The following is a 51,610-nucleotide window of genomic DNA, read 5'->3' as shown; positions in this document are numbered from 1 at the left end:
TCTAACAGTTGTAAAGCTTCCATAGCATCTTCTGCCTTTTGAGTTTTCAGACCTTCATTTTCCAAATAAACAGAGATAAGATTTCTAATCTCTTTATCATCATCGACAATAAGAATTTTTGACTTCATATGATTCCTCCATATTTTTTCTCGTATTAAACAGCTAAAGACATAAGCAGGTGAGACATTTCTATCTTCTCTTTTTCTTAAGCTTGCAAACGGAAGACAAGAAATAACATAATGTATATACGTAATATCGTTCTCCCTAATATATTGTTCAATATTTACTACTGATCCATATACAATAAATAAGTTCCCTTTTTCTTTAACTTTTGCTTTTAGTAAAAAAATAAAATTCCTTATTATTTTCCACTAATAAAATAATTGTCTTGAGATTTCTTCTTTTAATTAATTTTTCTGTGAATACACCTGTACTCAGTCCATATTTGACAATGTAATTTACTTTCTTCAAATTAATTCCTTCAATTATTTTGTCTCCAAGAAACCTTAAAATTGGAATGGCTGCACCACTGATTTTTAGTGCATTATATACAGAAATAAGAAAGCGAATTGTTCTCATACCTAATCATCCCACAGGTTTGAACTCATAATCATACTCTAGAGTCCAAACCTTAAGAAAAAGGGGCAAAAGTTCTTAAGAATTCTTAAGCTTTCTACAGCATTTTGTCATAAGAATATATGACGACTCTCGAAATGTTAGCGGTATCCCCAATAACACTTACTATTCGTCAATCCGAAGGACAAAAAGAACTTGTAGGAATCCCTACAAGTTCTTTTTTAAATAATGTAAAAAAGTTAAAACAAACTATCTCATAATTTGAATCGGAGCAAACACTATAACCACGGGTTGATTATAGTATACAAAAAATATTAATATATGACCTTTATATATTTGAAAATTATGTGAATTTAGAAAAGAATAACAAACAATGATCTTGACTCCATAAAAACTCTAATTATACATTTTGAATAAAACACTTTAAATCAACATACATTTCATAATAAATTAGTTAAAATATATGCATAGGTAAATAGAGAAGAATGGTGCATTCTTACAGAAAGACCAATACGTATATTCAATTCATATTTATTATAATAATATGAATTGATAAGTATAGATAGATATAATATGTCAATATGCTTGTATTGCATATATTTCCACGGCGGATTTTGCAAAAAAATGAAAATTGTATATTTTTTACAAAGTGTGAGGTATAATTTTTGTTGAAGAGCAATCTGTAATTCCCATTAAAATATGTGGTAAATTTACATGGGATAAGCATTACATATTTGAAAAGAGATTGTGCACTTAATAAAAGTGTTTTTATCTCTTTTTTTTGGTTCTGGTGCAAAAGTCATTTGATAGAGACATAGAACCTACACAGTTTTTTCGATTCTAGATTAGGATGCTTACAAATCATATTTGGAATCTAATGATATAAGGGTTATCATACCAAATGATCCTCAAAGAGATGTTGTAAACAAGATTATTTATGAGGAGGATCAACTTGAACAAAAAAATTATAAATTTTTCTGTATATTGTACTTTGAATGTCTTTATGTATCTAATGGCATATTTCTTTGTCATAAAACCTGCCATTATTACAGCAACAACTGTGGACTATAATAGGATGAAATTTTTAACTATACTATTTGTACTTACAGTAATTTCAATCCTATATGGCTTTATAATGAAAAAAATTATTCGTCATAATTCCAAGCTCTCGCATTCAATTACAAATGAAAGCATACTGTTTACGTTTAGCCATATTTTTACCGCTTTTATTTTCTTGGCTATAATGTTCATTTAACTCATATATAATGTGTGTTATAAGTGAATTGGGTACGTTACAAGACTAATTGCTTACCCCTAATTGGTGTTATGTAAACTTATATAAATAGCTTATTTAGGGAGCTCGCCACATCGCTATCAAGCTAATATTTTTCGTTTTGGGGAACTACCAATTTCTTAAGTTGATGGCATGTATAATGACCCCAATTAGAACATATTGCTTAATTTTAGAATTCTTATTTGTGTCTAAATAATGAAAAATAATACAGAAATTACATTCTGAAAATTGACTTACTTCTAATTATTCTAACTATTGACTGTTTGCTATAGTCAATTCTATTATAAAATGCAAAAAATGTAGTCAGTGAGTCTGAGAAATGGGGCTTTTCATAGTAAATTGCGTAAAAATGTTACAATGGCTAGTATTGTAATTGAAGTTATATAAAATAGAAATAAGGGGGAAATTCATGAGAAAATTAATGTTTTCATTGGTAGCAACAACTATGAGTATGGGATTAATTTTTGGATCCACACCCGCAAAAGCAGATGTAAGTAGCAGGAACAGTGCATATCAGGATATTGACGAGAGAGTTAAGAAAATGGCGCAGAGTGCTGCGTGGGGGGGACAAGAGTACAGAAGTCATAATATAAAAGATATTGAATTAAAGGGTAATCTTATCGATGGTTCTATGGTTGAAAATTCACAAGTATTAACTGTTTCGTCAGATATTTTAGAAAATAATTTAGGGCATACAGTAAATATGCCTAGCACTGGGTATGAACATGAGTTTGAAGAAACGACTAGTACAACTAATACAAGCGGATGGACATTTGGATATAATTATAACGCAAGTTTTTCGGTATTGATGGTTTCAGCTTCACAAAGTTTTAGTGTTGAATATAACATGTCTACTTCAGATACTCATGAAACAAAGGAGAAAAGAAAATTTACTGTTCCTTCAATAGAAGTTCCAGTTCCTGCTGGAAAAAAATATAAAGTTGAATATGTGTTTGAAAAAGTTAAGGTTTCAGGAAAAAATAAAATTGATGCAAATCTCTACGGTGATGTTACTTATTATTATAATAATCAGCCGATGTCACCACAGCTTTTATATTCAGTACAAGGACTTGCAGCTGATAAGCAAGGATTTGAGAAAGTCATAAGAGATTCAGCTGTAGGGAACGATAGATTTGGAATTAAGACTACAGGTATTGGCCAGTTTAGCACTGAGTTTGGAACACGTCTAACTAGAACTCTTACAGACATTACTGATTCTAGAAATCCAGTAAAACTAGAGGCGAAAAATGTCCCAGTTGAGTTTAAAACACTTTCGACTGACACTAGAGTAATTAAATAAAAGATAATGTCTAATTAATAATCTAATATAAGGCGTTAAAAAAGTTAAGTGCCCCCTTATATTAAACACGTTATTTTATAAGAAAAAATTAAAATTAGATTCGGAATGTATCAAGTACATTATCTTTCTCTTCTTTATTAATACCGATGTATCTTAGAGTAATTTGTGGTGTACTATGATTCAATAATTCTTGAAGCATAGCGATATCCTTTGTTTGTTTATAGAACCAATAGCCGAAGGTTTTGCGCATGGTGTGAGTACCAATGGATTCTACACCGGCAAAATCTCCGGCTTTTTGCAATTTTCGATAAACCTGGATCTTACTAATGGGTGGATCTCCTTTTCTTGAAGGGAATAACCAGGTACTTTTTAAAGTTTCAGCGTATGGAAATATTTCTTCAAAAATAGATGTAATATTTATAATACGTTCTTTTTTTGTTTTTCCTTCTTTCACTTTGAATTCTTTCCGTTTTTTTTCGCTTCAGTTTTAAAATTTCACTCGTTTCCATTTTAAGTAAATCCCTTTTATCTTTCTTTTATATTTCAATATGTGTTGAAATTCTAGCCTATACATAATTGTTCCAATCAAGTATACTTTTAAAATCAAAAAAAGAATCCTTTAAACACTAAGGATTCTTGACCAGAACTTCACAAATATAAACTCGTAACATCTATCTCCGTACAGAGTTTTTAAATAGCATCTTCTTTATTCATTATAGGTGATAGAAGTTGCTGAGGAATAGAATCAAAGTATTCGTCAGATCCACGCCATAATAACTTTATTGATCCCTCATTATAATGTCTAGTACAATATTCTAATTTAATATCATAACCTTTATTCGCTTCTAAGAGAATAGAACTACTTTTATACTCATTACTATATCTATATTCATCTTCATCTTTACTTTCCCAAGCATCAATAAGTATATTGTTATTTATCCATAATCTTATTTTGCCAATTGCCTCAACAGCAAACGAATATTCCCCATCAGTTTCAGGTTTTAATGTACCCGTCCATCGAATAGAACTGGCTGGAATTCGTTCATTATTACGTGACCACTCAAATGATAACTCTGGATCAACTCTTTCGAATTTCTTGTATTCAAATTTATTATCGACATAATATTCACCAAGAAGCCCAGGCACAAGGTCTTTAGGTAAGTACGTTCTAGACCAGTCATTCCGCATAAGTTCTTCCTCGATATGATTTACTATTTCCTCTAATGCGCTGTCTAAAGTTGTAGATTCACCGTGGTTATGAATTGTATATCCAGCAACACGTGTGTAGTTCAAATCTGTATAACTATCGCGAGCGCTATCTCGAAGAGATTGTGTAACTTGTGTAGTACTACCTCCATCACGATCACGATTCATGTATGCGGATGCAAAGTATACGTTATCTTTAAGGCATGCAACTGTAATAGTTGCAATTTCCATTTTATTTGAACGACCATCATGTTCAAATTCTAATGCATACTTAAAATTTTTTGTTTCATATAATTGTGAAGGAAACTTTCTTTTAATATGATCCATAATTATCATCTCCCAGAATTAATAATTACTTATAATTAATATTTTATAATATTTACCTAAAATCTATATTGAGAAATATGGATTGAGATATGCTTCAAAACTTATTTTATTAGAGCGTTATTAAACCCTAGAAAACTAATATTCCGAAATCCATCCCAATATCGTAAATCCGGTTCTGGTGCAAAGATAAAATAAAAGAGAATATAGCGCATATATTTCTAGCGGAATTGTATTTTATGCTGTTAACCCAAACAAGTGATGGATGAATTCTTTTTGATTTTGGACAGACTGATCCTGTAAATCAATCTGTTCTTTTTTAATCATATGCATGGCTTCCACACCACTCAATATAGAAGTTGCAGTTTTAAATGACTTAAACCCCAACATAGGACGCACACGTTTCTTAATAAAACGATGATCTTGTTCCACTATATTATTGAGATATCTAACTTGCCTTATCTTTATGCCTTCGGGCATATGTTTCTCTTTTTTCAACGCTTGAATCGCTACAGGATAGGCAGGGTTTTTATCTACTGTTATCACACGAGGTTTAGAAATATACGAAAAAGCCAAGGCTTTCTTGAAAAAGCGCTTGGCTGCTTGTTTATCTCTTGATTTACTTAGATAAAAATCAATGGTATTCCCTTCTGAATCAACGGCACGATATAAATACATCCATTGCCCTTTCACTTTAATATAGGTTTCATCGACTCTCCATGAATCATTTGTTGATTTAAGATGATGCCGTATTTTCTCTTCTAATTGAGGTCCATATTGATGAACCCATCGCATAATCGTTGTGTGAGCTATGGATAAGCCTCTTTCCTCCATCATTTCCACCAGGTTACGGAAGCTCAAATTGTACCGTAGGTACCACCTTACTGTTAATAAAATTAGTTCCGGCTGATAATGCTTCCATTTGAACAAATTTTCCTTTTCCATACCGATCACACACCTTTTTTAGAGTCATACTATCAGTATGTCCAAGTTTAGGAGATTACTTGCAAGAGCTTTAGAGTTTTTGCACCAGAACCCATATTTCTATATCATAATAAATCACAAAAAAATGTGAGTTTGGGTAAATAGAGAAGAATGGTGCATTCTTACTTATTAATTAGCATTTAAATCGGAATATAATTTACTATTTTTCGATGAATTTATAGTTGTAATGAAATATAATTTTCCAATTAATCTCAAACTAGAAAAGTGTACCTTTTGTAGTATATAAAAAGAAGAATCCAAAATGGACTTTTCTTTTATAAATTTAAATGGGTAAGATTTAGATATGTCAGAGCATTCCTCAAATCATTCTGTAAGTAAATCCCAGAGTGGCACCTCATTCCCTAAATCGTTTCCGTACCCCAATTACAGCAAATATTTTACTGTCCGTAAAGCGTACTCGATTATTACGCTATCGTCCCTCCGTTTTTTTGAATTTAGGTCAAAGTTTTAACTAAATAAATTGTGCCAATAGTTGGTTAAATTTCTCGCGTTCTTCCCAGAAAAGGCCATGACCACTATATTGAAACGGAACAAGCTGTGAATTTCTTATTTTTTCATTTAGTTCTTGAGCTTGTGCAAAGGGAATAACTTTGTCATGAATGCCGTGAACGATTAAAGTAGGAACATTAATTTTCGGAAGATCCGCATGTAGCTTCTCATCTCTTAATGTAGTTATAATAGCAGCTGTCGACCAACTTGCTGCTTGTAGTCCCATTTGCAAAAACCAGTCCGAAAATGGTTTAGTTATATACTGAAAGAAAAAGCCATCTGTTACGTCCTGCATCATTTTAGGTCGATCATTTAAGGTTTCTTTAAGATAGTTATTAGCAGTTTCTGCGGTAAATCCAGTTGGAGCGGCCGCATCAATAAGAACAAGCTTTGATACCCTAAAACCATTGTGACGAGACATATATCGAATTGCGATAGACCCACCGGTAGAGTGACCAACAAGAGTAAAATTGTTTATTTGAAGTGTACCAACTACTGTGCGGATATCATCTGCAAGTCTGTTAAAAGTATAGCCGCTCATTGGTTTATCCGAATTGCCAAATCCCCTCCAGTCTATACCAATACAGCGATAGCCCATAGTAGGAAGAATATTAAACTGATATTCAAACTGTTTATGGCTTAACGGCCAGCCATGTAAAAATACGAGGGTCTTATTTCCCCCAGGGTTAATATCTTCTACATATAAATTCACACCTGACTCTACGGTAACAAAGTATCCCATGAAGATTCCTCCCTAGTTAATATAGTTACAACAATAGATATTCATTTTGGTTAACATAAATGAGTACCAATTCAAGTTATAGGCCAGGGAATCGAAACGGGACGGGCTTTATTGAACTAAACGTGTGTTCGAAAAGGTTTACCTTTTGAAAGGAATAAAACAAAAAGGAACCGGCTATGGTTCCTTTTTGTTTTGCATAATTTTTTATGAAATAACTCATTTTCTTAAAAAATATTTTTCAACGTCTTTGAAAATTGAAATTAGATCTTGAAATTGGCTTGATGACTGTAATTGTTCTTTGATTACTTTGTAGAAAGTATTTTTCATCAGTTCAAATATTGAATAAATTGCCCACTAATTATTTCTCTATTTGCCCATCTGGAATAGGTCTCTTTTATTATTATTGATAACGTTCTTAAAATTAGCTTCTCTTTAACAATCTTTTTTCTCTGATGATTTATGTTTTACTCTATAAGAGAGAGCGGTAACTTGTTGGGAATATTTAAAAGCTTTTTCAGATTTTTCGGAAACCCATTTTGAAACAGGTCTTAGTAAACTATTTATGCTGACAATAAGAATGGTTCCTGTTATAGCTATAAGTAAATAGCCGCTACCTGCTAATGTTCCTACAGCCGCAGAACACCATAAGGTTGCTGCGGTATCCAGTCCTCGAACTGTCAATCCATCTTTCATAATAACTCCAGCACCTAAAAAACCAATCCCGCTTACAATTTGAGAAGCTATTCTTGTAGGTGTATTATCAGTTGGAGTGAGTACACTTAATAGTACAAAAAGTGCAGCACCAACGGAAACAAGTACATTTGTACGTAATCCAGCAATGCAATTGTGCCATTGACGTTCTAAACCAATTATTGCTCCAACAAGTATTGCTACAAGTAACCTGAGTAGAATGTCTAGTTCCATATTTCTGTCTCCTTAATTTCCATCCTTAATGATCATCATGCTCTAAATTGACTTGTTGTAATGGAATCACCTTTGTTTTTTTTATAATTTTATAGCCGAACCAAAATACAAGAAACAGCAGTAAACCAATATAAGTAGCAAGTACTTCATACCAATCGACATGTGACCCTATAATGACTGAATAATTCTGTCCTAAAATAATAATAGTACATATTACAAAAGCTAAAATAGGACCGATAGGATACCACTTTGCTTGATACGGGAGCTTATTTAAATTCTTTCCTTGATGTAAAAAAGCCTGTCGAAAACGATAATGGCTTATAGCAATCCCTAACCATGCAATAAATCCACAAAGTCCCGAAGCATTCAAAAGCCATATAAACGCTTGCCCTTCTCCAAATAAAGAAGCTGCAAACGCTACGATTGCCACAGCCGTTGTCATAAGTAATGCATTAATAGGAACACCTTGTTTATTTACTTTTTTTAAACACTTTGGAGCTTTCCCTTCTCTTGCCATTACCCATAACATTCGGGTTGCAACATACATTCCAGAATTACCAGCTGATAGAACTGATACCAAGATAACTGCATTCATAATAGAAGCTGCAAATGCGAATCCAATTTTCTCAAATACTAGTGTGAAGGGACTCATTGTAATATTACTAATATCATTGTTAACTAGATTCGGATCTGTGTAGGGAACTATGACTCCAATTACGCAAATGGTAAGTATGTAAAATAAGAGAATTCTCCAAAAGATTTGCCGCACAGCTTTTGGAATATGCTTTTCAGGAGCTTTACTTTCTCCAGCTACAATTCCGACCATTTCTGTACCTTGAAAGGAAAACCCCGCAATCATAAACACACTAAAAATAGAAAGAAAACCTCCATGAAAGGGTGCATCTCCAATTGTTAGATTGTGAAATCCAATGGGATTTCCTTTGAAAATTCCAAATATCGTGGCTATTCCTAACATAATAAACACGACTATAGTAATAACTTTTACAAGTGAAAACCAAAACTCCATTTCTCCATAATGTTTCACTGAAAGAATATTAATTCCAAACATAAACAGGATGAATAACGCACTCCAAAGAATAGATGGACTGTATGGAAACCAATATTTCATAAGAATAGCTCCTGATGAAATTTCAACTGCAAGAGTAATAGTCCAGCTAAACCAGTAATTCCAACCAATCGCAAAACCAAATGCAGGATCTACAAATTTAGAAGCATACGTACTAAAAGAACCAGATGTAGGCATATACGCTGCCATCTCTCCCAAGCTGGTCATCAACAGGTAAACAATACACCCCATCAACAAATAAGCTATAATTGCTCCACCAGGTCCTGCTGTATGAATCGTATTTCCGCTTGCTATAAATAACCCAGTCCCAATGCTTCCACCTATAGAAATCATTGTTAAATGTCTCATCCCTAATTCTCTTCTTAATTCAGAAGGCTGGGAATTAGAAGGGAAAGAAAAAAGTGGATTTTTCGTTTTTATGGGTGTCTCTTTCAAGTGCCTCATCCTTTTTTGAATTATTTTCCAGAAAAAGAGTATAAAAAAAGACACCAAAGTTCACCCAGTGTTTTTAAAAGTCACCATAGTATCCCCTCTCGAAACGCTTACGAGGTTAGCTGTCGGATTCGGGCCTTGAGAGTAGCCCTACCTTCATTTAAGAAGGATTCACCCCAAGTGCAATCGCACAAAATTTGGTTCCCCCGCTCCATATGGATTCAGCGAATAGTGATATGAATTTATGTACAATATATTACTCCTATGCCCTCTTGTTTGTAAACAAGAAAATAAACGTTTTTTCAGGGGTGGATTTTTCGCGCTGTACACTTTATTTATAATTTGAATTCTTAAATTAAGTTACATACTTTAAAAAAAGTGAGAATTACAAGTATAGTAATGCATGAAGAAGAGTTTGAATTAAATAAAAATACTGTGCCACATTTTTATCATTTTAGCCAAGAAGACTCCTTCCTCAAGGAACGTGAAGGGCCACAGCCTAGTGAGTAGGTGGGAGATGAATTGGCTTCGGACAAGGGATGGCAAGAGCCCTCTTAATTGTTCGACAGGTAGTAAAGTGTTACTTGACAAATTGTCATGATCATTTTACTATATGCCGAATGTACGTTCGGTGTATAATAGATATATATTGAAATGGAGGTGAAACTTATGATTATCAATAAAGCATATAAATTTCGTATATATCCAAATAAAGCACAAGCAACTCTAATCAATAAAACGATTGGTTGTTCTCGTTTTGTATTCAATCATTTCCTATCTCTATGGGATAATGCATACAAGGAAACAGGAAAAGGTTTGACATATGGTACATGCTCTGCCAAACTCCCTGCCATGAAGAAAGAGTTTGTTTGGCTAAAAGAAGTGGATAGTATTGCGATTCAGTCGTCTGTTCGCAACCTTGCGGATGCTTATACACGCTTTTTCAAAAAACAAAACAGCTCCCCGTGTTTCAAATCTAAGAAGAACAACGTACAATCTTATACCACAAAACAAACAAATGAAAACATTGCTGTTGTAGGCAACAAAATGAAATTGCCAAAACTAGGTCTTGTTCGATTTGCCAAAAGTCGTGAAGTAAAGGGACGTATTTTAAATGCTACGGTTAGAAGGAACCCTTCTGGTAGATACTTTGTGTCATTGTTAGTGGAAACAGAAGTGCAAGAACTCCCGAAAACACTTTCTTACATTGGAATGGATGTAGGGCTAAAAGACTTCGCGATTTTGTCAGATGGAACAACCTATAAAAACCCGAAGTTTTTTCGATCGTTAGAAGAGAAGTTGGCAAAAGTACAGCGTGTTCTTTCTAGAAGAATGAAAGGATCTTCTCGCTGGAATAAACAAAGAATTAAGGTAGCTAGAATTCATGAATATATAATGAATTCTAGAAAAGATTATTTGGACAAAATCTCAACTGAAATCATCAAAAACCACGATGTTATCGGTATAGAAGATTTGCAAGTATCGAATATGTTAAAAAATCATAAGTTAGCAAAAGCAATTAGTGAGGTATCATGGTCACAGTTTCGAACCATGTTGGAATATAAAGCAAAATGGTACGGCAAACAAGTCATTGTCGTATCGAAAACATTTGCTTCAAGCCAATTATGTTCTTGTTGTGGATATCAAAACAAAGACGTTAAAAATCTAAACCTACGTAAATGGGAATGCCCTTCTTGTAGTACACATCATGATAGGGATATTAACGCAAGTATCAATCTAAAGAATGAAGCGATAAGACTTCTAACCGCAAGGACTGCGGAGATAGCCTAATAAATTAGAGTTCGATAGAACTCTTTACTTAGGAATCCCCCACTTCTAAACGAAGTGAAAGTGGGGGTAGTTCAATTGGATGATATATTGCTCATACGACCATCATGCGCTAGATTCATCAGTATAGTCTTGAATTAAATGAGAGAGTATGGCGTCAGTTTAAACCAACCAATGATTCTTGGTGAGTTGATGAGACGTATGTGAAAGTTAGAGGTCAATGGATGTAAATAGATACTTTCGTTTTAGTATCAGTAATAGTATATAAAATATCAAAACTGAAAGAATGTTAAAGGTGAAAAATGAAAAAAATAATAGCAATCGTATCGATTTTTTTGGTGGGAATTATTGCGTGAAGTATTGCTGATAAAGAAGATTCATTTGGTATTAAAAGCTGGATGACATCAGAATATTATGTTCAAATTAATGGAGATGGGCAAGAAAAAACGACTGAAGTTGATGATGGTACAAAAGCAAAAGAAAAGTTGGATAAAAAAAACTAATTACATAGAGGTCACCATACAGTGGTCTGCCCCCCATTTGTCAATTCAAATGGGGCAGACCTATTTTTTTCGTTAGCTTGATAGCGATGGGGCATGTACACACCCCACATTTTTATGTTCTTTCTTACTTTTCAAAATAAGCCGCACCAAAGTTTTCATTAAATCTCTTACACCATATAGAAACCGAACCATATGTACTTATATCTATCCCTTCAGGAATTTCATAGTTTTGGTCTCCTTTGTTTCCCTTTAACTTTCCTAATTCAATATACCGATGGTTGTTAACGTCTTCATTATCTTTCAAACGATTCGTAGGAACTAATACAACTCGAACATCTGGCCCGTTAGAAGTTGAAAAATTGAAAAGTCGTAAAATACGTTTTCCATTCGCTAATTGATGGATTGTTGCTGTTCCAGTTGTTTCATGGACACCATTTTGAAACTGACCTTCACTTATTACTCGTTCTTGTTGTTGTTTTGTTTCGTTTGATTGTATTTCTGTTTGTGGCAATGCTTCATTCACTTGCTTATCAATAAATAATTTCTCGGGGCGGAACAAAGACCATAAAATTCCTCCGACAATTATAAAACCTCCTATAATCAATACATGTTTTCTTTTTATAAAATAAAAAACCTCCTGTAACATACTGTATAGTAGTATGTTAACAAGGAAGTCTTTCATTTCTATAATATAAGTATTACAAAAGTCTTTCAGCGGTCTTATTTTTTTCTGATGTGATGGGAAGAGTAAACCAAAATTCACTTCCCTGTTTGCCATCTAAGCGATTTCTCACACCAATTTCTCCTTTATGCATTTCAATCAATGATTTTGCAATGGCTAATCCGAGTCCGGATCCACCAGATTGTGAACTTCTTGATTTATCCGTTCTAAAAAAACGATCAAATATGCGTAATTGGTCATTTGGAGTAATTCCTTCTCCTTCATCGCGCAAAATGAATTGGACTTGTTGCTTTTTTTTATTTTCCTTTACAATCAATTCGATTGTTCCAGAAACAGGGGAATACCGAATCGCATTATCTAACAAATTACTGATGACCCGTGCTATTTTACACGGCATAATTAAAAGTCGAGGTAATGTATCAGGAACCTGCAATTGTAAATCGATCTGTTTGTTTGCTAATAAGAAAGAATGTGACTCTAGTACATCTAAAAGAATTTTGTCCATATGTGTAAAACTTGGATGAAAATCTACTTGTCCAATTTCTAACTTTGAAAGGTCAAATAAGTCATTAATTAATCCACTTAATCGATTTATTTCTTTTAAGGTCGTCTCTAAGTACTGCTTTCTCGTTTCAGGATCTTCAATTAAGTTATCTTGTAATGCTTCTATCATCAATTGTATGCTAGCCATAGGCGTTCGTAAGTCGTGTGAAATATTCGTAATCAGCTCCTTACGTGCCTTTTCCCCTTCTTCTAACTTAGTAAACCCTTCTTCTAAATTTTTAGCCATCCGTTGAAAGGCTGTTGTTAATTCTTTAAACTCCCGTGGTTCTTTTCCAATTATGTACATCGTTTCAAATTGTCTATCGCTAAATTGTTTCGTTAGTTCAATTAAATTTTGAATGGACCTCATGATAGGGCGTGTCATTAACCAGTAAATAAACGTTGAAATAATCAGTCCGACAACCGCAATTACTGTTAATAGCCGTGTTTGTTCTGGTTCAAGTAACATTTGCGTTTCACTATACCATATAGCAATTACCAAGATACTGGTACTTAATAAATTCATCACTAACAATTGAATACGTAAACTCATGTTTCATTTCCTCCATTTGGCTCAAAGCGATATCCTATTCCCCAAACCGTATGAATCCAACGATTCTTTGTCGTATGCTTTTCCAGCTTGTCACGTAAACGACTCACTAACACGGTTACTGTGTTTGTACCCCCTTCATGTTCAAAATCCCAAATAAGTTCAAGAAGTTGCGAACGGGAAAACACTTGTTTTGGATGCTGTGCCATGACATAAAGTACCTCGAATTCTTTCACAGTTAATTCCACGTTATTTTCACAAACGAGTACAAACCTTGTCTTTGGATAAATTTTTAAATCTGGAAATTCTATCACTTCTGATAGATATTCTTTTGCTTGTATCGTTACCTGGCTGCCTCTTCTTAATATAATTTGAACCCTTAATACTAATTCACGAGGTGAAAATGGTTTTGTTACATAATCATCTGCACCCATTGTTAAGCCTAAAATTCGATTTCTTTCCTCTCCCTTAGCAGTTAACATAATAATAGGAACATTTGATTGTTGACGAATTTCCTCGCATAATTCCCATCCATCTTTTCTGGGCATCATCAAATCTAAAATAATCAAATCTGGTTGATATTGATGAAATACATCCCAGCCTTCCATTCCATTGATAGCTGTATATACTTCATATCCTTCTCTCTCTAGGTACCGTTTGCATACTTCTCGAATGTTTTCTTCATCTTCTACGATTAAAATTCTTTTTTTCATATATAATCCTCTCTTCTTTTTTACCAATCACAAAAGAAATGTTTCTCTTATTTACTTTAATCTAATAAATCTATGGAATCTGGATATACAGTTGCTATAACTGACAGTACTGCTAAGTTAGAATCCATTGCCCTGGTCTTATATTCACTAAAAATTATTAAAAGTGATTCTATAATACAGATGGTCATTTTAACATTTTGCTACTTGTATGACTAGATAAGTTCTGTTTATGTACCATCCTAAAAGAATAATTACGGGGGGGGGTGTTTAGTTTGTGGCGCATGGAATAGAGGTAACAATTGTATAGAAAGATTTGTTATATTTAAAAGCCTATATATGTACCTCCTATCCATATGGACAGGAGGTACATATATAGCATCATTCTTTACTTAATACTTTCTAACTTCCGCTGATGATTCATACCTGGTGAAGTTGTATTCTCAAGTTTTAAGATAAACTCAGCAGAAATAATTAGGTTGAGGGATTTCATTTGGAAAATCATATTTATAAAAAATAGACTCTCTTTGGATCATTAATAACCTTTGTGTCCATGACTGTCAAATTTATAAGTCTTTCCATTAAGTTCAACTGTAGCGTTTTGATAAATTGAGCCATCTTCTTTGGCATAATAAGTAAAGTATCCGAAATAAGGGAAATGGTACCCACCACCAACATTGAACCATCCTTTCTTAGCTGCTCCAGAATCATCGAAATAATACCATTTACCATTGATTTCTTGCCAACCCGTTTGCATTTTACCCTTATTGTCATAATAGTAAAGCTTACCTTCTATTTGGTGCAACCCTGTCAGCAGAGCTTGTCCGTCATTATTAAAATAGTAAGTTTTTCCGTCAATGGTTTGATGGCCATCGAAAGTAGAGTGTTTGCCTTTTTCGAAATGATAATTTTTCCCATCGATTACCTTCCAACCTGAATAGGCAGCTCCATCCTCTAAGCTATAATATTGGATTGATAGGGGGGAACCAAGTTTTACACTGACTCCTGGATTTATTACAGAACCTGTTAGCTCGAAGGCCACTTGTTTGCCGTTAAGAGTTACAGTAGTTGGAGTACTTAGTGCTTTTCCATTCAGATCGGTAGCTCTTTCAAGTACGCCTTTGTCGGAAAAGTGAAGAATGACATGTTGATCATCTAGACGCAGTTGATTTTTATTAACACTGAAATCTTTAAAGTAGTAAAGCTTACCGTCTATTTCTTGCAGACCTTCTTTAACAAACGCTCCAGAAGCATCAGAATATTGCTCACCTTTCCAGGCTGATCGTTGCAGAACACCAGAATCATTGAAGTGATAGTTCTTACCCTCAATCTGTGCATTAGATGAATTTGGCAACGCCATCTCGTTAGACGCCGGATTAAAATGATACGTATTGCCCTTAATTTCCTGCCAACCCTTCAAGAGAACTCCTGAAGCATCTGTATAATAGTAGGTGTTACTTCGGTTTACCCAACTATTCGTTATCAATTTTCCAGAGGAATCGTATGCTGTCCATATAGAGGTATCACTTTTATCATGTTCGAACTTTACTCCTTCATATTTCTGTTTCTCATGTTCTTTACCAGGGTACCAGTCGATTAACCAGTTGTTAACTTCATCATTGTTTATTGCAGTGAAACTAATTTCAGATTTGTAACTCCAATCTGTACCGAATTTATGACCATAAGCATTACCAGCCAGACGTACTCCATTCTTGTTTACCAAATGAAACTGCCATTTATTATTATATGAAGCGGGGGCTGAGACAAGTTCAAACAATTCATCAGCACCAAACGAATCTGAATATTGGATCCCTCTATTGTCTTCTCTCCCTGAAAGATATTTTGACCCTGCTTTCACCAATACTTTATTGGTCCCTTTTTTATAGGGGATAATTTTATAAGGTTCACCGTGATTTAGTATACTATCTGGTAGTGTAATAGGTGTCTCTAGGGTATTGGTAATCTCAGCAAATACATTAGTTGATCGGTCATTAAAATCTGCTTGAGCTTTAGGATTATTCGTAACATAATTAGAAAGAACTTCTCTGTTCACTGGATGTGAAGTCAAAGTTGCCACCTTCTTTTGTTCTTCTGTTAAATAAGAAAAACGGTCCACCCCTAACCCTTTAAAACCATCTAGAGAATCTGCTCCAAATTTCTTCTTATAAAATTCGTCAACAAGTACTTTATTTTCACCGGATGTTTTTTCTACGTATACGGTGGTAACTTGATTAAGTGCAACTCCAGTTTTCCCTTCGTTCAATTGTGCTTGTGTAATGTAAAGAAGATCGTGCTCTGATACAGATTCTGCGAAGGGTTTCAAATCTACAATTGTACCGGGTTCTGTAATCTTAAGCTGTTGCCCCGATTTTAAGTCTTTCATCTCACTTTTTCCATCTGGGTAGAGTACTTTAATCGTTCTAGTGAAATTGGAATCTCCTTTTGTATGATGCACAGAAATATTAAATTCCCCAGATTTAAAGTTAGGAGCTCTGTAAGATACATTCTCTGCATAGGGGCCAGTGTAATTAGATAAGTCAGGATCCCCTACAGATATCCCAAGCTTTTCATAAACATCAGCCACTATACCTAATGAAGTAATAGTCACATCCAACACCGTGGCTAAACCTGCGCTAGCTTTGTTCTCTGCAACAGGGGCTAAAGAAAAAAGAATACCTAATGCCGCTGTGGCAGGAATTAATTTCCTTCCAATTCTAATCGTTTTAAAGTCTTTTTTCATTTTTGTTTTCCTCCATATTTCCTATATGTTTTTGAACATCTACTAGTAATAAAAATTATTGAGAGCATATCCTCTAGTAAGATTGACCTCATCATATCCAACAATTCTTTCATTTCTCTTTCACAAATGTTACAAAAGTCTTTCACGAATCTATTTTTTATTTTATGTATATAATATGTTACGAACAAAAATGATACCTCGTTTTTGTAAAAAATATACAAATTTAATTACAATGCTCTTTAAAGGTGGTCATTAAAAATAAACGTTTATAAAGGTGTATCTTTTGAAATAATTTTACAGATATCCCCTTCTTAGTTTATTTAAATTTTGTATTCGAGTTTCATATTTGAAAAGATTTTCTCAATATGGATATTATGGTTATTTGCATTGTAAACATTCTAAATAAAAAGTTATTAATCTATAATTATTGAGTATCATCAGGATTAGAAAAATGAATAAAAAAATAAGTAGAGGAAGGTTGTGTAATATGGAATTAAAGGTGAACGATATCGAAATTGCGAGCAATGATAAAGGATATTCTCATGATTCTAGTATTGGGTATTTGAATCCAAACTGGATGAATAAAATGCCAGGCACTCTTAAAATAAGTGAGCTGTCTATACCTGGAACCCATAATTCCATGTCACGATATGGTGGTGGTGGCCTGTATCCAGATGACTATATTAAAACGCAAACAATGGATGTAAACACACAATTAAATTCTGGTATTCGATATTTGGATATTCGTTTACGTAAAGAATCGAATGCTCTCTTAAAGGCTTATCATGGATCTGTTAATCAAAATGCAATTTTTAGTAGTGATATTTTAGATAAAATCACTGCATTTTTAAGAACAAATCCAGGAGAGACAATATTTATGCGCGTGAAAAATGAATGTAATGGTCCTGGTACTGGAAAATGTACAGACGCTAGCACAACAAAAACGTGGGCGCAAATTTTTGAAGATAACTATTATAACAACGCTAGCTATAGTAATTATTTTTGGAAAGGCGCATCCAATAATCCGACGCTAAATGAAGTGAAAGGCAAAATTGTAGTAATGTCAGATTTTCCGACAGACGGAAAAAGATTTGGTATTCCTTATAATACTCTAAATAAGCAAGACCAATTTGATGTAGATGATAGCGCAGATGCCATGTATGCGAAATGGACTGCCGTAGGAAATCATTTGAAAGCTGCTAATGCAAGTGACAAGCAGTCTATCTATTTAAATTATTTAAGTGGTAACGGCGCATGGAGATTTATTTCAATGGGAGCTGCACCTTATTTTGTAGCAAGTGGGTATCGAGGTAGTGGTACAAATGAAAGTATGAAAATGATTACGGAACATAGAACAGATAAATGGCCCGATTATCCACGTGGATACTATGGTCAGGTGTTTTATGGTGGAACAAATCTATTAACGACTCAATATATCCAACAGTGGCCTATTCGTCATACCGGAATTATTGCAGCTGATTTCCCTGGAAAGGGCTTAATTGATCGTGTTATTCGCTTGAATGAAAGGCACAATAGTGGAGATGTTCGCTACATAACGCCAAAAGGATCTTCAGGCTTACGTGTTGGATTCGGTGGGGATGCATATTTACGTAATAGTTATGTGGTGTATCGAAACGGTACCTATATTGGTCACGTCGATAGTGGAAGTCCTTATTATAGTTATTGGGATAAAACGGATGTGGGACACGATCTTAGATTTGAAGGTTTAGCTCTATTTACGGGTGATAAGATTGACGTTTATGTAAAGAATGGTGGTAGTTCAACACTAATTAAAAGTCAAACGCTAACTGTAGATGAACAGGAAGGCGAAGAAGTAAGAATACCTGATGGCAAATATAGCATTGTCTCTGCTTTAAACAATAGCAGTGAAGTGGCTATGCAGACATCACTTTCAAATAATAGGTACAATGTAGTTCTATGGGGGCATACGAACAGGGAACTAAATGGACAATGGGATTTGGTATATGATTCCAATAAAAAAGCATATCAACTTAAAAGTGCATGGAAAGTAGATGAAGCATTAACTTGGACGCAAGATTCAATCAACGTGTACACTTCACCGTCTATGGGGACATATGATGGAGCCTATTGGATATTAAAACGAGCTGGGAATGGATACTTGTATTTAGAAAACAAGGCCAGTAAGACGGTATTAGACGTAACTGGTGGAGGAACTGCAAATGGCACGAACATTAATGTGTGGGGACAGGTTCAAGGGGCGCAAAACCAAAAATTTAAGTTGATTCAACGAACAGAAAAATTAGAAGCACATATTGATTCTTTGTACAGACCACAACCCGGTCAAAAGAATAGATCCAGTGGTAATTTCTCATTAGGGCATCTTGCTGACGGCACAAGAGTTCAAGTATCGATAGAAGGTCCTGGTGCATCAGTACTTAACTTCAGAGTGATGCGTGATAAATCTGGTGATACAGACCCTACAATTTGGTCAAATGTTAAACATGGTTCTATCGTAACGATTCCTTCAGGTGCAAATAAAAATAACCTGTATATTGCTAATCCAGGTGGGTATTCAGGGAATGGGACTTTTAAAGCAAAATTCCAAACTTTACAAAATTAACTAATAGGGGTCACCATACATGCACATCAAGCTAAGGTTTTTAAGTACCCCCTAAATGAAAATTTTCTTTCTCTATAGTTAGTTACTTTGAGAAGTCAGCGCATTTTTTCGTTTTAGGGGTATTTTTCTTTTCTTAAGTTGATGGGCATGTGGCGGTACCCCACATCCATCAACTTAAGGATTTAGACTATTTTTGAAGCTAAAAGCACGTTACTGTTTTGTATCCCACTTTTCTAAACGGAAGTAGAACAATACCCCATCCTCCGTATTGGTTACACCGTATTCTGCAGCATGTAATTCGAATATGTTCTTTACAATCGAAAGACCTAGGCCAGTACCACCGCATACTCGTTTTCTTGATTTATCCACTCTATAAAATTGATCCCATATTTTCTCTATATTTTCTTCTGCAATATGCGATCCTTTATTTTCAAACCCTATATATACGCCATGTTCTTCTTCTATTACCTCTATCACAATCATTCGTCTCGAATCTGTATAACGAATTGCATTCGTAAACAGATTCGTTATCACTTGTTCCAATAAATTAGCTTTTCCCTTCACACGCACATCATCAATATTCATTTTGATTTGCAGTGACTTTTCATCAATTTGAGTGTGTAGATCTTTTTCAGCCTGTTGAATCAAATCCCCTATACTAACTTGCTCCATCTGTATTTGATACGTTCCTGATTCATATTTAGCCAAATTGAGCATCTCATCAATCAGTATATTCATTTTCTCTATTTCTTTTTCTAACGCTTCCCAATAATATTGGTTCATTTCAGGCGCAAACCCGTCTTGCAACATAGATGCCGATACTTGCATGACACTGAGTGGTGTCTTCAATTCGTGTGAAACACCTGCAATAAAATCTTTTCTTGTTTGTTCTAATTGCTTTTCTTTTTCTAAATCTTCTTTCAACTGATTGATATACCCTTCCATTCTTTCTGAAAGCTGATTAATATTGGAGGATAGCTCCCCAATTTCATTTTTAGACTTTATAGAAAGCTGGTCTTCAAACTCAAATTCCATGATTTTTTTGGTTGCTTCATTAATTTTCAATAATGGTTTTGTAATGATTCTTGAGTAATAGAAAGACACAATAAGCGATAGAACCAGCACAAATGCAATAATATATACATAGTAATCACTCATTATATCTGTTGCTTTTGTAATTGGCTGTAGAGAAGACAATGAATAAATAAATTCTTTCACTTGTCCATCTTTTAATATTGGTTTAATGGTTTCTAAATACTTGATTCCATTTATACTAATCTCGTTTTGTACCCATTCTTCTCCGTTTAATTTCACTTTATCGGTAATCCACTCCGATTGAAATTGTAAAATACGATTTGCAAACACTTCGTTACTATATAATGTGTTATCAATTTTTGAATTGAAGTAAACTGGGAAACTTATTTCTTTTACAATTCCTTCTAAAAAATAATATTTTTTGCTTTCTTCTTTTGAAAAAATCTTCATCCCATTTTTAACACCTGACATCATGATTTTGTCTATTTGATAATAGGTAGGCGAGACAAACCCTCCATCATAACCTTTTATTTTTAATGTTGTAGGAATAACTATGTCTTTATTTGACCCTTTACTTGCAGTATCCATAATAGCTATTTTGGTCGTCTTATTAATTAAACTTGTAATTAAAATACTGAAATTAGGATCCATATCTTTCTTTGCATTAATTAAATTATTAAATACAATTTTAGATGTTCGACTTGGATCATTTTTATTTATCGCTTTTATATAATAATCTCCTGACGGTAATTTCTTAATATTTGCTGCTTCATCAAGCCTTGCAATCATAATGCCTTTCTGATTTTCATATGAGAGTTCTTTACTCTGCAGTTTATTTTCATCCTGTTTATAAGCTTCATAAAATGTATTATACTGTTGTAATTGCTTCTGAACATGTTCTTTTTCTTTATCTATATACAAGTAATTCATCACATACATTTGTCCAAAAAATATAACAGCAATAATCATACAGCATAATAAAAACGTTAGAAAAAACAATTGAAAAACTATTTTCTTTCTCATCTTCTGTCTACCTCGAATTTATAGCCCGTTCGAACAACAGTTGTAATATGTTTTGCCCTGTCGCCTAGCTTCACACGTACATTACGCATATGTGCAGTTAATGTTTTATCATCTCCAACATAATCATATCCCCAAATGTTCGTAATTAACGTGTCCCTTGTCAATACTTGCTCCTTATGCTGCATTAACGATAGTAAAATTTCAAACTCTGTATGTGTAAAATCTACTTTTTTTCCATCTATAGAAACAGAACGTGCCGATTTATCTAAATAAATACCACATAAATCAATGCAGTCCTGGAATTGTACAATTTGAGTTGTCTCTTTGAATAAACGCTTTGCTCTCGCTAGTAAAATAGCTGGTTTAAATGGTTTTGTTACATAATCATCGGCTCCTAGTTCAAACCCAAGTAATGTATCATCCTCATCACTTCGAGCTGTTAATAGGATAATAGGAACAGTAGAGTTCTTACGAATACGTCTACACACTGACCATCCGTCCATGACTGGGAGCATAATATCTAATATGATTAAATTGATATCATCATGTGCAGTAAATAATTCTAATCCTATTCGGCTATCCTCCGCTGTTATTACTTCATATCCATCATGAGAGAAATATTGTGCTACCGCCTCTCTTATGATTTTTTCATCTTCAATAATCAACACTTTTTTCATATAATTCTCATCCGATCTATGCTTATCTATATGGAAATGGTCATGGCTTGCCTTCCCATTTGAACCCATGATTGTTCAAAATCATCTCGATTAATCGCTATATGTTTCTCTGTCTTTAGCGGATCATTAATATATACATATTGGTCATCATAATTTGTCACTACGACACTATGCTGATGATATGTCACTTTCATTTCCCCTTCGTATGTTCTCCATGTATAAAATTGATCATCGGGTAACAGTTTAAAACGAGCATTTGTTAATACCCATACAGGTAACCCTTGATCTATCGCCTCATAGATTTGCTGAGGTTCTTTGTGGCTTAAATCCTTCACTTTTTCTTCTGGAACATATAACTTTGCCAATTTTAAAATCGGTTCCACATATACACCTAATCCAGGTTTATCAAAAGTAGCCATATTCCCGATAAACCCTTTATGCATATTTCCCTTCAAACCATTTCTCTGAAATGGTACATGTTTTATTTTTGAAGCAAGCTCCATCTTGTCGACTTGCGCACCTGAAAACTGTAGTACCATCGCAAGGCTCGTTACTTCACAACCACGCATCAATTCTGGCTTTTGTAAAATCAGTGGAACATCCAATGGCCTTGCAATTTCTTTCTCTTGTCCTATAGGCACATTTTCATTTTCAACTACCACTTCATTGGCGGATTCTACAGATACATTACGCTTTTCTTCTACTTCTAATCTTTGTTTCACTTCATTTGCTAAGGCACGTTGTTTATTAGTAATTGTAGGGCTATCATTATTTGACATCTCAATACTTGTACCTAACACCACTAGAGTGAATAAACAGAATGTTGTCGTTCTAATTTTATTCATGAGTATCTCTCCTTATTATTTTCTAAGGAGAGTTTAATTTGTTCATATCTATATAAAATCATATTTATAGAAAGACAAAGTAAAATTTATATCAAGATTATATAAAAACGACTCTTACACGTATTAATCGTATGTGTAAAAAATCGTGCTATCGATATGCAATATTTACTATTCTGCATTGAACCATTTCATCACACATCATGAATTCAAAAACAGGGAAAAAATGCAAGGGAAACTCCTACAATTTTTAAGAAAAAATTCACCTACTTACAATAATGTAGTTTGCTTAATATGTTTAAAATTCACACGGTATACTTTTCATATCTGGATTGAATACAAAAGTACCGATTCAAAAGTCATACATAAACGAAACGTTTACTCGTCTAATTTAGACCAAATCCATACATCAGCATTATTTTCGTGTTGATTATTTGCTTGTTCAACTTTTTCTATATGATTCGTAGTATTCCAGCTAATTAAAGTTCCATCCCATCCTCCATATTGATTTCACTGATTCTTTTATAAATTTAATTTCTTAATACATACATCGCCTCACACGAGATTGATATTTACTAGTACACGATAACCGGTTCATAAGTGCTTAAATTATCATACACATTTTTTGCAATACTAGGAGAAAGGTTAACACATCCTCCCGATCCTCCAGTTAAATAGGCATTATTTGCCCAGTTTGTTCGCCAGCCAGCATCGTGGAATCCTTGACCGCTATTTGTGAATGGAACCCAGTAATCTACTTTAACTGCATAATCACCTTTACCTACTGCGCTACCTTTAAGTGTATACGGTGATCGTTTATAAAGAACGTACCACACACCTGGTGAAGTATCTTCACCCGTGCTATGTTTCCCAGTTACTACATTTGTTGTAACTGCTAATTTTCCATCCTTGTAAATCCAAATTTGTTGCTCTGCAATTGAAATTTCCACATACGTGTCTCCGATGCCATTATTCGATGTTGTTTCATAGCCGATCCCTTCCTTCTTCCAACCATTTCCGTGAATATTAGAAGTAGAAAGTGATTTTTCGCCTTTCTCAAAGCCTTGTTGAATTTGTTTTGTTTCTTTTTCAACATCCAGTGCCCAGCCATAGCCTTGTCCTTTTACTGATATGACCGCCCCAGAATGAGTTTTAAATGTAAAATCTTTATTTAATGTTGATTTAGCATTGTTAATTTCAGTAACCTTGTTCTTAATATTGCTCACATCGATTGTAACTTTCATATCCTTTGACATAGAGGCATTTTGAATTAAACCTTTCGCTTTTAAAGGATAAACTTCATTCTGCACTTTATAATCAACGGACTGCTGAAGAAGATTTTGTAGTGCTTTCTCCTCTTTTTTGATAATCGGATCGTCTTCTTTAATAGGCTGTAAGTATGCAGACTTCAAATGAATTTCGCTTTTATGCTTCTGCTTGTCGTAATCTTTCAGTAAACTCATAATGTCATACTGTTTTCCTTCAACGCTTTTGGAGATAACAACTTTGCTTTGTTCAAGCTTCGCCATGGCATCTTGAGGCGCTTTTAATTTTTTATTCATAGAGATGAGCTTTTCTTCTACAAGTTTTTTCATCGTTTTACTACGATATTGTTCTGCCTTTTCTGGTAACAATGAATAATTCTTTTCCTTTGAGGAAGGGAAAAGTGTCCACTGGCTTTTTAATAGTTTCTTAATTTGAGGCAAATCTTTTTCTGCAAGTTCCATTTTTGTCTCTTTTTCATCTAAAATTTGTTGTTGGTCTACATAGACTTTGTTTGCTAGTCCAGATGTTTTTAATTTCTGTATTGCCTGATCAGCGCTCAGACCACTGACTTTTTTGTCGTTAATCGTAACATTCGAATTGAAGTGAGTTGCCTGATAACAAATCATTCCCCCGATGAGAAGTGTGATTATACCACCAACCACTGCAATAAACTTCCAATTTGTAAAACATTTGCTTGATCTTACTCTTTTTTTATCAGCTTCTTCAACTGACTCATTTATTCTATTGTTGTTCATCAATCTTCCCCCGTTTACACCAAAGTCAATAGATTTTAAACTAAAATCATTGACTAATGTACCTTATTGTTCTTAAAATTCCATTATTTTTGACCGGATTTTATCGCAATTAATTGATCTAATTTAGACTTTTAATAAACGACACATAAAAAATGATAGATAAATTTTTCATTCACACTAAATAGTCTTATATAAGTAATAAATCATTATAAATAGTTGCCCTACTCTATGCCTGAAAATCTAGCAGAACAAGTTTCCCAAAACGATAAATATGAAATTCGGTGCCATAAAAAACTCAACTTTTCCATTTAGGGAGACTTAAAGTTTTAACTTGATAGCTACGGTCTCCCATCGCTATCAAGTTATTTCATACTTTAAAAATAGTTCCCAATTCCATGTCTTTCTACAGTATTCATTCAGATTACTGCCTTAAGTCAATTTGGTTCTACTTCCTTATTACATAGTTTTAGTTTGCATACTTCTCCTGATTATTTTTTAAATTAAAATACGCATCTAAAACCTCTTTACCAATTATTGAATTAACTTTATTGCCTTTGTCATTAATTATCCATGGGACAACAACAGAAAATGCCACCTCTGGTTTATCATATGGAGCGTACCCTGTTAAAGTTAAATTATAACAACGAACACGATTGCCTTCCTGATCCTTACCAACACTATTATCATCACCGCCATAAACTGTTTGTGCTGTCCCAGTTTTACCAGCAGGCTTATAAGGAAGGTTTTTGAAAGTACTCACACCAGTTCCGTCACCTTCTTGAAATACACGTCTAAACCCTTCCTTTACTCGATCTATATATTCTTTTTTCATATCTACATGGTTCAATACAACTGGTTCCATTGATTTCACAATTTTACCAATGTCTTCAGTTTTTGTAGTTTGTTCTCTAATTTCCCTCAAAATTTGTGGTTTCAATCGATTTCCTCCATTTGCAATAGTAGAAACATACTGTGCAAGTTGCAAAGGAGTATACGTATCGTACTGTCCGATAGCTAAGTCTAGCAAGAAACCTGGTTGATAATTTTCTTTTTTCATTATTCCAGATGTTTCGTTTGGGAGGTCAATTCCAGTTGGAACCCCTAATCCGAATTGCCCAAAATAATATCTCATTTTTTCAAATGCACTTGCCTTTATATCTAATGAGCTATTTGGTACGTAATCTATTCCTGCTATTTTTAATGCCGTATTAAACATATAGACGTTAGAAGAAACTTGTAAGGCTCTTAAATCATCAACAATCCCAAAATCTTTCCAAGATTTCTTCTCCTTTGTCCCTTTAAACTTCATAGGCGCATCATTAAAGTTTGTACCAGGTGTAATAGCCTTCGTTTCAAATCCCGTTAACACTGTGGCACCTTTTACAGTTGATCCAAGTTCATATGAGCTCGTCATCGTACCTAAAGCATAATCAGCTATTTCTATGTTCCGATCTTTCTTCCCTAATTTTTTACCCGCCATAGATAATACTTCTCCAGTATTCGGATTCATCATCACTACAAATGCCCGATCTAAAAGAGGCTCTGACCCCTTATAAGCTTTTAATTGCTTTTCAAGAATTTCTTCTACCGCCTTCTGTAATTTCATATCAATAGTCATAATTAAATTATTGCCACTTTTCCCTTTAGAAATCGTTTCCGTTTGAATAACATTCCCTTTTTTATCAGCAACATTCTTAACTTCTCCCTTAGTTCCATGTAGTACGTCTTCATATCGTTGCTCGATATAACTCTTTCCCACACGATCATTGCGATTGTAATCACGAACTAAATAGTAATCTAAATTTTCTTTTGGAAGCCCCTCTTCAGTACTTGTTATATTACCTAGTACAGAACGGAATAATTCACCATTTACATAATTACGTTCCCAGTCAATAGTTGCATCAATACCTGGAAATTCCGATAAGTTTTCACTAATTGTAGCGTATTCTTTCTCAGATACATTTTTCTTTATAATTTGTGGTGTCATTTTATAACCTGAATTCATTCTCCCTTTAATATTTAATATCTTTAAGTCTTGTGGACTTAATTCACTCAATTCCTCTGCTGTGACGCGTCCTCGTCTCAATTCATCTATTTTCTTATCAAATTCTTTTCCTTCAATATTTTGTTTACGTAGATTTTCTTCATCTTTTTTTGTAATCTTTTTTTTCGTTTTTTCCTTGTTTAACTGCATCCAGTAATCTTTTTTGTCTGTTTCAGTCAACCTATTTATATCTTCTTCTGTTATTTCAAGTATTTTCGAGAGCTTTTTTGCTATTTTTAAGATTTCTTCAGAAGTGATATCTTTCCCCTTTGTATACGAAATGGTACGAACAGCAGTATTATTAACCACTTTCTCACCTTCCCTATCAAAAATTTGACCACGTGGAACAGAAGTACTAACCGTCGCATTTTCTTGCTTTTCAACTGCATTCTTATAACCCTCCCCGTCAACAATTTGTACTTTTCCAAGCCGAATGATAATAGCTGAAAATGATAAAAAAATGCACAAAAATAGTATATTTAACCTTATAGATACCTTATTTTTTTGTAATGTTTTTGATTGCTTCATATTAATCTCCTTTTAATACTCAATACAATGAACTAATATCCTTAAAAAATCCCCATCACGTAACCCAAAAGTATTTCCCCCTGCATTTACATTATGTCTACAATAACTATTTGAAAATTTTCCAATAATAAAATTTCCATACTCACTAGATAAAAACATATGCAACAGAAAACAACATAAATTTTATATAAAGATTATATAAAGATGTATATTTCAAGAAAAAATTTAGGGTGTAAATTCATGTGAAAAATAAATATTTAATACGTAGAATTTATATAAAAGTTCTCAACAGACTGATTTTTTTATATAAATCTGTTTATTCCAAAAAATTATAATTGTAACATGCGAAATAAAAGTTATACGTTGATTAAAGATATTGTCGTAAGTAATAATGTAATTCAAGAAAAATTCAAAACACATAGCCATCATTATTTAAAGTTTAAGCTCTTTAAAGTATAAATGTATTAGTATATTTGAGCTTTAGTACATTGAGACCCCCATAGTTTCTATGTACTAAAGCTATTTTTACAGTTAAGAGTTAAAAATCTATCTTTAGTACATTCTATACTTATCAATGTATTATGAAAAATTGTTAAAAATAATGGAACACATCATTCAAAATGATCACAATAACATATAAAGGTGGAGAGAACGTTGGATTTTCGAGACTTAAAAATTTTTCAAACCGTAGCAAGAGTTCAAAATATTACCGCAGCTGCACGAAACCTTAATTATGTACAATCAAATGTAACAGCGCGCATTAAACTGCTAGAACAAGAGCTAAATACATTGTTGTTTTATCGACATGCTCGGGGTATCACATTAACTGGTGATGGACAAATATTTCTTAAGAAAGTTAATAAATTGTTAAAAGAATTTGAAGAATTACAAAATACGTTTACAGATGATAATAATCCCACAGGTCTTCTCAATATTGGAACTGTAGATACTGTTCATCCCTTACCAACCATTTTGGCCAGCTATCATAAACAATTTCCTAATGTAGATATTTCTTTAAAAACTGATGTTAGTCAACGTCTGATCTTAGACATCCTAGAATTTAAGCTAGATGGTGCTTTTGTAACAAGTCCGATTCAAGATTCTTCTTTAGAACAATATAAGGTAAGTACGAAGACACTTGTTCTATTTTCAAATCGTCCTACATTTGATATACAAGATTTGAAAAATGAAACATTTTTAGTGTTTAGCCCCGGATGTGGCTATCGTTTTGTTTTAGAAAAATGGTTGAAAGATGAAGGAATTCTTCTTAAGAAAATTATGGAGTTTAATATGTTAGAAATGATTTTACATAGCGTATCACTTGGTCTAGGCATTACGGTTCTTCCAGTTACAGCTCTAACTTTTTTCTCAAACATTCCCAATATTTATTGGCATGAAATACCTGAACAATATGGGAAAATTGAAACAACATTTGTTAGAAATAAGGATATGGCTTTGTCGCTTACTATGAGAAAATTCATAGAAAATATACAGAGTTTATAGTAAATATCTATAAATAATAATATTTTTATAACAAATATGACTTCCTTCACACATTTCAATTGAAACATATTCCTTTGCGATTTCTTCTAAACTTCTCATTCCTATAATTGATTTGAATAATTTACGGAAAATAACCGCAGTTGATGGTGACCTTCTTTTTGAAGCGATAAAAAAATTAAATGGTGAAGGAATCGTCGCGAAACAAGGGGGGGTACAAAATTATAAATTGGATTGCGATTAGTGGTTACAATAAATCAAGAACAGTTTGGTATCTATGTGATCCTATCACTAAACGTTCATTGGTTACTGCTATAAACCGCAAAGTAAAAACACTGAGATTCGTCATCTCTGTGTCTCCTTTTTATAAATACATGTCGGTTATTTTGCACTTCCCGCCACAATTCTCCTTCTCCCCAACTAAAACAGTCCTCTGAACAAGCAATATATGCTGGAAAGCAAAATAGAAAGATGCACATTATTACAGGAATGTATAAAATGACGAAATCTTAAATCATTCACAAAATGTTAATATCGTGGGGATTATGAAAATATCTAACTCTTTAATATAGTAAATATTTTCTTATATAAGGGATTACGTCTGGGTAATGCGTACTTACAACGATAGCCTAATAAATTAAGTAATATGATTCTGGTGCAAAAATAAAATATAGGAGAATAAAGGGTTCTGGTGCAAATATTTGAAGAAGGACACGAATAATAGTAGATTCCTAACGGAATTGTATTTTATGCTATAAGTCCAAACGCTTGATGAATGAACTCTTTTTGATTTTGGACAGACTGATTCGGTAAATTAATCTGTCCCTTTTTTATCATATGCATGGCTTCAACACCACTCAATATAGAGGTTGCTGTTTTAAATGACTTGAATCCCAACATAGAACGCACACGTTTCTTAATAAAACGATGATCTTGTTCCACTATATTATTGAGATATTTAGCTTGCCTTAGTTGTATGCCTTCAGGCATATGTTTCTCTTCTTTCAACTCTTGAATCGCTACAGGATAGGCAGGGTTCTTATCTACTGTTATCACGCGAGGTTTAGAAACATACGAAAAAGCCAAGGCTTTCTTGAAAAAGCGCTTGGCTGCTTGTTTATCTCTTGATTTACTTAGATAAAAATCAATTGTATTGCCCTCTGAATCAACCGCACCATATAAGTACATCCATTGACCTTTTACTTTAATATAGGTTTCATCGGCTCTCCACGAGTCATTTGTTGATTTAAGATGATGTCGTACTTTCTCTTCTAATTGAGGTCCATATTGATGAACCCAGCGCATAATCGTTGTGTGAGCAATTGATAATCCTCTTTCCTCCAGCATTTCCACCAGGTTACGGAAGCTCAAATTGTACCGCAGGTACCACCTTACTGTTAATAAGATTAGTTCGAACTGATAATGCTTCCAATTAAACAAATTCTCCTTTTCCATACTGATCACGCACCCTTTCTAGAGTAATAGTATCAGTATGTCCAAGATTTATAGATTCATTGCAATTTTCTCGAAGTTTTTGCACCAGAACCCCTTAAAATACAATATTATTCGAAATTATTCTATTAAAAGTAAAATACAAATCAGTTACTTTTATAGCTATATTGATTTATAATTTTATGAACGAAAAAAGCACTCTTTCGAGTGCTTTTTCTAATACTGCATAAAAAATTATACTTTTCCACTCTTAAAACATATTGTAAATAAAGTATACTAACTATCTCAATTGAAATTATATAAAGGTATAAAAATGTAATTTTATTTAAACAAATCTATTTTTAAACGAAAAAGAAATTTTATATGAGTTAGTTTAAGCTAGTCTCTTTCTAAAATTTTATCGAGGTATTTATTTAGAGAAATATTAAATACTTCTTTAAGAATCTGCTGATATTCTTCTTCATTTATAGTTCGTTTACTTTTTTGGCCTTTTCTTGTTTCTGTAAAACTTTTTTTAGTAAGTGAAATATGTCCATCTTCAATTAATTTGCAGACAATGTATCCTTTGTTAAAAGGTGATTCGGGGTGCTCTACAATAATATTTTGTATAGCATTTACTTTGTTTGTATCTATTTCATCTAATGAAAACGCAAACCCAGTGCACCATGTATTAGTAGGTTCAGAATTAAGGAATTGGGCACTCTCCCCATCTTCTCCTTTTTTCAATTCTAGTAGGTAAGTTCCTTTTTCAGTATTCTGTTTACGAATACGATATTTTCCCGTTTGAGATGAGATCACTTCACCACTAAATGGAACTGGGTGTAATGGAAGATGTGAGGCAAGCCCCCCATCTATAATGTATTTCTGATTATTATAATTTAAAATAATAATCACATGTCCATCGTCAGGCTTCCACTTATCACCACCTAAATCGTAGACCGTACCAGATATACGATAGACATCAAATCCACAATCAAGTAAAAAATAATATAATACGGTATTGAGCTCGTAACATAGTCCTCCGCGTTGAGTTAGGAGTAATTTTTCTTGAACATTTTTTCTAGTAATTTTCCGGATATTTTTGTTCATAACGTCTAAATTTTCATAAGGTATTACATATGCCATTTGCTGAAGAATTTCATGTAAATTTTCAAAGCTTACATCTTCTTTCGGAGATATCTGTAACCGTGAGAAAAATTTTTTTTGTAAATCAGTCAACATTGTGTATAACCTCCCATTTATAGAAAATTTAACCATCGAACACAATGATACACTAAATAAATATATAATCAAGTGTAATAAAAACAAATCAAGTTATTTTATGGCTTGTTTTTACATAAGAAGCCTCACCATATCAAAAAAAGAAAATTGTAAGCTTAGACATAATTCAGGCAAACTTTCATTTTCTATTGATGTTCTTCTTATTTACAGGGCAATTAACTTTTGTTGGATAATTTTTTAATTTCTAGAAAAATACACTTATTTATCCCTTTTCTCATATAGTATCTTTAATAATCATTTATGAAAAAGGCGAAAACAATACTATTGGTTTTATCTTCCCTTGTTGTTAAATACAGCAATGGTATCCCTGATAGAGTTTTATACTACTTAAATATGAGATTAAAAAATTAATTTTAAAAGAAAAGAGAACCCATATAGGCTCTCTTTCCTTGGCATACTTACAACATGGAGAATGTTGAGACAACTCTTTCAAAACTTTATTAGGGGAAAGTTTTAAAAAATGTACTCACAATAACCTTTACATAAATGTAATATATAGTAAATTGATATAAAATTTTCTAATTATTTGTAACTTTCTGACGCCTGTTATAACTCTTGTCCTATAAGAAGGTACTAATGTATCGCTATTAACCTAAAAAAACAAATATCCCCAAAAAGAAAAATCAAGTTAAATTACCCATAGATAACTATCTTACAATCAATTACATCCTTATTTTTTGATATCAAATAATAAAGATGTAATGTTTAAAGAGGGATTCAGATTGGTTAAAAACTGAACTTTACAAACAGTTATTTTAATACTTGGTGTAAGTTCTTCTGTATTAAGTAAGAACGGATACTTTTCTCCAGTTATAGAATGGTCTTTACTGATTATAAGTATTATTATAATCATTACTGCAGTATAGGTTGATTACTACACGTCTTTGCATATCAACCTTAATATCTTTCCATTTTCGCTAAATTAGCTAATAGAAACTCCTCTGTTATTCAATTTAGAAGTGATATAATTAAATAAACGATACCATCTATGAAATTCATATTAAAAATAACCGGTTATGCTCAGACCGAGGACATGGATGCAGGAGGTTAACCGATGACACAAGTACAAATACCCAGCCAACGAGTAGAAAAAAAGCGCAACTTCAAATTAGTTAAGTTTACAGGGATTGCTGTTTTGATGATTGTTCTAATCACGGCTGCATTCACCATTTGGACACCTCAGCCAAGCATTTGGGTGCTCCAAATGCTTGGCAGCAAGAATAATCCTGAAAATTATGGCTCCCACCCATCCGATTTGCCGGCTCTTATGAAACAAACTCGGGTTCTCTCTGACATCTCATATCCATCCAAGTACCAAGAAAATAAATTGGACCTTTACCTTCCTCAAACCGATTCGAAGCCACTGCCTGTGATTATCTTTATCCACGGTGGAGGCTTTATTAATGGAGACAAGTATATGCCTGCGGATTATTCAAGGGCGCTTGCCTCGGAAGGATTTGCTGTAGTATCCATGAATTACGAGTTAGCGCCAGGGGCCACTTTGTTTGATCAGACGAAGCAGGTCGGCGAGGTATTGTCTTATTTGCAGCAGTTAGCTCAAAAATACCCCTTGGACCCATCGCAGGTGATCTTGGCCGGTTCCTCAGCGGGAGCTTTCTTGGCCGGGGAGTTTGCCCTGATCCAAACCAATTCCGAATATGCAAATCTCGTGGGAGTCCCGCAATCCGTATCGACGAATACAATCAAGGGCTTATTACTATATAGCGCCCCCTACGATATTACAGCATTTCAGCATAGTGATCTAAAGCCCGTGCAACAATTCATAATCAAACGTATGGGCTGGGGCATTTTGGGTGATAAGAACTGGATGGACAATCCGAAGTTTGATGTCTTAAATCTGTCAAAGTATATCACTAAAGACTTCCCTCCTGCATTTGTAACCGACGGCAACACGAATTCATTTGAAACACAAGCCAGGACTTTCGTCGCTACACTTCAAGAAAAGGACGTCCCAGTTACTTCTTTATTTTTCAATCCCAATGAGATAAAAGCTGGTCACGGCTATCAGTTTGATATGGCCTCTCCAGCCAGTATACTTAGTCTGAAGCAGACAAAGACGTTTCTGAAGGGGATCACTTCCTCTAACTAATCTTTGAGGTATTTGCCCGATCAATCTGTTTTATAAAAATCATATTCTTATATTAAAAGAGCAACTCCATTTTGATCAAACTTTATTCTAAAACTACAACCTTCAAATAAAATAATTATATTTGAGGTAACACCACATCGCCATCGAGCTAAAAAAATGTATCTATAAAGCGAATAAATACGCTATTCTTTCCTATGATTCTACAGAAAGAATAGCGTATTTTTTCATTTTAAGGAAATTTAGTTTTGTTAGCTTAATAGCGATGGGGCGGGACCCCTTTAATCATTTAGGGCAACTTTCTTACTTTGATTTGTTGCTTTTGCAGTTGCGATATATACCCCGATTAATACAGATATCATTCCGATTATTTCTTTCCAGCTCATGATTGAACCACAGAATACTACGGAAATTTTCGTTTTGGGGAGCAACCAATTTCTTGACTTGATGGCGATGTGGCGAGACCCCTTACCAAACTTCTAAATGAAATGTATAGCTGAGTAGTTACCTTATTTTTCAAAAAAACATTCTGATTATTTCTTTTTCACTTCTTCTACAAATTCCCATGTCTCTCCGTTATCTTTTGATTGATAAAGTGCACTACTATCGCCATTGTAGTCTCCATCTGCCCCTTGTCCAACTAACATATTAAAAACCCCATCTTTCTCATATGGCATACTAGGAGAATCAAAAGGACTTATTGTGGACTGTGTATGATCTAATTTCACTTCATGCAGCGGATATTCTACCTTTTTGAAAGATACCCCCCCATCATCTGTGCGATATAACTCTCCCTCATTACCAGAAGGTCTAACTGCTCCTAAAAACCCAAGTTTATCATTTATAAAAGTGACCCCTGATACACTACCAATCCCCCTATTAAATGGGTCTGGATTGATAACCTCCCATGTTTCCCCTTCATCACTAGTCCTGCTTAATGAATAAAAGGCGCTCCCTAATGCTTTATCTGTCATATTTAGTTTATAACCAACTTCTTTTGATAGGAAAAACTGTTCTTTTTCATTCTTTAAATCTTGTTGTTTCTTCTCTTTAAGCCTATCTTCATTTGGAGGCGTCTTTGATTTACTCCAACTTGCGTCACATATTAAATTATATCTAGCAGGGACTAGCTCTTTCTCTTTTCCAGGGACATATATAGATACAGTATATCCAATGATATCAGAAGCTGCTTCTTTAAGACTCTGCCCCTTACCATCCTCAGTAATATTAATAATTCCCTCTGTATTGGATCCCCAATTTCTTTTTCCATAATAAATCAACCCATACTTACTTTCATTCCACTTTCTAACCGTTTGCTTAACTGGAATCGCCTTAACCGTTTTAATTAAAGGTTCTACTAATTTATCATCATCATAATCAGGCTTTGCATATCCGTCTCGTATTATAGTAATATCTTCTGATTTCTTCTCATTATAAGAGATTAAATAAGTTTCTTCTTTCCCATCAACATTTTTCCCATAAACAAATGTATCAAACGCTGTGATTGTTCCATCTGAATGAAATGTAAGATCAAAATCAGTTGCCATATACAATTTCTTTGGCAAAGGATATTTTTTATTTATATCTTCAAAAATACCTTCTACTCCAGATTCATATATATTATTATGTTTAAGTTTAACTGACCTTTCATGTTTTAACCTTTCTATAAACCATGCCAATTTGCCATTGTAATTTATTGCACTTTTATAAATCTGCATCCCATAAAATGATGTAATTGCAACAATAATGATAATAGAAATGGATCTCCATGCTATTGAATTAGTTAATTTTTTAGATTCATATTTTCTGTTTTTTATCACCCGCATTGTAGTAAATGTAGTCATGGATATAAAAAGTACTATACATAATAAAAAAATATAAATATTATAATTCATTCTTCCATACTTACAGTATAAGGCTAACTCATAACAAAAAATCCCGTATACAATTATTAGTATTGGATTTGTTACTAATGACAGAAGTAACCTTTTTGCATTTTCCCTAAATATAGAAACCACTCCTAATTACATGAATTACTGATATTAAGTATACTTTATTGTAAAGTAACAAAAAAGCTATTTAATCTTGCCGCCAAAAATACAATAGACATCTGTCTATTAAAGCCGTTTAAAAATCTAGTTGTTTCATAGACAATGGATTTTTGAGTGAATACTAAAGTTGCTTCATTTGAGAGCCAAATAATGAAAATGAACCCTCATAATAAACATAACAAATAGAGTATTTACATTTAAACTCTATAAAACTCAAATGTATTTTTTTCTAGACATATTGCTTCATCGGAATTTTTGATAATAATATCAAAACATTGACTGTATGGATGCTCTTTAAAAAAGCATCCATTTTCAGGTTTTACAATTGATTAATTTTTTTCATTTCCTTTTTACGCTCAGCTCGCAGTTATTGATTTTGTGGTGGAAGCTGATATAGATTGTATAGTGTTTCCATTTTGAGAAACACTATCAAGTTCATCTGCAGATGCAAAACTACCACCCGATCCTAGCATGACACCTAACGTTAATGCCCCAATAATAATTTTCTTCATAAATTTCTCCTCCTATAATCTTTTGCAAGAATTTATTCTTCTCACCTAATAGATTAATTGGGATATACGGAGAAATAAACGCAGAGAATTAGACAATATTCAACATATTTTTCATATTTTGTATATTTATTAATGTTTCATTTTCCTATATTTGTTTAAATTTGATAAATACAGGAACTAGATTAATGAATTATGCAATAAAAGCATAAGAATTTTTTATTAAAACATTCAGATATTAATTGAGAAATAAAAATAACTCTTTTATTTATTCCTTATTATCTTTAAGAAAAAGCATTAATTCTATTGGCGTTAGTGTTACAGATTCATTAGCTCCAATAATATGTAATTTGGTTTTTTGTGTGGTTGTTTTTCCAACAACTACGGGTTTAAAACCTTCTCCGGTTTTTATAAAATTTATGATAATGGCTATTTATCAACGATTGTTCATCAGATTTTAGTTTAGACTATTATGTCTTTCTACATCAGATGTAAAAAGATATGAAACTGGAAACTTTTCAGACAAGAAAATGGGTACTAAATAAACTGTCTCCGTTGATAATTCAGCATTTCACACTATAAAGTAAGCTCATTCTTTCATTTTTAAAAGACTTAAATTCTATAACATACGCTTTAAAACCTTTAATACGTAGAACAAAGACTATAATTATAGAAATTATACTATAACGTTTTTATGTTTTTATAAAATAAAAAATAGGTGAATTGTAATCCGTGTTTGGGTATACATCCACCTATTCTTTTAATTTAATTAGCATGACCTAGTATTTGTATGATTTTATCAGCTTTGGAGTTTTGAATATGATAGTAAATCTCTAACCCTTTTCTTTCAGCTTTCAGTGCTTTCCCTTTCATTTTGGATAAATGTTGCGATACTGTTGATTGTGGAATATCCAAAATATTAGTTAATTGTGTTACATTTAATTTCTTGCTCTTAGCCAATTCACTAACAATTTGTAGACGTATTGGATGAGCCATAACTTTTAATAGTTCAACGTTTTCTTCAGAAACTAAACCTTGTACATTATCATTATTAAATTTGTTCATAATACAACCTCGCATTCAATTTATATTTTATTCGAATTTTTAATGTATATTCCTAATATCATTATATTAAAATTCTCTGTGCGTTTAATTATGAATTAATTATATAATTTCAACTTGTGCTATGTGCGGAGTTAATATGTGTTTGTCGTGAAGTTTTTTAGATGTGTTTAGTAATTAAAAAATCTACAAAGAAATTTTATCTCTTTGTAGATTTGAATTAATGAATTATGCAGTAAAAAAATACTAGTGCCATCAATATACCCATTTTTAAAGTAAAGATAAGTGAATCCGATTTTATGATTTTAAAAATGAATGTGTCTGTTATACCCCTATAACGCTGACTGATATGACCAGTATCATGATGAGTCTGATAATCTACAAGTTGCTTCCTTCCAGTGTCTTGATGATGATGCCATGTATAATGCTCTGGAGTTTTTCCTATTTTAAATAATTGAATTTCTTCATCCGTAAATTTTAAAGCCAATTCAGTCTTTTCATAATCTATTATTTTAGGATTTTGAAAATATTTTAGTTTACTATAATCTAAATATGTATACTATATTTCTTGTTTTTTCATAATTTATTATAGTTTGATATGCTGTTTTTTATTATGTAAATTTCAAATAAAGCTTGTATGCTTTTTGATGTATTCCGCGATATATGTCTGCCCGAACTCTCTAGCATTCTCATAGGCCTACCAAGTTCCAAATGAAGTCTTTGTATTTATAATCCTGGGATCCTTACCTCTCTTTTCTTTCTTTACACTTTTTTCAACTTAAATAAAACGCTCTTAAAATTATCTGTTATCTTTCCCTCTATTTTCTATATTATATATATAAACCCTTTTTTGTAATTACAATGAATTTTTTCCGGAACGGACCCGAAAAAATGACCTCTCAAATTCATCTGTAAACAACATTGTCATCTTAGGTAATGTATTTAGACCTGATAGTTAAAAAGTCTCTTGAAAATAAAAATAGACCACTTAGAACGTTTTTGTGTTTTTTAGGGCCTATTCTCACTAGAATTTCTATTCTTCTATGTCTTCTTTTACTTCTGCGGATAAAATGTCTTCAGCAAACTTCTTGTAGCCATTATATCCTTTCTTTGCAGCCTTTTTCTTTATTGCTTCTACTACCTTTTCATCAAGATATAGACTTAAATACTGCTTTTTTTCTTTCGACTCCTCTTTTGATCTATTTTCAATTCTTTCTTTGAAAATTTCCAGATCGTTTTTTAAGTACAATCGTTCAGTAGATTTCCCTTTAGCAATCTCTTTAAAGGGCAATATCCCATCTTTAGCTGCATTATGAACGTAAGTCTTAGATTTATTTAGAAATTCAGCCGCTTCTTTTAATGTTAAAGAGTCTTTGTATAATTCCTCTAACCTTTTTACATCTTCTTGCTCAAAACGATATCCACCATCTGCTTTCCAGGTATCCAGATTGATAGGTTCGATGTGTTTATACTTAATTAAATAGCCTAATTGATTTTTTGTTAAACCTACCCTATCGCATACCTCTTCTAAAGATAAATAGTCCATTTCTCACCTCATCCGAAACTTTCATTCTAGCTGTTGTTAAAATTTTCTTAGTTGATACTTTGTTAAACCTGTTTCTTTTACTACATCTGTGATTGAGTACTCCTTATACTGCAGATACTTAAATGGATTTTCCATATAACGTTCTCGTACCTTATTAAATGTACTCTTTTTCGATAAAGAATTCAATTTCTCTCCTTTCTCTCGGATGGAATCGAAAATGGGACAACCTTTGCAATGTTTATAGTTTCTTTGTTTTGCCTGTTCTTGCTCATCTGTACAATTCACTGATAGGTTGTTCAGAGGGCAAATTGAACAATGGGTATCTTCTAAATTATAGATTTCATGTAAAATTTTCCGACGAAGATTAGTCAAAAAAATCTCCTCCTACCGCACTTGGATTGAAATGTACAAAAAAACAAATTAAACATTTCCATTATACATCAGCTAAACAGAAACGTTAAATATTAAGGAAAATATATATATTTAAACATTTCATTTTATACCACAATAAATAATGCATTTATTGTGGTATAATTAGAATCATAAAAATTTATATAAAAATTATTTGTTTAATATTTCATTCTACTAAAGGTTGTGTTTAAATTTGAATATCATAAATTACGAACATAGTAACCAACTTGTAAAATCAAAATCAGATTTTTTTGATAGCAGTCATTTTGAAAAAATTATGGGTATGGGCATCAGGAATATTGACTATTCTAAATTAAGTGAAGAATCATTGGTTTATTTATTTCTACACGATGAACCTTCTTTAACGAAAAAAAGAAGTGAACGAACAAAAAAGATTTATCTGCATGATTTGTCTCATTTTCTTCGCTACATAAAAGAAACAATCGGAACCATTCACGATTTATCCCATAATGAGATGGAAATCTACTTCTATCAACTAAGTAAGAAGTATGCTGCCACTACATTACGTCGAAAGAAAACGGTAGTCCAGCAGTTTCTAAAATACGTTTATGATAACACGGGTCTCTCAGATGACTATAGTAGTCGTCTCAAAAAAGTATCTGTAAAAAAAGAAGATCTGGTCAATCGTGACCTCTTTCCTGAAGAAGTAAATGAAATACTAGATGCACTGAAGAAAACAAGTTTCTTTATGTATACATTGTTTTTCCTTCTTACGACTACTGGACTCCGGATTGAGGAAGTTGCAAACGCAAAATGGGCAGATCTTGTATTCCATTCCTCATTAAATGCTTATCTCTTGCGTGTAGTTGGGAAAGGAAATAAAGCCAGGGAAGTTCGTATTTTTGAAGATGTACTCGACGATATCTGTCGCCTTCGTCAATTGCGTAAACAAACAAGTGAATTGGACGCCTCTAGTACATCTGCTTTTCTACCTAAAGCCGATGGCTCTTACTATAGGGCCGACTACTTATCAAAATATGTAGCAGAAAAGATTGAAGAAACAAACTTACCATTTTTACGTTACCGAAAGGATAGAATTACCCCCCATACCTGCAGACATTTCTTTGCGAATCATTTGATGGGAAAAGGTGTCGAACTTAAGAAAATACGTGACTATTTAGGACACGAATCTATTATGACGACGGAACGCTATTTAAGGGAACGTACAAGACGTCAAAACTTGGCCACAATAGATATAGGAAATTCATTGTTTTAGTAAACATATATAATAGGAAGATTCTCGATTTGATGTATCGATTTCTTCCTATTTTTTCGCGTATAGAATTATAAATGGCTTTCTATTATCACAACATTAAGACTAACTATTACAAATAAAAATAATTTATGACTTATTATAAGTCATAAGGATGCAATTTAACTTTTCTGTTTTACACTAACGTTATAAATCAGAAAGGAAATGTGATGATATGTCTCAACTAAGTAAGCGACTTGCTGAGTTGAGAAAAAACAGGGGTATACTCAATTCGATGTAGCATATCGCCTGAATATCGCACGTACCACATATGCCAATTGGGAATATGGAAAAACTGACCCAGACGCAGATTCAATCATGAGTATTGCAGACTTATACAATGTATCCATTAATGAATTGTTTGGACGAAACGCACCTCTAGAAAGTAAATTAGAATCAATTAAAGTAGCAGCGTCAGATCTATCCCCTAAAAAACAACAGGAAGTTTTTGATGTTCTTATTGATTATACTAATTTCATTAAAAAACATTTCACTAAATGAATTTAAATTTTTCGTATAGCACCTTTTATAGGTTCTGGTGCAAAAACTTCAAAATATCTAAAAAAAGTCTTTCAGACTTGGACATACTGATATTATTACGCTAAAAAAGGATGTGATTGGTATGGAAAAGCAAAATCTATTCAAGTGGAAACATTATCAACCGAATGCTATTTTATTAACCGTGAGATGGTACCTACGGTACAACCTCAGTTTTCGTGATTTAGTCGAAATGATGGAAGAACGCGGGCTATCCCTGGCTCATACAACTATCATGCGATGGGTTCATCAATATGGTCCCGAATTAGATAAGCGAGTACGACGTCATCTTAAGTCAACCAATGATTCTTGGCGAGTCGATGAGACGTATGTGAAAGTCAAAGGTCAATGGATGTACCTATATCGTGCTGTTGATTCAAAAGGATATACAATTGATTTTCATTTAAGCAAAACAAGAGATCATAGGGCTGCAAAGCGTTTTTTCAAGAAAGCTTTGCAGTCTTTTCATGTTTCAAAGCCCCGTGTGATTACAGTGGACAAAAACCCGGCCTATCCTATAGCGATTGAAGAGTTGAAGACAGAGAAAAAGATGCCTGTGGGCATCCAAATAAGGCAGGTAAAATACCTTAATAACATTGTAGAGAAAGATCATCGTTTTATTAAAAAGAGAGTTCGTTCAATGCTAGGATTGAAATCTTTTCGTACAGCTAAATCTATTCTTTCAGGAATAGAAGCGATGCATATCATTAAAAAAGGTCAACTTATTTTACGGGAAAAGTCTGTCAAAAATGAAGTGAAGTTTATTCATCAACTATTCGGAATGGCTGCATAAGAATAGATTCCATTAGGAATCTATATACCTCTTTCAAATAAATACAATCTTTGCACCAGAACCGTTTCAAATCTATTTCACCCCTTATCTTTCCTTAACAAAAAACAAGACGCCACCCAGATTACAGTAACGCCTACGATAATTGCTATAAACTTAATCAAACTCATTTATCCTTACACTATTTATTTCTTTGCCTCCATACCCCATTCTCTTTACGATAAGTATTCTTACCATTCATGAAGTCAGCTGTATTATCAGGAATGCTATATTTCTTATTCTTTTTCTTAGCCTTCTTCTTCAGCCTCTTCTCTTCTTGAACAGCTTGCAAGTCCGCCTTCCATTGTATCAACAAATCCTTTTCACGTCGCATCGAATTTGTACCCCTTGGATTAAAATGCACATCATATAATTAGATTCTACCTATTTATATAATTATTTAATTCAAATGTCCATTTTGTACAAAATAAAAGAGCACCCATAATCGATAGGTGCTCAAATATATGAAGTGGGGCAACCCCATACTCCAATATATGCTTGTCCTTATTAAAAGGTGCAAAATAAAAAGAGTACCCGTCATTAGGTACCCTTCAACAAATAAGTATGGTGCCCCAAGTTTCACCTCATATGATAACTCGTCACGAATTCATCATATGCTTGTATTATTAGAATATTCACTGTTTTAATGTGTAATTTCTATATAACAAAGAAAAAAGCACCCGTTTTGGATGCTTAATGTATACTAATATTAATATTGAATAGCTCTATTGATAGACTTTCTAGAACAATGAATATACTAGCTGAAGCTGATCTATATCCAATATTATTTCCTGTAACATTAATAGTAATCTCCGCTAAATGGGTTTGCACATCATCTTTTTCAAAAATTTTATCTTCAACCTTTTCAATTATTGCTACATTATCTACTTCTTTAAAAGTTTTCAGCAATTTTGTTTCTAATAAAGTAAAATCAAAATTTTCATCTTTAACTACATCAAATTTAATCTTCATTTTTATTTCCCCATTTTTAACCAGTTAATATATTAACATCAGTATAATTATATATACTTTTATTATATAATTCAAAAGTTATGTTTTATAAAACTCCCCATAGTTCACATATTTAATAGAGAGAAATAAAAAAACAAATGGCAAAAGTTCCTCTTCCAAGGTCAAGATAACTCCCAACCTTCTCCAAGTCACCGCAACACTATATATTAGCTACACGCTTCACATTTGGTTAGTTCGGTGACTTGGAGAAGACTAAGAATCTTCTTGTTTATACTCCGTAGAGTCGGCTACTTAATGTCATTTTCGCCAATTTCCTTTACACAACGTTGAAAGAATGTATATCAAGACGCGTGTATTTCTTCCTGCAGGTTCTGGTGCAAAAATAAAGTAAAAGAGAATAAAGCATATATATTCCTAACGGAATCGTATCTTATGCTACAAGTCCAAACAATTGATGGACGAATTCTTTCTGATTTTGGATAGACTGGTTCCGTAAATTAATCTGTTCTTTTTTAATCATATGCATAGCTTCTACTTCAGAAAGAATGGATATAGCTGTGTCAAAAGATTTGAGCCCTAGCATAGAACGGATACGCTTCTTTATAAAGCGATGATCTTGTTCTACTATATTATTCAAGTACTTTTGTTGTCTAAGTTGCATACCATCAGGTATGCTTTTTTCTTTTTTCAACAGTTCAATTGCTATAGGATAAGCCGGATTCTTATCGACTGTTATCACACGTGGCTTTGATACATGAAAAGACCGCAAAGCTTTTTTGAAAAAGCGCTTTGCAGCCTTTCGGTCTTTTGTTTTGCTTAGACAAAAATCGATTGTGTTTCCTTTCGAATCAACAGCACGGTACAGGTAAATCCATTGCCCTTTAACTTTTATATATGTTTCATCAACTCTCCAAGAGTCATTGGTTTGCTTGAGGTGACGACGAATTCGTTTGTCCAATTCAGGACCATACTGATGAACCCAACGCATAATCGTGGTATGAGAAATAGATAAGCCCCGTTCCTTCATCATTTCCACCAAATCACGAAAACTGAGGTTATACCGTAGGTACCATCTTACCGTTAACAAAATTAAATCAGGCTGATAATGCTTCCATTTGAATAAATTTTCCTTTTTTATACTGATCACACACCTTTTCTAGAGTAGTAATATCAGTATGTCCAAGTTTTATAGATTTTTTGCACCAGAACCAGATCAAGTTGTAAGAGAAAAAAAGAAAGGAATGAAGTATTCTCCTCGTAGTAAACGACTCAGTGGTATCAATGTATATATGACCAACACCCCTACAGATATTGTCCCGATGGGACAGGTACATGACTGATATTCTTTGCGTTGGCAAATCGAAATTTTATTTAAAACGTGGAAGTCATTCTTTCAAATCCATCATTGTAAAAAGATAAAACCAGAACGATTGGAGTGCCATTTATATGGTCAATTGATTGCCATTCTACTCTGTTCTTCTATCATGTTTCAAATGCGCCAATTACTCCTCATGAAGAAAAAACGAGAGCTTAGTGAGTATAAAGCCATATATATGATTAAAGACTATTTTCTTCTTCTATTCCAAACTATACAAAAAAACACCCAAGAGCTATCAAAGGTGTTACTTCGCCTGTTCAATCTCCTACAGCAAAACGGGCGGAAATCCCCTAGGTATGAGAAGAAAACAGTCTTTGATATATTAGGTGTCGTTTATAATTGTACCATGTCTGATAACCAAGCAGCTTAATTCAAAAAAGGAAACCCGTTAGGGTTTATTTCGTATGCAAATCTTTAAAGCATCTACGTATAGACTTTCGAAAAAAAGAAACAATCTTGCTTATCATTGACGTTACACGGGCTTAGCTTGATAGCGATGTGGCGATACCCCTTTAAAGACTATATAACTATACTGATTTTTATAGTATGTATAGTAAATAATGAAGGGAGGAATAATTGGAAATGGAAATTATTCTGCTAACTGGCAGAATTAATTGTTGAAGATAGAAAAGGGAGATATAAAGATAAAAGATTCCCATTTAAGGAACCTTTTATGGTGGCAATTTCATTATGTCTTCTTTTTTATAAAATATATAATGAAATTGATAAATTGCAAATTGACATTATTCATATCTTAACAAAACGTTAAACAAAGTTGCTCCAAAATCATATCAGCCGAATAGCCACGGATTTCTCTTTGAAACAAATAGAAATCACTGCTCAAAGCAGCCAGTAACATATCAGCTCTAAAGACGCTGTTAGGTTGGTTTTTCTCGGTTCTATGCATCTCGTCAAATAATTCTACGAATAGCTGATGCAATTCATAATATAAAGGACTCTTATCCTTTGATCGTGGATTACTTGAAGTAGAATTCTCTACTCCTGTAAGCAATTGTGCCTTTTTTTCTCTGAAACGGACAAATAAGCTGAGTACGCCTTTTATTCGTTGATTTGGCGGCTCAGTCTGGTTCTGCTTCAAGTATGCTTCGATATTCTCAAAAAGCATATCAATATTATCTTTGATCAAATCAAGACACAACTCACTTTTATTTCTATAACGGCGATAAAGCGTTCCTGCACCAATTCCTGCCTCTGTTGCTATTTGATTCATACTGACTTGTTCAACACCATTGTGTTCAAATAGCCTAAGAGCCGTATTTAATATACGTTGGCGATTCTCGGCAGCGTCACGTCGCTCAGTCCGATTATGGGCTGTATTCTGATTATTTGCCATACCATCACTCCCTAACATTTATATCCCTTGACAAACGGAGAACTCTCCACTTATAATTCTTAAACGGAGAACTCTCCACTTGATTTTAACCTATTGTAAAGGAGTTATGCAAATATGCAAAATCAAAATAGTAAACCCTCATTATTAGTTATGGATTTACAAAATGGTATTGTATCACGTTTCTCAGAAAATAAAGATGTATTACTTCCATTCCAGAAAGCTGTTGAAGCGGCACGCCAAAATAATATTCCTGTTATTTTTATTCGATTAGGATTTAGCGAAGGCTATCCAGAAGTGAGTCCACAAAATAAAGGATTCTCAGCCATTACTAAAATGGGCGGAATGACTATCTCGGATGCGTGGACACAAATTCACGAATCTGTTCAGCCTGAAGCAAATGAACCTGTTGTAACGAAGTACAGATTTAGTGCATTCGCTGGTAGTAATCTGGAGGTTATCCTCCGTGCACAGCAAATCGATTCGCTTGTTCTCTGCGGTATTTCTACAAGCGGTGTGGTTCTATCCACTTTAAGGGAATCAGCAGACAAAGACTTTGCAATAACGGTACTTTCTGATGCTTGTCTAGATGCCGATTCTGAGGTTCACCGCGTTCTTATGGAAAAGGTATTCCCTCGTCAAGCAGATGTGGTTACTGTTGACGCTTGGATTAAAACACTGGATTAATATCATAACTAAGCAAACGCCTCTCAAGGATTTTCTCCTAAAGTGGCGTTTGTTTGATTTTACTCAGAACATCATTTGTTATAGAAATAAAAAAATGAAAGGACAGGTTATACTCATGCCGATTTGGAAAAGAAATTTAATTGTTTGCTGGTTTGGGATGTTTGTCACGGGTGTGGGAATGAGTCAGCTTGCACCAGTGTTGCCGCTTTATATCAAGCATCTTGGAGTTGATAATGCAGCTTTAATTGCACAGTTGTCCGGATTTTCTTTCGGCATAACCTTTATTATTTCTGCCATTTTTTCACCAATTTGGGGGCTTGCTGCGGATAAATACGGACGAAAACCAATGCTTTTGCGGGCGAGCCTTGGTATGGCAATAGTTATAGGTAGTATGGGTTTTGCTTCGAATGTATATGTATTGATAGGATTAAGATTATTACAGGGTGTAATAACAGGATACAGTTCAGCCTGTACTACACTAATTGCAACTCAGACGGAAAAGGAACATTCAGGGTGGGCTTTAGGTACCCTTTCAACGGCAAGTATTTCGGGTTCTTTACTTGGACCCATGATCGGTGGCTTCATGGCGGAGAATTTTGGATTACAAAATGTATTCTTTATAACGGGGGCAATGATGCTTATTGCATTTATTATTACCGCTTTATTTGTAAAGGAGTCCTTCAACCGCGAGGACAAAAAAGTGCTTAGTGCCAAGGAAACATGGAGGAATGTACCTGAAAAGAGCTTAACTCTTACCATGTTTGTGACTTTTTTTATAATATATATGGCATTGTATACAATGGAACCAATCATCACAGTATATGTGACTCAATTGTCCCGTGATACTAGTCATATTGCAATGATAGCTGGTATCGTATTCTCTGCTTCAGGGATGGCAAATATAATTGCCGCACCAAGATTGGGTAAAATTTCCGATAAAATAGGGCCCCAGAAAGTAATATTAGTCGCCCTTGTAGTAGCGGGACTCATTTTTATACCAGAAGCCTTTGTGAAAAATCCTTGGCAGTTAATGGTACTTCAATTTTTATTGGGATTAACCACAGCTGGCTTGGCTCCTGCAGTCAACGTTTTAATTAAGAAAATCACACCATCTGCTCTAACAGGTAGGGTTTTTGGCTTTAACATGTCAGCAGGATATATGGGTGTATTTGGAGGTTCTGTTCTAGGAGGGCAAGTGGCGGCCCATATAGGTATCCGATATGTATTTTTTATTACAAGTACATTGTTACTGATAAATGCTGTGTGGGTTTACTACAGAGTATATAAAAAGCTTAATTTAAAAGAAGAAGACTTATTAAGAAGAAAAACAATCACTTGATGGTCTCTAAATAAAGGTATTCTAAATCCTTGTTCACGGGGTTCTATAGTTCGATAAAATAGTATAAAAGATCGATTATTATATAAACCAATTTTACTTTGAATACATGTAAATGATGTGAGAACCATTGTTATTCCAATAGTTCTCACATCGAAGTTAAGATAATCGCGTGATGTGGGAGGGACCCCATGCCCATCAACTTAAGAAAAGTAGACACTCCCAAAAAGAAAAAATGAGCTGAATTCTCAAAATAACTAACTGTAGAGAAAGATAATTTTCATATAGGTGTACATCAAAACCTTAGCTTGGTGGACATGGGGATGGTACTTAGTATTGTAAAAAATGTTCTAATAGAGTAGTATAAATTTATATTTATTGGTCGGTTGACCAAACTAAAAAAGAAGGTGAAATACAATGTCTAATTCTAAAAAAACAGCTACTCGGGATCAAATACTAATGGCTACGTTTGAATGCTTAGCTGAAAAAGGCACAACCGCTATTACATTAAGAGATATTGCTACAAAAGCGGGAATTACTTTAAGTTTAATTCATTATTATTTTCCAACAAAGGAGGGATTATTAGTTAACGCTACCTCCTATGTCATGCAAAAACAGATTAAAGAAATTCAGAAGGAACTCTCAAATATACAAGATTTCTCAGAGAAAATGAAAAAACTAATATTTGTAGTACATCACCAGTTCAAAAGTTCTGAATGGAGAAAAGTGTATTTTAGTTTATTGGCAGCAGCAGCTTGGTCACCGAAAATTATGGAAGAAATTCGAGTTCTACAGAACCAATTGATAGACCTAATTCAAGAATATGCTCAAACTTCCAATGTAGAAATCCCAGATCTAGAAGCGTTTTCTAGGGCTTTATTGGCTTCGATGAATGGATTAGCGTTACAAGTTATGCATGGGGCTTCAGAAGAACAAATTGCTCCGGCATATGCGATTATAGAAAAAGTATTTATTAACATCTGCAACCCAAAAAACGCAATGAGTGATTATTAAACTATATAATTCCAAATTCATGTGCCAATCCATTATTCCATGAAACCAAATGGAATGAAGGATTGCAAAACATTATAAAGTGAGGTTACAGCATGACCGCATATGGATCATTTTATTTTTTTGCTATAGTGGGGATTTTATTGATACCTACTATCGTAGCTGGATTAAGAGGTAAAATGTTGCGCAAATATAATGCTATCTTAACGCTTATTATGCTTGCTATTATCTTCTCGGATAAGTCAAATCAAGCAATGATGTTAGTAGTATTTATTATTTGGCAATATGTCCTTATTAAAGGCTATTTACTACTAAGAAAACAAAATAATAATACGTTCATGTTTTGCATGGCTATTATTTTGTCGATTTTGCCATTGATTTTGGCAAAAATCGCACCATTTGTACCTGAATTAAAATTCATTGTTTTTACTGGTATATCTTATGTAACATTCAGAGCAGTACAAATGGTATTTGAAATTCGCGATGGCTTAATTAAAGAATGCTCATTTTTTAATTTCTGGGAATTCATTTTGTTCTTCCCTGCTATTTCGACCGGACCTATCGATAGGTATCGCAGGTTCCAAAAAGATATTCAAAAACCACCAAGCGCTGAAGAATATCAAAACCTACTATACACGGGAATTAACCGTATTTTCCAAGGTTTTCTGTATAAGTTTATACTTGCTTACCTAATAAAAGAAAATATTATAGATGCAACATTAGCTCACCAAAACACAATTGCATCAAATATGATTTACATGTATAGCTATAGTTTATATCTATTTTTTGACTTCGCAGGTTATAGTTCATTCGTAATTGGTGTCAGTTATATGATGGGTATTAAAACACCAGAAAACTTTAATAAACCGTTTATCAGTCGTAATATTAAAGATTTCTGGAATCGTTGGCATATGAGCTTATCATTCTGGCTCCGTGATTTTATTTACATGCGCTTTGTCTTTTTTGCAACAAAGAAAAAGCTCATTAAAAATCGCTATATGATTTCATATATTGGCGTCTTTTTAAACTTTTTTGTCATGGGAATTTGGCACATTACTGGTCATGATATTGCTCAATATATTATTTATGCTCTATATCATATTTTTCTGTTTATTTTATTTGATATTTTCGAACGGAAAAATAAGAAGCATAAATTTTGGCCCAACAATACGTTCATGCATGTCCTTGCAATTGTGATTACATTCCATTTCGTATGTTTCGGTTTCCTAATCTTCTCTGGTCACCTAAACAATTATTTTTAATGAATGACCTCTTTTCTCACAACTAAGAAGTTACACATATTTGCGCTTGTAAACATGGGAGTCAGTTTATTATTTAGATATTCTTCTATAATTCTTTTAATTATGGCTCTTATGATACTATTAATAACTATTATGTTTTTTAGTGTAGAGAAGAAATTGAAAGTATAGTATAGTGAGAATAAATTTTTTTTATAAACAGTTATCCTCCATTATTATTAAATTAAAAAGAATTTCTATCCATATTACGAAAAAAAACATTATTCTTTTTGTAGAAATATGCAGAAAGGATGGCGTTTTTTTATCAATAACACATATATTTTTATTAACATAATCCATTATTCTCTGTATTAAATATATCTAGAAAAACCCCCTTCAGTTTGCTTACTGAAGGGGGTTCGTATTTACATAATTCCCGTTTTCGGCAATCAAAAACATTCGAATTCTATTATGTTGCCTTCAGGATTTAGTTCATGACTTCTAACTTTCTTAAATAGAGGTAATACCAGTACACCCACATATAAGGGATGATATAGGAAAAAAATGTCCAAATAATATTCCAGCCGTTACCATATACGATTTCTCCACTTAAAACTAATGTCATTTCAAGAAGGGTAGTAAATAGGGATATGAAAAAGACCATCAAGTAAGGTCTTTTGGTTTTCTTTATAAAGAATATTAAGTAACTTGCCAAAATCGGATAAATTCCTATATTAAAGGGTAACGCAGAAAAAGTTTTTTGATCAAGGAAAGGAGCAATCCTCCAAAAACCACAATAAAAGCCGAATTCATTTACGACAAAAGCAACGACACAAAAGAATGAGCCAATCAGAGGGATAATTCTTCTCTCTTTTTTGTAAAGGTGAAGAATTCCAACAGTCCAAGGTAACACAAATGCAATTAGAATATTAAATAACATCTTGACTCTACCTTCCTTTCCTTATAACCATCTTCACCTTACTCCTTATAATTTAAACTAAAAAAGTTTTCCAAACCAACGCAACATGATAATTACAATCAACTGAGTTATGATTAAATTATAAGGCTGCTTATCTCTTATTTTGTTCTCAAAAATATACCCCATATACACATCTAGTTTACATAAAACCACTTATCAGCAGTCAAGGTATCTAGAAACCTATGAAAGTCCCTTCCGATCTTCTTAAGAGACTCTTCGTTCACATAATTACCGTTATCAGTAGTTAGTCTGCCTAATTTAAAATGAGAATAAGCTCCTTTATATTCTTTAAGCATAGCATGTAAAAGAATATGAAATATTTATAAAAAGTAGGTGAAAACATGACATTAGATTCTCATCGTATTATAGGTTTCCCTGGTACAGGTATGGGTGGTTTCCCTGGAACGGGTATGGGCGGTTTCCCTGGTACAGG

Annotated in this window: 39 protein-coding genes, 7 pseudogenes and 1 riboswitch; of the genes and pseudogenes, 15 read left to right on the top strand and 31 right to left on the bottom strand. The window is 33.4% G+C overall.

All coding sequences use genetic code 11. The features are described 5' to 3' along the window. Window positions 1-128: pseudogene (locus tag DN408_RS16055) on the bottom strand (response regulator); the annotation flags it as partial. A 196-nt stretch (window positions 129-324) separates the two neighbouring features. Next, window positions 325-579 (bottom strand): ribose ABC transporter ATP-binding protein, encoded by a 255-nt coding sequence (locus tag DN408_RS16050; RefSeq protein ID WP_078179310.1) that lies wholly within the window; start codon window positions 577-579, stop codon window positions 325-327. A 949-nt stretch (window positions 580-1,528) separates the two neighbouring features. On the opposite strand from DN408_RS16050, the gene DN408_RS32035 reads away from it, so the two are divergent. Then, entirely contained in the window at window positions 1,529-1,831 is a 303-nt protein-coding gene (locus tag DN408_RS32035) for an NADH dehydrogenase (RefSeq protein ID WP_078179249.1), read from the top strand. Window positions 1,832-2,279: 448 nt separating this feature from the next. After that, complete coding sequence (locus tag DN408_RS16040; protein WP_016093764.1) at window positions 2,280-3,170, top strand: ETX/MTX2 family pore-forming toxin; 891 nt, start codon at window positions 2,280-2,282, stop codon at window positions 3,168-3,170. Window positions 3,171-3,264: 94 nt separating this feature from the next. Here DN408_RS16040 and DN408_RS16035 read toward each other — a convergent pair. The 6 genes and pseudogenes from DN408_RS16035 to DN408_RS16010 all read right to left on the bottom strand — a co-directional run. Beyond that, window positions 3,265-3,691: pseudogene (locus tag DN408_RS16035) on the bottom strand (tyrosine-type recombinase/integrase); the annotation flags it as partial. Window positions 3,692-3,860: 169 nt separating this feature from the next. After that, the gene (locus tag DN408_RS16030; RefSeq protein WP_179957900.1) at window positions 3,861-4,703 is read right to left on the bottom strand and encodes a PA14 domain-containing protein; all 843 of its coding nucleotides are present in this window, start codon (window positions 4,701-4,703) and stop codon (window positions 3,861-3,863) included. Between the two features lie 234 nt (window positions 4,704-4,937). Then, the gene (locus tag DN408_RS16025) at window positions 4,938-5,645 is read right to left on the bottom strand and encodes an IS6 family transposase (RefSeq protein WP_078178658.1); all 708 of its coding nucleotides are present in this window, start codon (window positions 5,643-5,645) and stop codon (window positions 4,938-4,940) included. A 511-nt stretch (window positions 5,646-6,156) separates the two neighbouring features. Further along, a complete protein-coding gene (locus tag DN408_RS16020) occupies window positions 6,157-6,936 on the bottom strand; it encodes an alpha/beta fold hydrolase (protein WP_078178659.1) in 780 nt (259 codons plus the stop codon). 432 nt (window positions 6,937-7,368) lie between these two features. Then, window positions 7,369-7,860, bottom strand: coding sequence for an MgtC/SapB family protein (locus tag DN408_RS16015; RefSeq protein ID WP_078178660.1), 492 nt, complete (start codon window positions 7,858-7,860; stop codon window positions 7,369-7,371). Between the two features lie 25 nt (window positions 7,861-7,885). Continuing rightward, window positions 7,886-9,382 (bottom strand): amino acid permease, encoded by a 1,497-nt coding sequence (locus tag DN408_RS16010; protein WP_078178661.1) that lies wholly within the window; start codon window positions 9,380-9,382, stop codon window positions 7,886-7,888. Window positions 9,383-9,470: 88 nt separating this feature from the next. Then, window positions 9,471-9,616: riboswitch (cyclic di-AMP (ydaO/yuaA leader) on the bottom strand. A 432-nt stretch (window positions 9,617-10,048) separates the two neighbouring features. Here DN408_RS16010 and tnpB point away from each other — a divergent pair. Both tnpB and DN408_RS32620 read left to right on the top strand, forming a co-directional pair. Further along, window positions 10,049-11,170: an IS200/IS605 family element RNA-guided endonuclease TnpB gene (gene tnpB, locus DN408_RS16005; RefSeq protein ID WP_041867962.1), complete on the top strand. Its 1,122-nt coding sequence runs from the start codon at window positions 10,049-10,051 to the stop codon at window positions 11,168-11,170. 86 nt (window positions 11,171-11,256) lie between these two features. After that, window positions 11,257-11,352 (top strand): annotated as a pseudogene (locus tag DN408_RS32620) (IS6 family transposase); the annotation flags it as partial. A 442-nt stretch (window positions 11,353-11,794) separates the two neighbouring features. On the opposite strand, the gene DN408_RS15995 reads toward DN408_RS32620, so the two are convergent. From DN408_RS15995 to DN408_RS15980, 4 genes are all read right to left on the bottom strand, one after another. Continuing rightward, the gene (locus DN408_RS15995) at window positions 11,795-12,292 is read right to left on the bottom strand and encodes a DM13 domain-containing protein (RefSeq protein WP_078178671.1); all 498 of its coding nucleotides are present in this window, start codon (window positions 12,290-12,292) and stop codon (window positions 11,795-11,797) included. Window positions 12,293-12,368: 76 nt separating this feature from the next. Then, window positions 12,369-13,448: a sensor histidine kinase gene (locus DN408_RS15990; protein ID WP_078178662.1), complete on the bottom strand. Its 1,080-nt coding sequence runs from the start codon at window positions 13,446-13,448 to the stop codon at window positions 12,369-12,371. After that, window positions 13,445-14,158: a response regulator transcription factor gene (locus DN408_RS15985; protein WP_078178663.1), complete on the bottom strand. Its 714-nt coding sequence runs from the start codon at window positions 14,156-14,158 to the stop codon at window positions 13,445-13,447. Before DN408_RS15985 ends, DN408_RS15990 begins: the two co-directional genes overlap by 4 nt. A gap of 532 nt (window positions 14,159-14,690) precedes the next feature. Further along, window positions 14,691-16,895, bottom strand: a complete 2,205-nt coding sequence (locus DN408_RS15980) for an N-acetylmuramoyl-L-alanine amidase family protein (RefSeq protein WP_078178664.1) — start codon at window positions 16,893-16,895, stop codon at window positions 14,691-14,693. 487 nt (window positions 16,896-17,382) lie between these two features. Here DN408_RS15980 and DN408_RS15975 point away from each other — a divergent pair, with 487 nt between their 5' ends. Continuing rightward, on the top strand, window positions 17,383-19,497 hold the full coding sequence (locus DN408_RS15975) for a phosphatidylinositol-specific phospholipase C domain-containing protein (protein ID WP_233154290.1): 2,115 nt from the start codon (window positions 17,383-17,385) through the stop codon (window positions 19,495-19,497). A gap of 210 nt (window positions 19,498-19,707) precedes the next feature. Here DN408_RS15975 and DN408_RS15970 read toward each other — a convergent pair whose 3' ends face one another. The 5 genes from DN408_RS15970 to DN408_RS15950 all read right to left on the bottom strand — a co-directional run bounded on the left by DN408_RS15970 (window position 19,708) and on the right by DN408_RS15950 (window position 27,667). After that, a complete protein-coding gene (locus tag DN408_RS15970; RefSeq protein WP_147740249.1) occupies window positions 19,708-21,555 on the bottom strand; it encodes a sensor histidine kinase in 1,848 nt (615 codons plus the stop codon). Then, a complete protein-coding gene (locus DN408_RS15965) occupies window positions 21,552-22,232 on the bottom strand; it encodes a response regulator transcription factor (RefSeq protein ID WP_002069011.1) in 681 nt (226 codons plus the stop codon). Before DN408_RS15965 ends, DN408_RS15970 begins: the two co-directional genes overlap by 4 nt. A 26-nt stretch (window positions 22,233-22,258) precedes the next feature. Then, complete coding sequence (locus DN408_RS15960) at window positions 22,259-23,077, bottom strand: C39 family peptidase (RefSeq protein ID WP_078178668.1); 819 nt, start codon at window positions 23,075-23,077, stop codon at window positions 22,259-22,261. A 572-nt stretch (window positions 23,078-23,649) separates the two neighbouring features. Further along, a complete protein-coding gene (locus tag DN408_RS15955) occupies window positions 23,650-25,095 on the bottom strand; it encodes a L,D-transpeptidase family protein (RefSeq protein WP_078178669.1) in 1,446 nt (481 codons plus the stop codon). Window positions 25,096-25,561: 466 nt separating this feature from the next. Continuing rightward, complete coding sequence (locus tag DN408_RS15950; protein WP_078178670.1) at window positions 25,562-27,667, bottom strand: peptidoglycan D,D-transpeptidase FtsI family protein; 2,106 nt, start codon at window positions 27,665-27,667, stop codon at window positions 25,562-25,564. A gap of 654 nt (window positions 27,668-28,321) precedes the next feature. Here DN408_RS15950 and DN408_RS15945 point away from each other — a divergent pair. Beyond that, window positions 28,322-29,170, top strand: coding sequence for a LysR family transcriptional regulator (locus DN408_RS15945; protein ID WP_078179259.1), 849 nt, complete (start codon window positions 28,322-28,324; stop codon window positions 29,168-29,170). A 744-nt stretch (window positions 29,171-29,914) separates the two neighbouring features. Here the strand turns inward: DN408_RS15945 and DN408_RS15940 are convergent. Both DN408_RS15940 and DN408_RS15935 read right to left on the bottom strand, forming a co-directional pair. Then, on the bottom strand, window positions 29,915-30,622 hold the full coding sequence (locus tag DN408_RS15940) for an IS6 family transposase (protein ID WP_078179260.1): 708 nt from the start codon (window positions 30,620-30,622) through the stop codon (window positions 29,915-29,917). Window positions 30,623-30,997: 375 nt separating this feature from the next. Beyond that, entirely contained in the window at window positions 30,998-31,840 is an 843-nt protein-coding gene (locus DN408_RS15935) for an arylamine N-acetyltransferase family protein (protein ID WP_078179299.1), read from the bottom strand. 1,114 nt (window positions 31,841-32,954) lie between these two features. On the opposite strand from DN408_RS15935, the gene DN408_RS15930 reads away from it, so the two are divergent. Beyond that, a complete protein-coding gene (locus DN408_RS15930; RefSeq protein ID WP_078179219.1) occupies window positions 32,955-34,010 on the top strand; it encodes an alpha/beta hydrolase in 1,056 nt (351 codons plus the stop codon). 530 nt (window positions 34,011-34,540) lie between these two features. Here the strand turns inward: DN408_RS15930 and DN408_RS15920 are convergent. From DN408_RS15920 to DN408_RS15885, 7 genes and pseudogenes are all read right to left on the bottom strand, one after another. Then, window positions 34,541-36,025: a WD40/YVTN/BNR-like repeat-containing protein gene (locus tag DN408_RS15920; protein ID WP_321145800.1), complete on the bottom strand. Its 1,485-nt coding sequence runs from the start codon at window positions 36,023-36,025 to the stop codon at window positions 34,541-34,543. A 230-nt stretch (window positions 36,026-36,255) separates the two neighbouring features. Next, window positions 36,256-36,348 (bottom strand): annotated as a pseudogene (locus DN408_RS15910) (phosphoribulokinase); the annotation flags it as partial. A 66-nt stretch (window positions 36,349-36,414) separates the two neighbouring features. Continuing rightward, entirely contained in the window at window positions 36,415-36,570 is a 156-nt protein-coding gene (locus tag DN408_RS15905; protein ID WP_233154317.1) for a hypothetical protein, read from the bottom strand. Between the two features lie 762 nt (window positions 36,571-37,332). After that, complete coding sequence (locus tag DN408_RS15900) at window positions 37,333-37,632, bottom strand: ArsR/SmtB family transcription factor (RefSeq protein ID WP_002016873.1); 300 nt, start codon at window positions 37,630-37,632, stop codon at window positions 37,333-37,335. A gap of 346 nt (window positions 37,633-37,978) precedes the next feature. Continuing rightward, window positions 37,979-38,119 (bottom strand): annotated as a pseudogene (locus DN408_RS32490) (HNH endonuclease); the annotation flags it as partial. 543 nt (window positions 38,120-38,662) lie between these two features. Further along, window positions 38,663-39,175 carry a helix-turn-helix domain-containing protein gene (locus DN408_RS15890; protein ID WP_078179251.1) on the bottom strand — a complete coding sequence of 171 codons (513 nt, stop codon included), beginning with the start codon at window positions 39,173-39,175 and terminating at the stop codon, window positions 38,663-38,665. 36 nt (window positions 39,176-39,211) lie between these two features. Continuing rightward, window positions 39,212-39,547 (bottom strand): zinc-finger domain-containing protein, encoded by a 336-nt coding sequence (locus DN408_RS15885; RefSeq protein WP_078179252.1) that lies wholly within the window; start codon window positions 39,545-39,547, stop codon window positions 39,212-39,214. A 232-nt stretch (window positions 39,548-39,779) separates the two neighbouring features. Here DN408_RS15885 and DN408_RS15880 point away from each other — a divergent pair, with 232 nt between their 5' ends. The 3 genes and pseudogenes from DN408_RS15880 to DN408_RS15870 all read left to right on the top strand — a co-directional run bounded on the left by DN408_RS15880 (window position 39,780) and on the right by DN408_RS15870 (window position 42,189). Continuing rightward, window positions 39,780-40,823, top strand: a complete 1,044-nt coding sequence (locus tag DN408_RS15880; RefSeq protein WP_016093774.1) for a tyrosine-type recombinase/integrase — start codon at window positions 39,780-39,782, stop codon at window positions 40,821-40,823. A 211-nt stretch (window positions 40,824-41,034) separates the two neighbouring features. Next, window positions 41,035-41,360: pseudogene (locus tag DN408_RS32485) on the top strand (helix-turn-helix domain-containing protein). A 121-nt stretch (window positions 41,361-41,481) separates the two neighbouring features. Next, window positions 41,482-42,189, top strand: a complete 708-nt coding sequence (locus DN408_RS15870) for an IS6 family transposase (RefSeq protein ID WP_147740248.1) — start codon at window positions 41,482-41,484, stop codon at window positions 42,187-42,189. A gap of 178 nt (window positions 42,190-42,367) precedes the next feature. Here the strand turns inward: DN408_RS15870 and DN408_RS15865 are convergent, their stop codons facing one another. The 3 genes from DN408_RS15865 to DN408_RS15855 all read right to left on the bottom strand — a co-directional run bounded on the left by DN408_RS15865 (window position 42,368) and on the right by DN408_RS15855 (window position 44,335). Next, on the bottom strand, window positions 42,368-42,559 hold the full coding sequence (locus DN408_RS15865; RefSeq protein ID WP_016093776.1) for a hypothetical protein: 192 nt from the start codon (window positions 42,557-42,559) through the stop codon (window positions 42,368-42,370). Between the two features lie 359 nt (window positions 42,560-42,918). Then, entirely contained in the window at window positions 42,919-43,197 is a 279-nt protein-coding gene (locus DN408_RS15860) for a hypothetical protein (RefSeq protein ID WP_002187120.1), read from the bottom strand. A 430-nt stretch (window positions 43,198-43,627) separates the two neighbouring features. Continuing rightward, on the bottom strand, window positions 43,628-44,335 hold the full coding sequence (locus DN408_RS15855; protein WP_147740252.1) for an IS6 family transposase: 708 nt from the start codon (window positions 44,333-44,335) through the stop codon (window positions 43,628-43,630). 73 nt (window positions 44,336-44,408) lie between these two features. Here DN408_RS15855 and DN408_RS15850 point away from each other — a divergent pair. Continuing rightward, window positions 44,409-44,945: pseudogene (locus tag DN408_RS15850) on the top strand (transposase); the annotation flags it as partial. A gap of 384 nt (window positions 44,946-45,329) precedes the next feature. Here the strand turns inward: DN408_RS15850 and DN408_RS15845 are convergent. Beyond that, window positions 45,330-45,929 carry a TetR/AcrR family transcriptional regulator gene (locus tag DN408_RS15845; protein WP_113937317.1) on the bottom strand — a complete coding sequence of 200 codons (600 nt, stop codon included), beginning with the start codon at window positions 45,927-45,929 and terminating at the stop codon, window positions 45,330-45,332. 114 nt (window positions 45,930-46,043) lie between these two features. On the opposite strand from DN408_RS15845, the gene DN408_RS15840 reads away from it, so the two are divergent. From DN408_RS15840 to dltB, 4 genes are all read left to right on the top strand, one after another. Then, window positions 46,044-46,613, top strand: a complete 570-nt coding sequence (locus DN408_RS15840) for a cysteine hydrolase family protein (protein ID WP_078178481.1) — start codon at window positions 46,044-46,046, stop codon at window positions 46,611-46,613. Window positions 46,614-46,728: 115 nt separating this feature from the next. Beyond that, complete coding sequence (locus tag DN408_RS15835) at window positions 46,729-47,952, top strand: multidrug efflux MFS transporter (RefSeq protein WP_113937316.1); 1,224 nt, start codon at window positions 46,729-46,731, stop codon at window positions 47,950-47,952. Between the two features lie 414 nt (window positions 47,953-48,366). Further along, window positions 48,367-48,963: a TetR/AcrR family transcriptional regulator gene (locus DN408_RS15830; protein WP_016093780.1), complete on the top strand. Its 597-nt coding sequence runs from the start codon at window positions 48,367-48,369 to the stop codon at window positions 48,961-48,963. A gap of 92 nt (window positions 48,964-49,055) precedes the next feature. Further along, entirely contained in the window at window positions 49,056-50,222 is a 1,167-nt protein-coding gene (dltB, locus tag DN408_RS15825; RefSeq protein ID WP_078178482.1) for a D-alanyl-lipoteichoic acid biosynthesis protein DltB, read from the top strand. A 463-nt stretch (window positions 50,223-50,685) separates the two neighbouring features. Here dltB and DN408_RS15820 read toward each other — a convergent pair whose 3' ends face one another. Further along, on the bottom strand, window positions 50,686-51,138 hold the full coding sequence (locus DN408_RS15820; protein ID WP_002191492.1) for a CBO0543 family protein: 453 nt from the start codon (window positions 51,136-51,138) through the stop codon (window positions 50,686-50,688). Between the last annotated feature and the right edge of the window lie 472 nt (window positions 51,139-51,610).

It is taken from the genome of Bacillus sp. AR13-1 (genome assembly GCF_008042285.1).
GTDB classification, from domain to species: Bacteria; Bacillota; Bacilli; order Bacillales; family Bacillaceae_G; genus Bacillus_A; species Bacillus_A mycoides.
The sequence above is the reverse complement of the archived record's forward strand: the minus strand, read 5'-3'. Positions and strand labels throughout refer to the sequence as shown.

What these genes read in the sequence shown, in the direction of transcription:
- DN408_RS16050 (WP_078179310.1), bottom strand. Translation starts at nt 579, where the DNA reads ATGAGAACAATTCGCTTTCTTATTTCTGTATATAATGCACTAAAAATC.
- DN408_RS16040 (WP_016093764.1), top strand. Translation starts at nt 2,280, where the DNA reads ATGAGAAAATTAATGTTTTCATTGGTAGCAACAACTATGAGTATGGGA.
- DN408_RS16030 (WP_179957900.1), bottom strand. Translation starts at nt 4,703, where the DNA reads ATGGATCATATTAAAAGAAAGTTTCCTTCACAATTATATGAAACAAAA.
- DN408_RS16025 (WP_078178658.1), bottom strand. Translation starts at nt 5,645, where the DNA reads ATGGAAAAGGAAAATTTGTTCAAATGGAAGCATTATCAGCCGGAACTA.
- DN408_RS16020 (WP_078178659.1), bottom strand. Translation starts at nt 6,936, where the DNA reads ATGGGATACTTTGTTACCGTAGAGTCAGGTGTGAATTTATATGTAGAA.
- DN408_RS16015 (WP_078178660.1), bottom strand. Translation starts at nt 7,860, where the DNA reads ATGGAACTAGACATTCTACTCAGGTTACTTGTAGCAATACTTGTTGGA.
- tnpB (WP_041867962.1), top strand. Translation starts at nt 10,049, where the DNA reads ATGATTATCAATAAAGCATATAAATTTCGTATATATCCAAATAAAGCA.
- DN408_RS15990 (WP_078178662.1), bottom strand. Translation starts at nt 13,448, where the DNA reads ATGAGTTTACGTATTCAATTGTTAGTGATGAATTTATTAAGTACCAGT.
- DN408_RS15985 (WP_078178663.1), bottom strand. Translation starts at nt 14,158, where the DNA reads ATGAAAAAAAGAATTTTAATCGTAGAAGATGAAGAAAACATTCGAGAA.
- DN408_RS15980 (WP_078178664.1), bottom strand. Translation starts at nt 16,895, where the DNA reads ATGAAAAAAGACTTTAAAACGATTAGAATTGGAAGGAAATTAATTCCT.
- DN408_RS15975 (WP_233154290.1), top strand. Translation starts at nt 17,383, where the DNA reads ATGGAATTAAAGGTGAACGATATCGAAATTGCGAGCAATGATAAAGGA.
- DN408_RS15970 (WP_147740249.1), bottom strand. Translation starts at nt 21,555, where the DNA reads ATGAGAAAGAAAATAGTTTTTCAATTGTTTTTTCTAACGTTTTTATTA.
- DN408_RS15965 (WP_002069011.1), bottom strand. Translation starts at nt 22,232, where the DNA reads ATGAAAAAAGTGTTGATTATTGAAGATGAAAAAATCATAAGAGAGGCG.
- DN408_RS15960 (WP_078178668.1), bottom strand. Translation starts at nt 23,077, where the DNA reads ATGAATAAAATTAGAACGACAACATTCTGTTTATTCACTCTAGTGGTG.
- DN408_RS15955 (WP_078178669.1), bottom strand. Translation starts at nt 25,095, where the DNA reads ATGAACAACAATAGAATAAATGAGTCAGTTGAAGAAGCTGATAAAAAA.
- DN408_RS15950 (WP_078178670.1), bottom strand. Translation starts at nt 27,667, where the DNA reads ATGAAGCAATCAAAAACATTACAAAAAAATAAGGTATCTATAAGGTTA.
- DN408_RS15940 (WP_078179260.1), bottom strand. Translation starts at nt 30,622, where the DNA reads ATGGAAAAGGAGAATTTGTTTAATTGGAAGCATTATCAGTTCGAACTA.
- DN408_RS15935 (WP_078179299.1), bottom strand. Translation starts at nt 31,840, where the DNA reads ATGTTGACTGATTTACAAAAAAAATTTTTCTCACGGTTACAGATATCT.
- DN408_RS15930 (WP_078179219.1), top strand. Translation starts at nt 32,955, where the DNA reads ATGACACAAGTACAAATACCCAGCCAACGAGTAGAAAAAAAGCGCAAC.
- DN408_RS15905 (WP_233154317.1), bottom strand. Translation starts at nt 36,570, where the DNA reads ATGAAGAAAATTATTATTGGGGCATTAACGTTAGGTGTCATGCTAGGA.
- DN408_RS15900 (WP_002016873.1), bottom strand. Translation starts at nt 37,632, where the DNA reads ATGAACAAATTTAATAATGATAATGTACAAGGTTTAGTTTCTGAAGAA.
- DN408_RS15890 (WP_078179251.1), bottom strand. Translation starts at nt 39,175, where the DNA reads ATGGACTATTTATCTTTAGAAGAGGTATGCGATAGGGTAGGTTTAACA.
- DN408_RS15870 (WP_147740248.1), top strand. Translation starts at nt 41,482, where the DNA reads ATGGAAAAGCAAAATCTATTCAAGTGGAAACATTATCAACCGAATGCT.
- DN408_RS15865 (WP_016093776.1), bottom strand. Translation starts at nt 42,559, where the DNA reads ATGCGACGTGAAAAGGATTTGTTGATACAATGGAAGGCGGACTTGCAA.
- DN408_RS15860 (WP_002187120.1), bottom strand. Translation starts at nt 43,197, where the DNA reads ATGAAGATTAAATTTGATGTAGTTAAAGATGAAAATTTTGATTTTACT.
- DN408_RS15845 (WP_113937317.1), bottom strand. Translation starts at nt 45,929, where the DNA reads ATGGCAAATAATCAGAATACAGCCCATAATCGGACTGAGCGACGTGAC.
- DN408_RS15840 (WP_078178481.1), top strand. Translation starts at nt 46,044, where the DNA reads ATGCAAAATCAAAATAGTAAACCCTCATTATTAGTTATGGATTTACAA.
- DN408_RS15835 (WP_113937316.1), top strand. Translation starts at nt 46,729, where the DNA reads ATGCCGATTTGGAAAAGAAATTTAATTGTTTGCTGGTTTGGGATGTTT.
- DN408_RS15830 (WP_016093780.1), top strand. Translation starts at nt 48,367, where the DNA reads ATGTCTAATTCTAAAAAAACAGCTACTCGGGATCAAATACTAATGGCT.
- dltB (WP_078178482.1), top strand. Translation starts at nt 49,056, where the DNA reads ATGACCGCATATGGATCATTTTATTTTTTTGCTATAGTGGGGATTTTA.
- DN408_RS15820 (WP_002191492.1), bottom strand. Translation starts at nt 51,138, where the DNA reads ATGTTATTTAATATTCTAATTGCATTTGTGTTACCTTGGACTGTTGGA.